The sequence below is a fragment of the uncultured Tessaracoccus sp. genome, assembly GCF_947255005.1.
Lineage (GTDB): Bacteria > Actinomycetota > Actinomycetes > Propionibacteriales > Propionibacteriaceae > Arachnia.
Genome location: NZ_CAMYFI010000011.1, coordinates 1 through 57,671 on the forward strand (window position 1 = coordinate 1; position 57,671 = coordinate 57,671).

The following is a 57,671-nucleotide window of genomic DNA, read 5'->3' on the forward strand; positions in this document are numbered from 1 at the left end:
CGAGATTCGGCTGGCTCCCACGCAGCTGCGCCGCGTGGTGCCTCAGATGCGCACCATCAGCGACGAGGACCGCCACCGCGATCCGACCGCTGCCAAGCTGCGCATCCCGTCCACGGCGTTTCAGTTCTTGCGGGCACAGCTTCCCGAGGGGCCGGTGTTGGTGCAGGTGCCGATGCGCGGGCACTCTGCCGCACTGGCGTGTGAACGTTGCCGCAACCTCGCCAGGTGTCCTCAGTGCGGGTCCATGCTGCGCGCCCGTCGAGCCAACGAGCCCGTGTGCGGCATGTGCGGTTTCCGCCCCATCCGTTGGGAGTGCCGCACGTGTCACGCCACACAGCTGCGCACGCCGCTGCCGGGGGCGACGCGCACTGCCGAAGAGCTAGCCAGGGCATTTCCAGGCGTGCTCTCGCTCAATAGCTCCGCCGACCGGATTCGTGCTGAAGCCCCTAATGAGCCCGCCATCGTCGTCGCTACCCCAGGTGCTGAGCCACGCGTCGACGGTGGGTACACCGGGCTGCTCATCTTGGATGCCGATGTGACGCTCAGCCGGGCTGATGTGCGCGCTCCGGAGGAGGCAATCCGACGGTGGACAAACGCGCTTGCCCTCGTGCGGCCACCAGCCGACAACGGCCGGGCCTTGATCGTCGGGGCCCATCTGCACCCGGCGGTCCAAGCGATGGCGCGCTGCGATGCCGTCGGTTTCGCCGCTCGCGAACTCGTCGAACGCGAGCAGGCTCGGCTCTTGCCTGCGGTGAGGATGGCACGAGTCACCGGAGAGTCCGACGCTGTGCGCGCCTTCCTGGGCAACGCGCCCTGGGACGGCGTCGAAGTGTTGGGCCCTACCGAGATTGGTCACGAGCAGTGGGCTGCCCTGCTGCGCGCAGATTTGGACAACGGGCGCGAGTTCATCCGCCAAATGAAATCCGCTGCAGCGATCCGCTCCGCGAAGAAGCAAGGCGGGGTGCTGAATTATCAGGTCGATCCTAAGGTGATGGCATGAGAATCGTATTCGCGGGAACCCCCGATGTGGCCGTGCCCTCGCTCGACGCACTCGTGCAGTCGAAGCACAACGTGGTGGGTGTGGTCACTCGCCCGGATGCGCCAGCGGGGCGGGGACGCAAACTCGCCCCCTCTCCGGTGGCGGCACGCGCCGACGAGCTCGGGCTTCCTGTACTGAAGCCGGATCACCCGCGCGACGATGACTTCCAAGCGTCGCTTCGCGTGCTGGCACCCGACGTGTGCGCGGTGGTGGCCTACGGTGCATTGCTTCCCCAGTCTGCCCTCGACATTCCTGCCCAAGGCTGGATTAATCTGCACTTTTCCGTGCTCCCGCGTTGGCGTGGCGCTGCTCCCGTCCAACGCGCGATCATGGCGGGGGATAGTGAGACGGGCACCACCTGCTTCCGCATCGTGTCCGCACTCGACGCGGGGCCCATCTTCGACGTGGAACGCCACGCCATGCCGGAGTCGACGGCCGGCGAGCTGCTGACGCAGCTGGCGAGTTCTGGCGCAGCGCAGCTCGTGAGAGTCATGGATTCCATTGCTCAAGGCGCGACGCCTCAGGAACAGCCCAGCGACGGGGTGACCGTCGCGCGGAAGCTCACCGTCGATGAAGCGAGGATTGATTTCCAGCAACCGGCCGAGGACGTGCGCAATCACGTGCTCGGCTGCTCGCCCGATCCAGGTGCCTGGTGCATGGACGGCGACTTACGTTTGAAGGTATTTCGTGCTCGGCTCGCCCCTGACGTAGAGGCGGCACCAGGCCTGTTGGTGGTGACGAAGCGCCAGGTGTTCGTCGGCTGTGGCGACGGTGCCGTCGAACTGCTCGAAGTGCAGGCCTCTGGCAAACGACGTATGGCAGCGATCGACTGGGCGCGCGGCAAGGGGCAGGGCGAGCTGCGATGAGCCGCGCGATTGCGTTCGATGTGCTGCGAGACGTCACCTCGCACGACGCCTACGCGAACCTCGCGCTCGCCAAACGGCTTGCCACTGCTGGCCTCAGTACCAGGGACGCCGCGTTCGTCACCGAACTGGTGAGCGGAACCTGCCGTTTCATGGGCACCTATGACGTAATCATTGCGCGGGCCGGAAACCGGAAGCTCAGCAGCCTGCAGCCAGCCGTCGTCGACGTGCTGCGCTTGGGCGCGCATCAGCTACTCAGTATGCGGATTCCCCCTCATGCAGCAGTGGGCCAGACCGTGGAACTCGCCAAGACGAGAATCGGCAAGCGCGTGAGTGGGGTGGTGAACGCGATTATGCGCAAGATTGCCGTTCGCAGCTTGGATGAATGGACCGCGCTTGTTGCCGAAGGCAAGGATGCGACGGCAGCGGCCGCACTCCGAGGACATCACCCTGAGTGGGTAGCCCGCGCGCTTGCGGAGATGCTGCCTATGGATGAACTCGAGGATGCGCTGCGCGCCAACAACGTGGCACCGGTGCCGACGCTCGTCATTCGGCCTGGCCTGGCGGAGATCGCAGAGCTCGACGGCACGCCATGCAGCTACTCGCCGTTCGGGGCGGTGCGAGAGGGTGACCCATCGGATGTTCCGGCTGTGCTTGAAGGGCGCGCCGGTGTGCAGGACGAGGGGTCACAACTCATGGCGCTCGCGCTCAGCCGTGCGGAGGCGCCGTTGGGGCCGTGGCTCGACATGTGCGCTGGGCCGGGGGGAAAGGCCGCGCTGCTCGCAGGGCTCGCCATGCAACACCGCACCTGGCTGCTCGCCAGCGAAACACACGAACACCGCGCCCAGCTCGTGCAACGCGCCCTGCGATGCTACGGCGACGTGCCCGTGATCACCGCCGACGGCACCCGCGCTGCCTGGGCGCCATTAAGCTTCGCACGCGTGATGGTGGATGTACCCTGCAGCGGATTGGGTGCGTTGCGCAGGCGGCCGGAATCACGCTGGCGCCGAACGGAGCAAGACGTGCTCGAATTGCAGCCCCTGCAGCGAGCATTGCTCGGCTGTGCGCTGGACTCGACGATGCGCGGTGGGGTCGTCGCCTACGTAACGTGTTCCCCGCACCGTGCAGAAACCAGGGACATCGTGCACGATGTGCTGGCGGACCATTCCGACGTGGAATTGCTCGACGCCCCGGCCTCGCTGCCAGAAGTGCCCAACTGTGCCGATGGCCCGTTCGTGCAATTGTGGCCGCACCGACACGGTACCGATGCCATGTTCCTCGCCCTTATGAGGCGTCGATAGACTGCCCAGTATGGACCTGCAGATCACCCCAAGCATTCTGAACGCCGACCTCGCCAACCTCGCAGCGGAGGTGTCTCGCATCTCGCATGCGGACATGGTGCACGTCGACGTGATGGATGGGCATTTCGTGCCTAACCTCACGCTCGGCTTGCCCGTGGTGGAATCGCTGGTGCGCCACACCAAGCTTCCCATCGATATGCATCTCATGATTGAGGCGCCAGACCGCTGGGCCCCGGCCTACGCGGAAGCGGGGGCCACGTCAGTAACATTCCATATCGAAGCGGCGAAAGCTCCGGTGCGTTTGGCGCGAGAACTGCGCCGGCTGGGTGCCCGCTCGTCGGCGGCGCTGAATCCGGCCACGCCGGTCGAGATGGTCGAAGACATGCTCGATGAGGTGGACATGGTGCTGCTCATGACGGTCGAGCCAGGTTTTGGCGGACAGAAGTTCCTCGACCTGGTGCTGCCGAAGATTCGCCGGCTGCGCAAGACCATCGGTGATCGCGACATCTCCATTCAGGTCGACGGAGGGGTGTCCGTCGAAACTATAGAACGCTGCGCGGAGGCTGGGGCGAATGTGTTCGTCGCTGGGTCTGCGGTGTACCGGGAAGATGATTGCGACGCGATGATCGATCAGCTGCGTGCTCTTGCCGCTGCCAAGAGCACCGTCTGACCGGCGCCCTCACGAATCGGGCTGCGCTCAACCGCCGCGGTGGCGAAGATACTTCTCGAATTCCTCGGCGATGCGCTCACCGGAGTTTTCTTCAACCACCTCTTGATCGCGCGCTTCCTCAAGTTGCCCGATGTACTCCTCAATATCCGGGTCTTGGCCAGCGAGCTCATCCACTGCTTCGATCCAGGATGCTGCCGCGGACTCCAGATCGTCGCGGTCGAACTGCACGCACAACGCAGTTTCGAGGCGCTCCAGCAGCTGAAGCTGCGCCTTGGGGTTCGGCGGGTTGCACACGTAATGCGGCACCGACACCCACAGCGACGCTGACGGCAGCCCGGCGTGCGCGAGGGCCTGGCTGAGCACACCGATGATGCCGGTAGGCCCGGAGTACGACGATGACTCGAAGCCCAAGCGTTCGCGCAGGTCCTCGGTGTGCGCGTATAAGCCCGTGGGGAAGGGGCGGGAGTGCGGCGTATCCGCCAGCATCGCGCCGAGGGTGAGCGTGATGCTGGGGGAGAACTGCTCGACGCGTTCCACGATCTCGCGGCAGAAGCTTCGCCAGCGCAGGTTCGGTTCGGGGCCGACGACCATGATGATGTCGCGGGTTTCGTGCCGGAGCCTGCGGAACCTGATGCTTGGCCACTCGATCCACGTACCGTCGGCCTCCCGGCGCACTAGCGGGCGGGTGGCTTGAAAATCGAAGTACGTTTCATCGTCGATGGACTGCAACTCATCGCCGGGGAGCGCCTCGATGAGGCGCTCCGCCAAGTCGCTCGCCGCGTTCGCTGCGTCGTTCCATCCGCTGAAGGCGATCACGACCGCGGGGTCACGAAGATCGGTGGGTGGCTCGAAATGCATTTCACCAGCCTAGCGCGGGCGTCCGCGGGCGGACCATCGTGATTCGGTCTACTGTCGGTTGCCGATACAGTGTCCCGCATGAACAGCAGCTTTCGAGACTTCCTAGGCACGCGAGTGCTGGTGGCAGACGGCGCGATGGGCACGATGCTCCAGTCGTTTACCGACCTCTCGCTGGAGGAAGATTTCCAGGGCCTCGAGGGTTGCAACGAGATCCTCAACATCACGCGCCCCGACGTTGTTGAGCAGATCCACCGCTCCTACCTCGACGCTGGCGCCGACTGCATTGAGACCAACACCTTCGGCACCAACCTCGCCGCACTCGGCGAGTATGACATCGGAGAGCGCCTCGAGGAGCTTGCTGAGGCTGCCGCGAGCATCGCACGCACTACGGCCGACGAGTACACCGACAAGCCTCGCTTCGTGCTTGGCTCGATGGGGCCGGGCACGAAGCTACCCACCCTCGGCCACATCCGCTTCGCCGATATTCGAGACGCGTACCAACGGCAGGTGGCTGCCATGCTGCGCGGCGGCATCGACGCCGTGCTCATCGAAACCTGCCAGGATCTGTTACAGGCGAAGGCAGCGGTGATTGCAGCCAAGCGTGCGCGGACCGAGGCCGGGGTGGATCTGCCGATCCTCGTCAACGTCACCGTGGAGACCACGGGCACGATGCTGCTCGGTTCTGAGATCGGCGCGGCACTCATCACGCTCGACGCACTGGGCGTGGATTCGGTTGGGCTGAACTGCGCCACCGGCCCCACCGAGATGAGCGAACACCTGCGTCACCTATCCCGACGCTATACCCGCAGCATCGCCTGCATGCCGAACGCCGGCCTGCCTGAAATCACCGCTGACGGAGCGGTCTACCCGCTCGACGCGGAGCCCTTTGCTGACGCGCTCGAGCCTTTCGTCGACAACTATGGTCTCGCCCTCGTCGGCGGCTGCTGTGGAACGACGCCCGAACACGTCGCGGTACTCGTGGAGCGGTTCGGGGGCAAGGAAGTCGCGCCGCGCGACCCGCAGCCCGAGCATGCGATCAGCTCGCTGTACGTCGAGGTGCCCTTCGATCAAGACGCGAGCTACTTGAGCATCGGCGAGCGCACCAACGCCAACGGCTCGAAAGCGTTCCGCGAAGCGATGCTCGAAGGGCGTTTCGATGACTGCGTCAACATCGCAAAGGCCCAGGCCCGCGACGGGGCCCACCTGCTCGACCTGTGCGCTGACTACGTCGGACGCGACGGCGTGAGCGACATGAAGGAACTCGCGGGCCGACTGTCCACGTCGGTCACTCTCCCGATCATGCTCGACTCCACCGAGCCCGACGTGATCCGCGCCGGGCTCGAGAAACTGGCCGGGCGCTGCGTGGTCAACTCTGTGAACTACGAAGACGGGGACGGCCCGGACAGCCGCTTTGCACGCGTGATGCCCATGGTCCGCGAGCATGGCGCGGCGGTGGTCGCACTCACCATCGATGAGGAGGGCCAAGCGCGTACGGCCGAGTGGAAGGTGCGGTGCGCGTCGAGGCTCATCGACGACCTCACCGGCAACTGGGGCATGCACGTGGGCGACATTCTCGTCGACTGCCTCACATTCCCCATCGGCACCGGCCAGGAGGAAACTCGTCGCGATGCGCTGGAGACGATAGAAGCGATCCGCGAGCTGAAGGCCAAGTATCCCGGCGTGCGTACGACGCTCGGTGTGTCCAACGTGTCGTTCGGACTCAACCCGGCTGCACGCATCGTTCTGAACTCCGTGTTCCTCCACGAATGCGTCCAGGCCGGTCTCGATTCCGCGATCGTGCATTCGGCGAAAATCCTGCCCATGGATCGCATCCCTGACGAGCAGCGTCAGGTGGCGCTCGACCTCATCTACGACCGTCGCGACGACTACGACCCGCTCGCGAAGTTCCTCGAAATGTTCGAGGGTGTCACCGCGAAGTCGGCTCGAGAAACCCGGGCTGCGGAACTCGCCGCGCTGCCGCTTGGCGAGCGCCTGCAGCGACGCATCATCGACGGAGAGGCGAAGGGCCTCGAGGCGGATCTGGAGGAAGCGCTGCAAACGAAGGAAGCCATCGCCATCATCAACGAAGACCTGCTCGCGGGCATGAAAGTGGTGGGCGACCTGTTCGGCTCTGGGCAGATGCAGCTGCCGTTCGTGCTGCAGTCAGCGGAGACGATGAAGGCCGCCGTCGCGCACCTCGAACCGCACATGGAGAAAAGCGATGGTTCCGGCAAAGGCACCCTGGTGTTAGCCACGGTTCGCGGCGACGTACACGACATCGGTAAAAACCTCGTCGATATCATCGTGAGCAACAACGGCTACACCGTCATCAACATTGGCATCAAGCAACCCATCCAGGCCATCCTCGATGCCGCGGAGAAGCACAACGCCGATGTGATTGGCATGTCTGGGTTGCTTGTGAAATCGACGCTGGTGATGAAAGACAACCTCGTCGAGATGAATCGCCTTGGGCTCGCCGAAAAGTACCCGGTGCTGCTCGGTGGTGCGGCGCTCACCCGCGCCTACGTCGAGCAGGATCTGGGTGACCTGTTCGAAGGCGAGGTGCGCTACGCCAGGGACGCGTTTGAGGGCCTGGCGTTGATGGATGCCGTGATGGCCGTGAAACAGGGCGTTCCGGGAGCGAAGCTTCCGGAACGTAAACAACGACGGGTGAAGGCTCGCGAATCGCTCGTCGAGATCGAGGAGCCCGAGCTGGGCGTCCGCTCCAACGTCGCCCGCGGTCTCCCCGTGCCCACCCCGCCATTTTGGGGTACCCGCGTGATTAAGGGCATCGGCATGAATGACATTCTCGAATGGCTCGATCACCGAGCAACGTTCATGGGACGATGGGGGCTCCGCGGTAACCGCGATGGGATGAGCTATGAGGAGCTCGTCGAGCAGGAAGCCTTGCCGCGCCTGCGCATGTGGATCGACCGCATCGCAACGCAGTCACTTGCAGACTTCGGCGTCGTCTACGGCTATTTCCCGGTGCATTCCGAGGCGGAGACGCTCATCGTCGGTGATCCGGAAGATCCGACGATGGAAGTCGCCCGATTCACGTTCCCCAGGCAGCGGCGGGACCGCAAACTCTGTCTCTCTGATTTCTTCCGCGATAAGGAGGAAACAGAGCAGCTCGGACCTGACGTGCTCCCCATGCAGCTGGTGACGATGGGCGCCCGCGTGGCCGGTGCCGCCAACGAGCTGTTCGCCGCCGATGCGTACCGCGAATACCTCGAACTTCACGGTCTCTCGGTGCAGCTCACCGAGGCGCTGGCCGAGTACTGGCACCAGCGCATCCGCACCGAGCTCGGCTATGCAGACGAAGAACGCACCATTGACGAGGCCATCCACAAGCAGGCCTACCGAGGCTCGCGGTACTCGTTTGGCTACCCGGCCTGCCCAAATCTCGAAGACCGCATCGCACTCGTGCGCCTGCTGGACCCGTCGCGGATTGGTGTGGAGTTGAGTGGGGAGCTGCAGCTGCATCCCGAGCAGTCCACCGACGCCATTATCTTGCACCACCCCGAGGCGAAGTACTTCAGCGTCTGACAACCAGGTAGGCTGCCACAGTTGGGAAGGAGCATGTGTGGATTCGTTGCAAGCGATCATCTGGGATTTCGACGGCACCCTGGTCAATAGCGAACCCTATTGGCACGGGGAGGAGAAACTCCTGGTGGCCGAGCACGGTGGTTCGTGGACCGACGAGGATGCAGTGCGCATGGTGGGGCAACACGTGCGCATCGCCGCTCAGCATTTGGCCGTGGCCATGGACCGTCCCGATGACGGCGACGCCGTGATGACGGAGCTCATCTCGCGTGTGGCCAGGCGAATCAGTGATCGCATGCCGTACATGCCCGGCGCTTTGGAGATAGTTGAAGAAGCCGCAGCTCGAGGCCTTCGCCAGTGCATCGTCACTGCCAGCAACCAGGACATCCTCGACGCCGCCATGGCGCAGTTGCCCTCCGCCTTCGAATTCATCATCACCGCCAATGACGTTACCCACCCCAAGCCGAACCCGGAAGCCTACGAACTGGCGTTGCAACGCCTCGATCTCCCGGCGTCGCAGTGCGTGATCTTGGAAGACTCCATTTCTGGGTCGGCGGCAGGGCTCGCAGCCGGCGGGTACGTCGTCGGGGTGCCCATGCATCAGCCTCTGGATCCGCATCCACGAATGGCCATCTTCGACGATGGGCTCGCCACGACGAACCTCGACCGTCTCGTCGACACATGGCGTCAGCTGAAGGACGCCGAGTGAGCGCGTCGGGGGTCCGACACGGTCCATTGCGGCCGGGCGAGCGCGTGACGCTCACCGATACCAAAGGTCGCCGCAAATCGCTCGTGCTCAAGGAAGGTGCGGTGTGGCACACCACCCACGGCGCCGTGCGTCACGACGATCTGCTGGGCGGACCCGAAGGTGTGGTGATTCGTTCGGCTGCGGGCATGGAGTGGCTGGCGTTTCGCCCGATCTTGAACGAATTCATGGTGTCGATGCCGCGCGAGGCAGCGGTGATTTATCCTAAGGACGCGGCACAGATTCTGATGTGGACCGACATCTTTCCAGGGGCCCGCGTGCTGGAAGCGGGCGTCGGCTCCGGAGCCCTGACCCTGGCGCTGCTGCGCGCCATCGGGCCTGACGGCAAGCTGATGAGCTACGAACGGCGTCAGGAGTTCGCCGACGTCGCGGCGAAGAACATCGAGAGCTTCCTCGGCGACGGCCACCCCACGTGGGAATTGCGCGTCGGTGACCTCGTCGAAGCCATCACTGACGCGCCCATCGACCGAGCCATCCTGGACATGCTGGCACCGTGGGAATGCATCGATGCGGTGGGGGAGCGCATGGTGCCCGGTGGCGTGCTGTGCTGCTACGTCGCCACCACGACGCAGCTTGGTCGCGTCGCAGACACGCTGCGTGCACACGGCGGCTTCACTGAACCCGTGATGACGGAGACGACGGTGCGCGACTGGCATGCCGAGGGGCTCGCCATCCGTCCGGGGCATGCGACGGCGAGCCACACCGGATTCTTGTTGACGTCCAAGCGGCTTGCGCCGGGCCAGCAGGCGCCCATGCGCAAGCGTCGCCCAGCACCTGGCGCGTACGGACCGGACTACGTCGGCCCACGCCCCCGCAACATCCCAGAACAGTTGGGAGGCGCTCAGGCCTCAGCTCTGAGCAGCGCGACGCCGCCCCAGCAAGGCCCAGCAACCGCGCCATCCCAGCAGGAAGAGCGCGAGCACACCACCAGCGACAAGGATGAATGCGACGGCGGCGCTGGTGCCGCTCATCAGGCGCACGGCGATGCCGCCCAGCCAGGTGACCAGCCAACTCACGACACCGGCGCGCCAGCCAGTGCCCACGTCACCGAGCGCGGCGAGGATCACCCAGGCGACGAGGCAAGCGACGAGAAACGGCCACGCGGTGACGAACACCCCGAGCGGGCTTTCACCGTGGCTCATCCGACCGAGCACCGAGAAGACCAGTACGAACAGCACATCCAAGCCGAGGGGAACCAAGCGCATCATGCTGGACATCTTAGGAGGCAGGTGTGATCCATCAGAACCAGGGCACACCCACTGACCCGCTGCTCGGGTTCACTTCGTCGTTTACGGAGCTCGCGGAACGTCGCGGCGTGCTGACGCCCATTGCCGAGGCGTCCGCCACCGTGCCACATGGCACGACGATCGTCGCGTGTAGGTATGCCGACGGGGTGGTTGTCGCAGGGGATCGACGAGCCACCGTCGGCAATGTCATCGCACTGCATGACATTGAGAAGGTGTTCGGCGCCGACGAAGAATCGGTGATCGGCATTGCCGGTGCAGCGGGGATCGCCATCGAACTCGTGCGGCTGTTTCAGGTGGAGTTGGAGCACTTCGAGAAGATCGAGGGCCTGCCGCTCAGCTTCGAGGGCAAAGCGAACAGGCTGGGAGTGCTGGTGCGCAACAACCTTCCCATGACGATGCAAGGACTCGCCGTGCAGCCGCTGTTTGCCGGATGGGATACGCAGGCAAACACGGGGCGTATCTTCACCTACGACGGAACCGGCGGCCGCTACGAGGAACGCGCGTTCTCCGGCATCGGTTCCGGGGCCTCATATGCTCGCTCGACGCTGAAGAAACTGCACGATCCGGAAGCCGACGAACTTACCGCGGTGACCGTGCTGCTGCAGTCACTCTTCGACGCTGCTGACGATGATTCCGCCACGTCCGGTCTTGACCTCACTCGGGGCATTCTGCCCATCGTGATGCGTGCCTCGAGTAGCGGCGTCGCGAGGTTGGATGCCGAGGGTGTGTACGATGTCGCGGAACGCATCGTCGCCCAGCGTTCACGACGCTATGGAGGGCCGAGGGGAGCCGCGCTATGACGATGCCGTTCTACGTTTCCCCCGAGCAGCAGATGCTCGACCGCGCTGAGTTCGCGCGCAAGGGCATCGCCCGCGGGCGCTCCGTCGCCGCACTGCAGATCACGAATGGCATCGTGTTCATCGCCGAGAACCATTCGTCGACGCTGCACAAGGTCTCCGAAATTTACGACCGCATCGGGTTCGCCGCGGTAGGGCGTTACCACGAGTTCGAGATGCTACGCGTCGCAGGTATTCAGCACGCTGACCTGCGCGGCTACGCCTACGACCGCAGCGATGTGACCGCACGCAGCCTCGCCGGCGCTTACTCACAGCTGCTCGGTGGGGCGTTCGCGTCGTCGGGGGATAAGCCATTCGAGGTGGATCTGATCCTCGCAGAGCTCGGCGAAACCGCAGCTGACGACGTGCTCTACCGCATCAGCTACGACGGGGTGATCGTCGACGAGCAGCAGGTGAGCGTGATCGGAGGCGACGCGGATCGCATCGCCCAGGCCCTGCGTGAGCAGCACGAGGTGGGTCACTCACTCGAGGATACTGTGCGACTCGCCGCGGGCTCGCTCAGCACGGGAGAGCCGCTCACGGCCACGCAGCTAGAGGTGGCGGTGCTGGATAGGCAGCTTACGCGCCGTCGTCGGTTCCGGCGCATCGCTGTAAGCGACGTGGAGGCGATGCTGCATGGCTGATCCTCGCGTGCTCATCATCGGCGCGGGTTTAGTGGGCAGCTCACTGGGGCTCGCGCTCACCCGGAACGGCTGCGACGTGGTGCTGTCCGATCAGGTCGGAGCGCACGCCGTGGTGGCAGCCGGGCTCGGCGCGGGGCGCGTCGGGTTGCCCGCCGCCGATGAAGTGGACATCGTGGTGGTGGCTACACCCCCCGCGGTGATCGCACGCGTGGTGGCAGATGCCCTGCACCGATTCCCTGCCGCGGTGGTGACCGACGTCGGTTCGGTGAAAGGCGCCATCGTCAACGAGGTGCAGGCACTGGCTCCCACCCTCGCCGGTCGCTACGTGCCCTCGCACCCCATGGCAGGCTCGCAATACACCGGTCCGCTCACCGCAAGCCCCGATCTATTCGTCGACCGCACCTGGGTGGTCACGCCTGCGCCAGGCAATGCCGACGAACAAGTCCAGCAGGTGGTGAATCTCGCCGAGCGCACAGGGGCGCACGTGGTAATCATGCCGGCTGAGCAGCACGACATCGCCGTCGCGCAGGTGAGTCACGTGCCGCACCTGATGAGCATCCTCACGGCGTCGCATCTGCGCGCGGTTCCAGGGGAGAATATCGCGCTCGCCGGGCAGGGCATCCGCGACGTGACCCGCATCGCAGGCTCGGATCCGGGGCTGTGGCGGCAGATAATTTCTGCGAATGCCGAAGCCATTCGCGGCGAACTCGACGAAGTTGCGGAAGACCTTCGCTACCTGCTGGGCGTGCTCGACCAACCCGAGAAACTTGAACAGTTCTTGGGGTTAGGGCAGGCGGGCGCGAAGGCGCTACTCGTGAAGCATGGCTCGGATCCCATCGATGTGCACGAGGTCACCGTCGAGATTCCCGACGAGCCGCGCGCCCTCGCTCGCTTGTTCACCGACATTGGCGATGCTGGATTGAACGTGGAGGACTTCGAGCTCCGGCACGATCCGGTCCGGCAGGTGGGTTACCTCACCATCCTCGTCGAGCATGAGCGTGCGGAGCAGTTCCGAGACACGTTGGAGCGTCAAGGCTGGGTAGCCGCGTCGGCGGCTAGAAAGGGCTAACCATGGATTCGTTGCTGATTGCTATCGACGGGCCATCCGGCTCCGGAAAGTCTACGACGGCGCGCCTGCTCGCTGCGAAGCACGGGCTCGGCTACCTCGACACTGGCGCAATGTACCGTGCGGAGACCGCAGGCGTGCTGGCTGAGGAAGTGCGCGACGAGGACATCGCTTCTTATGTGGCCAGTGCGACGCTCGATATCCAGACCGTGGTGGAGGGAAATCGCCTGACCATCAACGGCCGCGACGTCACCGAGGAGATTCGCGAACCCCGGATCTCCGCCGCTGTCTCCCGCATCGCGACGAACCTTGATGTACGGCGCATTCTGACCGACCGCATGCGCAGCATCATCGACGAGCACCGCCGCCGCATCGTCGTCGAGGGGCGCGACATCACCACGGTCGTCGCCCCCGATGCCGACGTGCGCATCCTGCTCGTCGCCGACCCCGCCGCCCGCGTCGCCCGACGCGAAGCGGAGCTGTCTGGCAAGGCCGACCATGCGGCCGTCACCGACCAGGTGCTGCGCCGCGACCGCGACGATTCCACGGTGTCGAACTTCACCGACGCCGCAGAGGGCGTCGTGGTGATCGACTCCACCTTCATCAGCCCCGACGAAGTGGTCGCCGAGATCGAGAAGTTGTTCCCGCATGCGTGAGCCCCTGGACGTGCTGGTGTTTTACGTGCCGGTGGAGGCCACCGACGCGGTGCTGGCGGCGCTATTCGCGGCCGGCGCGGGCACCGTCGGAGAGTATGAGCACTGCGCATTCCTCACCCCCGGGACGGGCCAATTTCGTCCTATCGGCGACGCTAACCCCACCATCGGCCAGGTGGGGGAGCTGGAGCGAGTCACGGAGCACCGCGTCGAGCTGACGTTTCCGCGCCGCCTGCGCGGCGAGATTGTGGACGCGTTGCGCGCCGCCCATCCTTACGAGGAGCCCGCGTTTCACGTTGTTGAGAACATGGCCTGAGCCTCGCTAGAGCAAACGCGTATCCGGGCGTAACCGATAGACTGGGCGTTCCCCTACGCCAGCTGCAAGGAGCACCCGTGAGTGACGACATTTTTGTTGAGTCCGACAACGCAGCCATCAAGCCCGTGGTTGCGGTGGTGGGCCGACCCAACGTCGGGAAGTCCACGCTGGTGAACCGCATTCTTGGGCGGCGGGCCGCCGTCGTGCAAGACCAGCCGGGGGTCACCAGGGATCGCATCAGCTACGACGCGAACTGGAACGGCAAGGACTTCATCGTTGTCGACACCGGCGGCTGGGTATCCGACGGCAAGGGCATGGCAGCCCAGATTGCGGAGCAGGCCGAGCTGGCCATCACTACCGCCGACGCGGTGCTTTTCGTCGTGGACGCCACCGTGGGCACACTCGACGAGGATGAGGCCGTGGTGCGGGTGCTACGACGCAGCAAGAAGCCGGTCATCCTCGCTGCGAATAAGGTTGACGACCAACGCCACGAGGCGAACGCCGCCACCATGTGGAACCTTGGGCTGGGGGAGCCGTACCCCGTCTCCGCGCTGCACGGGCGGGGCTCCGGCGATCTCCTCGACGCCGTCCTCGCGGCCCTTCCCGACGCTCCGTCCACGCCGTCCGCGGAGCGCTCTGGGCCTCGGCGGGTTGCAATCGTCGGCAAGCCGAACGTGGGTAAGTCGTCGTTGCTCAACCGCTTGTCGGGGCAGCAGCGCTCTGTAGTTTCCGATATCTCTGGCACGACGGTCGACCCCGTCGACGAAATCGTCGAGGTGGGCGGCAACGTGTACCACTTCGTCGACACCGCGGGCATCCGCCGACGCGTCAAAGAAGCCAGCGGGCACGAGTACTACGCGAGCCTGCGCACCCAGGCGGCTATCGAGCGCGCCGAAGTGTGCATTCTGGTGATCGACGCGTCCGAGCCCATCAGTGACCAAGACCTGCGCATCCTCAACTCGATTGAGGAAAGTGGGCGCGCGCTCGTGATCGCATTTAACAAGTGGGATCTCACCGACGAGGAACGTCGCCGCTACTTAGAGCGCGAGGTGGAGCGCGATCTCGTGGCCTTCCAATGGGCGCCGACGGTGAACATCTCTGCGCTGACCGGGCGCAACGTCGAGAAGCTGTCGAAGGCCATCGAAGAGTCGACGGAGGGTTGGGAGACGCGCGTCTCGACGGGCAAATTCAACTCGTTCCTGGGCAGACTGTCCGCCTCGCACCCGCACCCCGTGCGTGGTGGGAAGCAGCCGCGCATCTTGTTTGGTACCCAGGCGCAGAACTGTCCGCCGACGTTTGCGCTGTTCACCAGCGGCCAGATGGACCCGTCGTACGTCCGCTTCATCGAGCGTCGGCTGCGGGAAGACTTCGGCTTCCGCGGTTCGCCCGTCCACCTCGAAGTCCGCGCCCGCCAGAAGCGCAGCGCCGCACGTTAATGGTTGCGTGACTTTCGTTGCGGCGTGGTTTCGATACGCGAGCTTCGCTCGCTACTCAATCACCGAGGCCCTTTCCCGACCATCGAGTAGCGGCGGCCCTCACCCGACCGTCGAGTAGCGGCGGAGCCGCATATCGAGACGCGTCTCAGGCTAATCAATCACCTGTCGACGCCCTCCCATGATTGAGCAGCGCCCACAGGGCGGGTATCAAGTCATCGAAGGCTTTGCTTTCTGACTTGAGTGAGGTAGACTCAAGGTAGAAGTTGAGCCGATGAGGCTCAAGAAGCAAGGAGTAACCATGACAACCAGCTACTATGACCCGTTCCGCGAATTCGGTCGCGCCATCAACTCCGCGTTCCGCACGCCTGGAAGCGTCGGCATGCCGATGGATCTGTACCGCGACAAGGAAGCGTTCGTCGCGAACATCGACCTCCCGGGCGTCGACCCAGATTCCATCGATATAGATATCGAGGAGAACACCCTCACCGTGCGCGCCGAGCGCAGGGCTACGGTCACCAGCGAAGACACTGAGTGGCTCACCCGCGAACGCTCAACCGGAACCTACGCGCGTCAGCTGTCACTCGGCAATGGGGTGGCGCTCGACCAGATCGAGGCCAACTACAACGACGGCGTGCTCACCATCACGCTCCCCATCGCTGAGCAGGCTAAGCCGCGCAAGGTCACGGTGACGCGCTCGAATGTCGACCACAAGGTGCACGCCGAAGTGGAAGACTGAACGCACGCGGTACAGCCCGTCGCATTTGCACACCGTGTTCTGCCTGTATTACTGTTCAGGCAATTTGAGCACATTTCGAAGGCGGCGCATGAGTACACATCTGCAATCTCCACAACCTCCGCGCGATGACGATTTCTCATTCGAAGCCGTGCCACAGCAAAGCCGACGCTCCTTTTGGGCCGTCGGCTTTGTTATGCTCGGCTTCACTTTTTTCTCGGCATCGATGAGCGTCGGCGCAAAGCTCGGCAACGGGCTGAGCTTTACCCACTACACACAGGCCGTGCTGATTGGCGGCGTCATCCTCGCCATCTACACCGGGGCGCTCGGGTTCGTCGGCGCCAAAACCGGTATGGGTTTCGACCTCCTCGCACAGCAATCTTTCGGATCGCTCGGCAGTTTCCTCCCCTCAGCACTGATCTCGCTGACCCAGATGGGCTGGTTCGGAGTCGGCATCGCGATGTTCGCTATCCCGACGGCGGAGCTCCTGCACATCGGCCCGTGGCCGATCATCATCATCGCGGGCGCACTGATGACCGCGTCGGCCTACTTCGGCATCAAAGCCATCGAGATCGTCAGCTTCATCTCCGTACCGCTGATTGCCGTGCTCGGCACGTACTCGATGGTGCTCGCCACTTCCGACGGCGGCGGCCTCAGCCAGATGTTCGCCTCATCCACTGGGATGCCGCTCATGACCGGCGTGGCGCTTGTCGTCGGCTCATTCGTATCCGGTGGATCCGCCACCCCGAACTTCACGCGGTTCGCGAAGTCCACACGATCTGCCGTGGTCACCACCGTGGTGGCGTTCCTCCTCGGCAACACGCTGATGTTCAGCTTCGGTGCGGTCGGCGGCGCGCTCACGGGCAAGGACGACATCTTCTACGTGATGATCGCTCAGGGTCTGGCCGTGCCGGCACTCATCGTGCTCGGCGCGAACATCTGGACGACGAACAACAACGCCCTCTACACCACCGGGCTCGGGTTCGCGAACGTGACCAAGATCGCGAAGAAACCCCTCGTCTTGGTAGCCGGCGTGCTTGGAACCCTCCTCGCACTGTGGCTCTACGACAACTTCATCACATGGCTGAACCTTCTCAACGCGACGCTGCCACCCATCGGCGCAATCCTCATCGCCGACTATTTCTCCAGGCCCTGGCACTACGCCGGCGGGGGAGAGAAGCCGCGCTACCGCGTCGTGTGGGGCTCGGTGGCCGGCGTACTGGCAGGTGCCGCCGTCGGATGGTTCGTGCCATGGGGCATCGCTTCCATCAACGCCATGGCGGTAGCGTTGGTGGTGTACCTGGTCGGAGCACGAATCCAGAAATCGGTGCAGCATCGATGAATCTCCTCATTAAGAACGTCCGCATTGAAAACGCGGAGCAGCCCAGCTGCATCCGCATCGAACAGGGCCGGTTCGTCCAAATTGAGTCGTCCCTGGAAGCCCGCGACGGGGAACGCGTCGTCGACTATCACGGCAAGCTCGCACTGCCGCCGATCATCGAATCGCACGTGCACCTCGACTCCGCCCTCACCGCTGGCCAGCCTCGATACAACGAGTCGGGCACGCTCTTCGAGGGCATCGAGGTGTGGAGTGAGCGGAAACGCAGCCTCACCGTCGACGATGTGAAGGAGCGCGTGGGTAGGGCGGTACGTCAGCAGGCGCGCTTCGGCATTCAATTCGTGCGTAGCCACGTCGATGTCACCGACCCTGAACTCACCGCAATGCGTGCGCTGTTGGAGCTGCGCGAGGAACTCCGCGACGACATCACCCTGCAGCTCGTCGCGTTCCCGCAGGAAGGCATCGACTCGTTCCCGGATGGGCGCGCGCTCATGCGCAAGGCGGCGGAGATGGGAGTCGACGTGATCGGCGCCATCCCGCATTTCGAGTTCACGCGCGAGTACTCCGTGTCGTCGCTTAACTTTGCAGTGGAGCTGGCGCAGGAGTTCAACCTTCTGGTGGATGTGCACTGCGACGAGATTGACGACGAGGCATCCCGCGGCCTCGAAACCCTGGCCGCCAGGGCCTACGAGGCAGGTATCGGCGAGCGTGTCACCGCGTCGCACACCACAGCGATGCACTCGTACAACAATGCCTACTTCATCCGGCTGCTGCGCCTGCTGCAGATGAGCGGCATCAACTTCGTGTCGAACCCCCTTGTCAACACGCACTTGCAGGGGAGAATGGACACCTATCCCAAACGACGAGGCGTCACCCGTGTGAAGGAACTCACCGACGCGGGGCTGAACGTGAGTTTCGGGCAGGACGACATCGTCGACCCCTGGAATCCGCTCGGCACGGGCAACCTGCGCGACGTGGTGCTGAACGGGTTGTACGTGACACAGATGATGGGGCGTCAGCAGATCGTCGACTCGTACCGCTTCATCACGCACAATGCCGCCCGCACGTTGCACCTCGACGAATACGGCATCGAAGTGGGTAAGCCCGCGAACTTCATCGTGTTCGATGCGAACGACTGGGTGGAAGCGCTGTCGTTCAATGCCGACGTGCTGGCGTCGTACCGTGGCGGACGCGAGCTGTACAAGGCGGAACCCGCCCGCCGCGAGGTGCTGTTCTGAGCATCCCGCACCGACTGGCGCGACGCCGGTCGGTGCGGTAATGTTCATCCTCGGACTTGAGGTCCGACGGGCTGTAGCGCAGTTTGGTAGCGCACTTGACTGGGGGTCAAGGGGTCGCAGGTTCAAATCCTGTCAGCCCGACCATGGGGGCCAGCCCGGTGGTTGACTAGCGCAGCCGCGTGCTCGACGCCAGAGCGAGCCCGGTGGTTGAGTAGCCCGCGAAGCGGGCATATCGAAACCCCGCCGCACCCGGTGGTTGAGTAGCGCCGAAGGCGCGTATCGAAACCCCGACAGATATATCAAGTCCATGGCCCGTCTACCCACCACGAGGGTATCGATTGCACGTGCTCCCAGCGGGTGGTCTACTTGGATGCATGCTCAACACAGTGCGGATCCGTCCGCTCTCAGTCGACGATGCGACCGCGATGGTTGAGGTCCTGGGCGCAGCGTCGCTCTACGAGTTTATCGGTGGCGAGCCGCCATCCGCAGCGGAGCTCGCAAGGCGCTATGCGGTCCAGGTTGTCGGCGTGTCGCCGGATGGGCAGGAACAGTGGATCAATGAGGTGGTCGTTCTTGAACCTCATGACCGGCCCATCGGCTACGTGCAAGCAACCATTCCCAGCACAGGTGGTCCGGCGGAGATTGCCTGGGTGATCGGTGAGGCATGGCAAGGGCACGGGTACGCCACCCGAGCGGCACAGCTCCTCGTGGAGCTTCTGGCTGGACGAGGCGTCACCGAGCTGATTGCCCACATCCACCCCGATAACATTGCCTCGCAAAAGATCGCACAACGACTGGGGTTACAACCGACGAATCTCATCGTTGAAGGCGAGACCCGCTGGGAAGGACCCTGCGGGTGAGGAGCCTTGCAACATGAGCGAATCTACCCTGGCTACTTGGCGGTTGGCCCCGCCGGCCACGGCTCAGGCCCTATCCAGTACCTTCGAAATCCGTTGCATGACTCGTCGTACTGCCCACCAGCGTGCAGGATCGTTCGCATCGAGGCCTCGTTCTCTTCAAGGCAGCACACCAGGGTCGGATTGGCACCAAGTCTTTCAGCAATGGGCAATCCAACCATGAGCGCCTCGGATGCGATGCCCTGTCGTCGGGCGGTTGGGCGCACGCTGTAGCCGATGTGTCCTGCTTGGTCGAAGAGGAACTGGGTCAGCGCATGCCTGATGGCGAAGAATCCGAGGAGTGGTCCCCCCTTGAGGCCAAGTGCTGTCCACGATCCACAGAAACGTGCAGTGAACGCGACCTTCCGGGAGCGGCGTGCGAGGATCACCAGCCCTGAGCCGGTCGGACAGGTATTCGGTAAACGTGTTTCGGCTGGGTGCCGGGACTCGCCCCGTTTGAAAGCCAGAGCCGTCGATCGGACCCGAAGCAAATTCGAAGAGACAGTCTGCCCAACTCTCGAAGCGCTCCGGATCGGGAGCAACTAGTTGGATTTGGCCGCGTGCCGACATCGGTCGCAAAGGAGACATGCCCTATGAGTGTAGTAAACACGAACGCGGCGTCACCGGGCCGCATGTCAGCCTCCGGCGATCGCTAACTGAGCCCCTCCAAAACATAGATCAGGTTCGTGGCTCGTCTACCCACCACGAACCTGATCTATCTTCGCCCCGGGCGTACTCTTGCGGGTATGACGCTCAAAGACTCAGACCAAGTGAAGACTGCTCCGCTCGTCGCGCTCGGGCTGTGCGGCGGGTTCGCGGTGGCACGCGAATCCGGCATCCGTGCGCTTGGAGGCGTGGTGCTCGTCGGCGCGGGGCTGTATGCGGGCCGCACCTGGCTGCGCAAAGGGGGAGTGGGGAAGACCATGCTGCTGACCGCGCTCTACGTGGGCGGGTTCGGCTACTCCCACAAGCTCGCCAAGAAGATTGGCGCCTGGCCATCCGTGCTTGCTGTCACCGCCGTCGCATCAGGCGCAGCCCACTGCCTCGTGGATGAGCAGTAGCGGCGCCGCTCCCGGTGGTTGAGTAGCGAGCGTAGCTCGCGTATCGAAACCACGGCGCCGCCGCACGTCACCCAGCCAGTGCCTGCTTCACTTTTGCTGCGACGGTGGCGCCCTCGGCGCGACCGCTCACCTTCGCGTTCACGGCCTTCATGATCTGGCCCATCTGCTTCATCGTGGGCTTCTCGCCCGACGCGTCGGCAGCCGCCTGTACCTCGTCGGCGATGATCTGGTCGAGTTCCTCATCGGTGAGCATGGCAGGGAGATATTTGGAGAGCACCTCAGCTTCGGCAGTTTCAGCCTCCGCCAACTCGGGGCGACCACCGTCGATATACGCCTGAGCGGAATCCTTGCGAGCGCGCACCTCGCGCTGCAGCACCGCCACCTCTTCGTCCTCGGTGAGTTCGCGGGCGACGTCGCCAGCAACCTTCTCCTTCTTCAGCGCGGCAATGGCCATGCGCAGCGTGGTGGTGAGCGTCTTGTCTTTGGCGCGCATGGCGGCAACCATGTCGTCGTGGATCTGCTTCTCGAGGCTCATCTGTGACTCCTAATCACTCGTTCAGCCTTCATTTTTTCACACCCCAAGGAGCGCGATGTTCACGACATGGGGCATAGTCACGTCCGTGAACTTCAACCCAGCTCCACACACACTTCGCATCGCCGAAGCCCTGCTGCTGGGTTCACTCACATTCGGATTGTTCTTCGGCGCCGGCAACCTTATCTTTCCGGTCTCGCTCGGTCTGCAGGCCAGCAATAATGTTGTTCCCGCAGCGCTCGGCTTCCTCGTCGCCGCGGTCGGTATCCCCGTCCTTGGCGTCATTGCGACGGCCACCGCAGGCACCCGCAGTTTGCCCGAGCTGGCATCACGGGTGCACCCCGTGTTCGCGACGGTGTTTACCTGCGCGCTTTACCTCACGATCGGCCCGTTCTTTGCGATACCCCGTACCGCCACCGTGTCGTACGAGATCGCCTTCGGCAGCTCGGAAAGCGAGGGAAACGCCCTAGCGCTCGCGGCGTTCAGTGCGGTGTTCTTCGTACTCGTCCTCGTCGCTGCACTTCGCCCTGGGCACATCCTCGACATCGTCGGAAAATTCCTCACACCCATCTTCCTCGTACTCCTCGGCGTGCTTCTCGTCGCCGCCTTCCTCGCCCCGGCAGCCCCGGCGCCGGACCCCGTCGGGGCTTATGCCTCGCACGCAGCTGCGCGCGGCATCCTCGACGGTTACAACACGATGGACGGGCTCGCTTCCCTCGCGTTCGCCATTATCGTGATCGATTCCGCCCGCAAGCTCGGAGTGACGAGCAAGGGACGCCTTGCGGCCGAGGTGACCAAGGCGGGTGCTGTGGCGGCCGTCGCCATGGGCGCGATCTACCTCGCACTCGCGGTGCTGGGCTCGCGCATGACTGAGTTGGTGGCCCGCGACACCAACGGGGCAGTGGCGCTGGCGACGATGTCACGCTGGCTGTTCGGCAGTACGGGGCATGTGCTGGCCGCGCTGATTATGTTCGTCGCGTGTTTGAAGACCGCGATCGGCCTCATCGTCGCTAGTGCTGAAACCTTCTCGCTCATGTTTCCCCGGCTTGGGAGCCAGCGACGGTGGGCCATCGGGTTCACGGTCTGGTCGCTGGTTATGGCGAATCTCGGGCTCGACACCATCATCCATGCAGCCGTGCCGGTGCTGCAGGTGCTCTATCCCATGGCCATCGTGCTCATCGTGCTCGGCTTGCTGGACCGTTTCGTCGCGGGTAAGGCAGCCATCCACTGGATGCCAGTGCTCTTCGCGGGCTTGGCTTCACTCGCGACGGTGCTCGTCACCGCTGGCTGGTTGCCCAGCGGCGCGTGGACGCGCCTGCTTCCCGGCTTCGACTTGGGGTTTGGGTGGGTGCTCCCTGCGGCCGTGGGGTTCCTCGTCGGGGAAGTGGTCAGCGTTTGGCGACGCTCGCCAAGCTCGCGACCCACACGCTGACGCAGAACGTCGCGGCTGCCAGCGCGGCGTACCAGGCCTTCACCCTGAGGTCGGCGCCGTGCGCGACGACGGTGAGCCCCATCGCCACCTCACACACCACCAACACCGTCAGCACGGCACCAAACACACGCGTATCCCGGCGGCGCAGGCCTTGCACCGCCACCAGCACGGTGAGCACCGCGGCCACACCGCCCAACACCAGACGCGCCCATTGCCAGGCCGCGCTGCCATCAGCCTCGATGACGCGCCACACGGGCCAACTCATGCAGCGGGTGAGCGAACCGGAACCCGCCACCAGCACGCTGCAGATGTGGAACGCGAAGAGCGCCCCAACAGCACCCCAGGCTAGGCGTCCAGTAGCGCCTGGCTGCCACCGTCGGGGATACCGCAGTACGCACACGGTTGCCACGGTGATCGCGACGAGCGCGATGAGGCTAGCCCCGAGATCGAAGGCGGCCCAAGCTTTCGAGATGCCAACCTTCACCGTCAGCATCCCCAGCACACCGGCGATCATGGCGCCGACGAAGGCCACCCACGGCAGCACCCTGACCAGCGGATCTTTCACGCGGAGCCCGACGATCGCCGCGGCCAGCAGGAGCGGGCCACAGCTGACGGCGACCACACGGTGTACGAACTCCAGGATGGGGTTCAGCTGCGCCTCCGGCGCGATCTGACCGACGTAGCAGCCCGGCCAGTTCGGGCACGCAGCGCTGGAATCCGTCGCGCACACCACCGAACCCAAGGCCACCGCGGCGAAGGTGACGATCGCGGCAGCGACGAACACCGCCCTCATCACAGCTCCCGGCACCGCACCCTTCTCCACTTGGCCTACCTCCTGCTCGTCATGGCGTACCCCCGACATGCTAGGAAGCCCCTCGATGACTGTTGCAGGCGGGTCGCTGCAAGCACGCCAGCCGGCCATCGCGAAGAACTGTCAGAGGCAGTTGTTAGGCTTCCAAGCAATCGATACAGCTCTGCGAGGAGGCGGCCCGTGAAGTTCATCGCAACAGGCGATTGGCAGCTCGGCATGACCGCGCATTATCTCGACGAACAGGCACGCCCGCGGTACCTGGAGGCTCGGTTCGAGGCTGTGCGACACATCGGGGCATTGGCTGACGAACACGGGGCTGAGTTCGTCGTCGTATGCGGCGACGTGTTCGAATCCAATCAACTCGATCGACGAGTGCTGGCGCAGGCGTTTGAGGCCATGCGCGCCATCGCAGTTCCCCTGGTGCTGGTTCCCGGCAACCACGATCCACTGGATGCTTCCTCCATCTATAACTCGCAGGCGTTCCAGCAGCGTTGTCCCAGCCATGTGCATGTGTTTCGCAGCAGCGAGCCGTTCGCGGTGTGCGAGGGCGTTGAAGTTGTGGGAGCGCCCTGGAAATCCAAACGTCCGCTCACAGATCTCCTGGGCGAGGCCATCGACGGTCTCGAGCCACCGCCGGACGGCATGGTCCGCATGCTCGCCGGTCACGGGGCAGCGTCAACCCTCAACCCAGACCCAGACGAACCCTCTACCTTCGACGTCCCACGGCTCGCTCAGGCGCTGGACGACGGCCTGATCCACTTCGTCGCGGTGGGAGACAAGCACTCCACCACCCAAGTGGCCGACGGCATTTGGTACCCCGGCACACCCGAGGTCACGAGCCGACGCGAACCAGATCCAGGCAATGTGCTGCTCGTCGATGTGCAACCTGGAGGAGCCACCGTCGAGACCTTGCACGTCGGGCAGTGGCAGTTCCTCGTCGTGGAAGCAACACTCGGTTCCGACGCCGACGTGGAGGCCCTCACCCGACGTTTGGAAAGCATCGAGCACAAGTCGCGCACTGCGGTGTGGCTACGGCTATCGGGCACTCTCACGACGGTGCAGCATGCAAAGCTCGAAACCGCGCTCGACGATCTCGCGCATCTCTTCGCAAAACTCAGCATCTGGGAACGCCACAACGACCTAGCGGTGATTCCTGACGATGCCGACTTCTCCGACCTCGGCCTCACCGGGTTTGCCGACGGCGCGCTGCAGGAACTCATCCAACGTGCTTCCAGCGACGACGAGGACGACGCGGGGGCAGCACACGACGCCCTCAGCTTGCTGTACCGCTTCGCAGGAGGTGCGCGATGAAGCTGCATTCCATCACGCTGCGCAACTACCGAGGCATCGTCGAGCGCACCATCGAGTTCGACGAGCACATCACCGTCGTTGCTGGCCCGAATGAGGTGGGTAAATCGTCGGTGGCGGAGGCGCTTCGCCTGCTCCGTACGGAACTGGATAGCACGAAGAAGAGCGCCGTCAAGGAGGTACAGACCGTCGGGCTCGATGCTGGCCCCGAGGCAGAGGTCACCGTGAGCACGGGGAAGTATCGCCTGACGTACCGCAAGCGCTGGCTGAAGAAGCCCCTCACTGAGCTGCGCGTGCTCAAGCCCAAGCCGGAACAGCTCTCGGGCAGGGAAGCACACGAGCGCTACCTTGCCATCCTCAACGAGACCACCGACGTGGCCCTGCTCGACGCATTGGAGAGCCGCCAAGGAGAATCGCTGCGCCAGCCGCAGCTCGTCAATTTGAGATCGTTGCAGAGCGCGCTCGGCGACGAGAGCCCGTCTAAGAGCGACGACCTGCTGCTACACCGTATCGACGAAGAGTTCTCGCGCTATTTCACTCCGACGGGGAAACCAACAGGCAGTTATGCCGCTGCCGAGGCACGCGTTGACGAAGCGCAGGAAGCGCTCGATGCAGCCCAATCGGCGAGCATCCACATGCAGCATCTCACCGATGAACACGCATTGGTGGCTGAGCGCATCACCAACCTGACCAAGCAGCAAGCCCACAGCGCAGAAGAGGTCACCAAGTTCCAGCAACAAGCCGATGCCGCCGAGGCAGCGGAGGAAGCACTGCGCTCAGCAGCGTCGAAGCTCACCTCAGCGCAATCAGCCTTGCAGCATGTACTTGATGCTCAATCCAGTCGGCGGCTCAGCATCAAGCGGCTCACCGAGGATGAGCATGAGCTGCAAGCACAGCGTGTGCATGTTACGCAGTTGTTAGAAGAACGCGACGCGGCTGTGCAGGCGCATGCAGAGGCCGAAGCGGAACTCAATGCCCTGCAACGGCACCTCGACGAGGCCCAGGCCAGCCAAGAGCAGGCCGAGCAACGCCTGCTCCATGCCCGCAGCATCGCTCAATGTGAGCTCCTCACCAAGCGCCTCGCTGAAGTACGCGAAGCCGACGCCATCCGCACACGGGCTGCGGCCGTACTCGATGCCAACCACATCGATGACGCGGCCGTCGTTCGCCTCGTCACGCTGCAGGCCAACCTCGACGCCGCCACAGCAGCCAGCGAGGCCGCAGCCGCGCTCGTTACCGTCGACGTGCATGGCCAACAGCCAGTGCAACTCGAAGATGAATCGCTGAAACAAGGGGCACACCTCGAACGTCCCGTGCTCGAACCCGTACGAATACACGTCGACGATGTGCTCACCGTGGAGGTCCGGCCGGGGAAGTCTCCCGACGAGGAGCGCACCCGCCTCGCAGAAGCCACCGCCGCGTTGCATCAGGCGTTCGACGAACTCTCCATCGCGACAATCGATGATGCGAAGGACGCTGCAACCGCCCGCCACGACGCGTCGTTGGCATTGGAGCGCGCATCGGTTGCGTTGGAACACCTACTCGACGGCACAACGATCACCGATCTCGAACACGAGGTAGCGGCGCTACAGGCGGCAATAGGGGAGCAGCCAGCCCCTGAAGCACCCATCCCTGAGCTCGAAGATGCCTACGTCCGTTCCAGGCAGCGTCGCGACGAAGCCCAACAGAAACGAGATACCTCCGCTACGGCGCTCACCGCGCGCGAGGCTTCGGCACACGCTGCGGCGTTGGCGTACGAGAAGACGGCGAGTGCTTTGGAGTCCCGCCAGGCGGCGTTCGAGCTGCACCAGCAGCGGCTAGCCCAAGACCGCGTTGCCAAAGCCGATGCCGCCCTCGACGAGGAGGCCACGCAAGCCCAAGCCGCCGTAACGGAAGCAACCGCCGCGCGTGACGCTGCGCAAAGTAAGTTCGACGATGCCGACGTCGACACCGTGCGCATGTGGCTTGCGAACGCCGAAGGCAATCGTGCTTCGGCCTCCGAGCAGCTGAACAATGCGAAGTCGCGGCTCACGGAACTGGGCGCCCTCATCGACGATCGTGCCCGCCTCGGCCTCTTTGATGCTCTCGTCGAAGCCAGGGCCGAACTCGAGGCAGCCGTCGATGAGCATGCGCGGCTGCACCGTGCGGCATCGGCAGCGAAACTGCTGCGTGAGGTATGGCTTCGACATCGAAGCGCCGCCCAAGAACGCTACGTGGAACCGTTCAAGGAGCGCCTAGAATCGCTGGCCAAAGTGGTGTTCGGAAAGGATGTGCAGGTAGAGATCGACCCCGAGCTCAACATCGTCTCGCGCACACTCGACGGGCGTACCGTCGCGTTCAGCCAGCTGTCCGGCGGCGCGCAGGAGCAACTCGCGCTGCTGGGCAGGCTCACCTGTGCGAATCTCGTCTCCCCAGATGAGGGAGCTCCGGTCATCATCGACGACGCTCTCGGCTTTTCTGACCCCCAGCGGTTGCGTGCTCTGGGGTTGGCGCTCGGGCAAGTTGGTCAGCATGCACAGATCATCCTGATGACATGCCAGCCAGATCGCTATCAGCAGGTGGGGAGAGCACGGCGAGTAGACCTCACGGGCACCACGTAGTGAAGCAATCGGCACGTGTTGCTCGTTGTTTGCTCAACGTTTACCCCAGCAGCCAGCCAGTTGCACCGCCCGTGCCTTTATTGTCTGGGGCATCGATCCAAGGAGTTTATCTATGTTCAAACGCATCGTGGCCCCCGTGCTCACCACGTTGTTGGTGGCCAGCGGCCTCGCCAGCACGGCTCAAGCGGATGAGTCCGCACCCTCGTCCCTGCGCATCGCCACCTTCAACGCGAGCCTGAACCGCTCCGCGGAAGGCGAGCTCATCGAGCACCTCAGCAACGGCGACAACAAGCAGGCACGCAATGCCGCTGAAACTATCCAGCGCGCAAACCCCGACATCATCCTGGTCAACGAGTTCGACTACGACGAGAACGGCACGGCCCAAGACCTGTTCCGCACGAACTACCTCGAGGTCTCGCAGCACGGTGCCGACCCGGTCACCTACCCGTATGCCTGGAGCGGCCCGGTGAACACCGGCGTGCCGTCTGGCTTGGATCTCAACAACGACGGCGAGGTCGGCGGCCCGGACGATGCCTGGGGCTTCGGCGAGTTTCCCGGCCAGTACGGCTTCGTCGTGTACTCCAAGTACCCGATCAACACCGACGACGTCCGCACGTTCCAGAACTTCCTCTGGAAGGACATGCCCGACAACGCCATGCCTGCAGATTGGTTCGACGCCGACGAGGTCGAGCAGGTGCGTCTCTCGTCGAAGACCCACGCCGACATCCCCGTCCAAGTAGGCGACGAGACGCTCCATGTTCTCGCCGCACACCCGACACCGCCGTCCTTCGACGGCCCGGAACAGCGCAACAAGCGGCGCAACAACGACGAGATCCGCATCTGGGCCGACTACATCTCCGGCAAGGCAGATTATCTCTACGACAACAAGGGCACCAAGGGCGGCCTCGAAGCCGGTTCGCACTTCGCAATCCTCGGCGACTACAACTCCGACCCCAACGACGGCGACTCCATGCCCGGCTCTATCGACCAGCTACTGAATCACCCCCTCGTGCTGGACCCAAAGCCGACGTCGGAGGGCGCCGTCGAGGCAGCGAAGCAAGGTGGCGCCAACGAAAGCCACAAGTCTGACCCGAAGTACGACACCGCTGACTTCAACGACGACCCGCGCCCCGGCAACATCCGGGTCGACTACACGTTGTTCAACGCCGAAACCATGCAGGTCAGCGATGCAGGCGTGTTCTGGCCGGTGAAATCCGACCCGCTGTCGAGGCTCACCGGGGAGTACCCGTTCCCCACCTCGGACCACCGCCTCGTGTGGGCCGACGTGACGCTCAAGGGCAGCGCCCAGGGTGACGAATCCGACGAAGACACGCAGCCCTCGCCGGAGAAGCCCGATCCGTCACCAGACGAATCCGACGACGACCAGAACGACGCTGAGCGTCCCTCACCTGAGCGTCCTGATCTGCCACAGACTGGGGTCTGAACCCGGCACAGCGCAACCAAGTAGCGGGCACCGCAGTAATGGGTGCCCGCTACTGTGTGTTGCGAGGTACGTTCAAGCAACAAGGAGTACTCCCATGCCAGATGCCGTTGCATCCCATCCCGAGTTCGCCGACGACGCCGCCACGCTCGCGCCGATCACCCACGAGCGCCTCGTCGCAACGCTGCAGAACATGGAGCTTGAATTCGAAGAGGAAGACGGGCTCCTCTCCGCGGTCATCGAGGGCGGACACCCCTGTTGGTTCACGGTCACTGGGCCCGGTGACGAGGACATCGCGCTCAATGTGCAGGCCAGGTGGTGGCCGAGCCTCGACGTCAGCAACCTCGGTGTCGCCTTCCAGACGGTCAACGAATGGAACGGCAACCAGCTCTTTCCGAGAGCCATCACCATCCCCGATGAAGACGACAATTGCGTCTTTGTGGCCGACTTCACCCACGACTTCGACCGAGGTGTCACTGACCAGCAGCTTGAGAACGCCGTCGCTGTTGGGGTGACCACCATCATGAATTTCTTCGACTTCCTGAACGCCCAATTCCCAGATGCCCTCGACGACGATTACGGCTTCGCCGGGGACGAGCAACCGAGCGCCCAGTGAGCCTCGTGGGCCGAGATGCGCCAGCCACCGATTCGAGAGATGATGACTGGCGATGATCGTCGAAACCAACATCGTCCGGCTCTACGACTCTCGGCACCCGCTGCGCACTGCATCGGGTGTCGAACTCACTGAGGTGGACGTCGCCTACGAAACCTACGGCACGCTGAACGAGGCCCGCAGCAACGCTGTCTTCGTGTGCCATGCCCTCACCGGCGACGCGCATGCGGCGGGGCACCACGCGGGGGAGGCGAAGCCCGGCTGGTGGGACAACCTTATTGGGCCCGGCAAGCCGCTCGATACTGACCGCTGGTTCGTCGTCTCCGCCAATCTCCTCGGCGGCTGCTCGGGCACGACGGGGCCGTCGTCCACCAACCCTGCGACGGGCAAACCGTACGGTCTCGACTTTCCCTTGCTCGCTGTCTCCGACTTTGTCACCGTGCACCGCAAGCTAGGGGAGCACCTGGGCATCAGCCATTGGGCGGCGCTCGTCGGGGGCTCGCTGGGTGGCATGCAGGTGTTGGATTGGGTGCTGCGCCACCCAGAAGACACGGATAACGCCATAATCATCGCTGCGTCGTCGCGCCTGACAGCGCAAAACATTGCGTTTTCCGCCGTCGGCCGGCAAGCCATCATGCGCGACCCAGAGTTCCACAACGGTCAGTTTCATGAGCTCGATACCGCACCTGCGCGCGGGTTGTCCGTCGCGAGAATGATGGCGCACATCACCTACCTGTCGGAGGAAGCGTTTGGCGAGAAGTTCGGACGCCAAGCCCAGTACCAGCAGTTGACGAAGAATTTCGGCGTCGACTTCGCCGTCGAAAGCTACCTAGAATACCAGGGCGAGAAGTTCTTGTCGCGCTTCGACGCACTCAGCTACCTCTACTTGTCGCGCGCCATGGACTACTTCGACGCGTTCGCTGACGACGATGCGCTGCACCGCCTGAGCCAGCATCAGGTGACCTTCCTCGTCATGAGCTTCGACTCCGACTGGCGGTATTCGACGAAGGACTCGCGGCGCATCGTGCGCCATCTGGAGCGCGCCCATCAGCCGGTGTCATTCCGAGAAATCAAGTCGCCGTGGGGACATGACTCGTTTCTGCTCGACATCGACGACTACCACGCCACCATCCGCGCGTTCCTCGACCGAGCATGGGAGAGCCGATGACTGCCCGCGCCGACTACGACCTCATCACCCAGCTAGTACCGGAACGTTCGCGCGTGCTCGACCTCGGCTGCGGCGACGGCGAGCTTCTCCTGCGCCTCCACGACAAGGGCTGCACCGGGCTCGGCGTCGAAATCGAACCGTCCGAGGTGCTCGCCGCGATCCGCAGCGGTGTGAGCGTGATTGAGCTGGATATCGACGAACAGCTCGATGAATTCGGCGACGACTCGTTCGACGTCGTCATCCTCTCGCGCACGCTGCAGGCAGTGCACCGCCCGACTGAGGTGCTCTCCCAGATCCGACGCATCGCGCACCAAGCCATCGTCTCGATGCCGAACTTCGTCGTCTGGCGCAACCGCGCGCGCATCCTGCGCGGGCGGATGCCCATCTCCAGCGACCTTCCGTTCGAGTGGTTCGACACGCCCAACCTGCACTACACGTCCATCAAAGACCTCGAGCCGCTGTTCAATCGCATGGGCTTCCGCATCGACCGCCGGCTCACCCTCGACGAACACGGCCACCAGCACCGCTTCGGCAACCTGTTCGGAAACCTGCTCGGCAGCGCTGGCCTCTACCTACTGCGTCGCGACGAGCGCATCCACAAGCCGCGCTACTGACTGTCCGAGCCCTAGACGTTCGCTGAGCTCCATCACGGCGTCGCGGTCCGGGCCGGGGGATTCCGGCACCGCGAGGGGGAGTGTGGCGACGGTGGTGGTCACCTCACGCGCCCGCAACACGTAGTCAGCGGACTCTTGCAGCCCCCTGCGCACCGCGGGGCGCATCGTGGCCGACGGGTCTCCCGCCGCCTCAATCATGGCCTCCAGCGTCGCATACTGCTCGACGAGCGCCGCGGCTGTTTTGTCACCGATCCCCTTCACGCCAGGGAGCCCGTCGGAGGGGTCACCGCGCAACACCGCATAGTCGACGTAGCGCGCCGCCGGTACGCTGTGACGGGTCAGCACGTCGTCGGGAGTGATGAGTTCGCTCTTCGCCACCGACGAGCCGACGTACACCACCGACGTGTGCTCGTCGACGAGCTGGAAGAGGTCGCGGTCACCGGTGACGACGAGCGTCGTTCCCTCATGCTTGGCGGCCAGTGACGCCAGCACGTCGTCGGCTTCGTAGCCACTGGCCCCGATGACAGGCACTCCAGCAGCCTCGAGCGCTGCACGCACCCAAGGGATTTGCCTGGCCAGGTTCTCGTCGACGAGCTCCCCACCGTCAGGGGCCACCCGATGGGCCTTATAACTGGCGACGAGCGCGACCCGCCAGTTTGGCCGCCAGTCATCATCCCAGGCGCATACCAAGTGGTCGGGGGAGTAGCGCCCGACGAGACGCGTAAGGAAATCACAGGTGCCGCGCACGGCGTTCACAGGGTGTCCCTCTGGCGACGTGAGCGTTGATGGTAGTCCGAAGAAGGCACGGTAGAAGAGGTACGACGTATCGCAAGCCATGAGTGTGGTCACGTGCCTAGCATGGCATGTTACCGGTAGGCTTCCTGCGTGATCGAGCGTCGAGAGCTTCCTACCTGGGCTACCGCATTGCTGGCTGTGGTTGCGGGGCTACTCATTGGCGCCGGGCAAGCCCCGCTTGGGTTGTGGCCTGCGACGATGGTCGGGCTCGCCTTCCTGACGTGGCTCGTCGTCGGCATGCGCAAGCGCGCCGCGTTCGGCTACGCCTACCTGGCCGGCATCGCCCTGAACACCCTCACCATTTCCTGGATTGCAGTACTGGGCATACCTATCGCGATCGGGTTGGTTGCCTATGCATCGCTGTGGATGGGGCTCACGGGTCTGCTCATCACTGTGTTGCTTCGTCTTCCGCTGTGGCCGGTGTGGGTGGCAGCAGCATGGGTTTCAGTGGAATTTGTCTCCGGGAATTGGCCGTTCGGTGGTTTCGCGTGGACACGTTTGGCGTTCACGCTCGCTGATTCACCGCTGCGCGGTTTGCTGCCGTACGTAGGTATGGCTGGGGTGACACTCATCATGGTGTGGCTCTCACAGCTGCTGTTGGTGCGGCATTGGCGGCGCACTGCCCCAGTCGTGCTGCTCGCCTTCATCGTCAGCGGATGTTTGCTCTTCGTTCCCTCGACTCAACCGGAACAGCACGTGACGGTGGCGGTCGTGCAGCCAAACGTGAATCGTCACGAGTACGGCGGCCCTTACTATGCCCGAGCAGTGACGAACAACGCCCTCAGCTCGACGGTGATGGCGATGGCGACGGCGCGCACCACCGATACCGACATCGACTTTGTGCTGTGGCCAGAGTCCGCCGTCGACATCGACCCCTTGCGCGACGACGAATCCAGGCGCCGCGTCGACGCGGCGGCAAAACTCTCTGGGGCCCCGGTGCTCGTCGGGGCCGTGACGCTGCCCGACAACCCGCCTGATGCACGCCAAACCTCAGCGCTTTGGTGGGGACCAACCTCCGGGCCCACTGCCACGTATCACAAGCGCAATCTCGTGCCCTTTGGCGAGTGGATTCCGTTTCGGGATGTGTTGTTGCCGCTCATCCCGATGCTTGAGATGACGGGCAGGCAATCCGTTCCCGGCACTGAGCCCGGCGTGCTCGACACACCCGTCGCACGCTACCCATCGCTCAAGGTAGGCACCATCGTCTGCTTCGAACTGGCCTACGACGACACCGTCTACGACACCGTGCGTGCCGGTGGGAACGTGATCGTCTCGCAATCCAACGAGAACACCTACGCCAACACATTCCAGATCCCACAACAGCAAACCATGAACCGCATCCGCGCGAAGGAGCTGGGCCGCGAGATCGTCGTCAGCACCTTGAATTCCATCTCCGGTTACGTCACGGAACGGGGCGCGTTCCTCGAGCCCACGGCGGAATTTGAGGGCGCGCAACGTCTAGTCACGGTGCCACTGCGCTACCGCCTGACGCCGGCGGTCACCGTCGGACCCCTGATCTCGCGGACCGCCTTCGTCGCGACGGTTGGCGCGCTCGCTTTCCTGCTCGTTCGGCGTTTCCGCACACGGGGTAAGCTGGCCGGCACGACGTCAAAAGAGGTGGCTGATGCGTGACGACAGCGCGGTGGGTCGAGTGTTGGTAATCATCCCCACCTACAACGAATCACAAAACATCGAGTCCGTCACCACGCGCCTACGCAACGCCGTCCCCGACGCGCACATGTTGATTGCCGACGACAATTCTCCCGACGGCACCGGCGACATAGCCGACCGTCTCGCCGCGGGCGACGACCACGTTTACGTCATGCACCGGCAAGGCAAACAGGGCCTCGGTGCCGCGTATCTCGCGGGTTTCCATTGGGGTCTCGAACAAGGCTACGACGTGCTCGTACAGCACGATGCCGACGGCTCCCACCAACCTGAGGAGCTTCCGAGGCTCCTCGACGCCATCGCCGACGGTGCTGACATGGTGAAGGGTTCGCGCTGGGTTCCCGGAGGGTCGGTGGTGAATTGGCCCAAGACGAGGGAGTTCATCAGCAAGGGTGGCTCGTTGTGGACGCGGCTGTGGCTCGGCATTCCGGTGAAGGACGCCACCGGCGGGTTCAATGCCATCCGCGCCAGCACTCTCAAGGGTCTCAACCTCGACGAGGTCGCCTCAGCGGGGTACTGCTTCCAAATCGACATGGTGTGGCGGGCGCTGAAACATGGCTTCACAGTGGTGGAGGTGCCAATCACGTTCGTGGAACGCGAGCTAGGCGATTCCAAGATGAGCCGCAACATCGTGATCGAAGCGCTCATCCGCACCACCTTGTGGGGTATCGACCATCGCATCAAGCAAGTGAAGGGGCTGTTCCGCCGTGGCTGAACCCGCCAAGCGACCACCATCGCCCTGGCTCGTGTTCGCGATCCTAGCGGCGCCTTTCGTGATCTGGGCAATAGCTGAGATAGCGGTGCTCATCTGGCTGTCTCGCACGATTGGGTGGTGGACGCTGTTCCTGCTCGTCGGCACGTCATTGGCCGGCGTCGTATTACTCATGCGAGCGGGCAAACGATCGCTGCACCGCTTCAGGCAACGAGCGCTCACGGAAGAACCGCTCCCAGAGGGAGAGAACGACACCAGCCAGGTCATGTTCGGCTCAGTGTTGCTCATCATCCCCGGTTTCATCTCCGACGTGATTGGGCTCTTGTTCGTGCTGCCGTTCACGAGGCCACTGCTGAAAGCAAGCTTCGACCACATGCATCGCTGGGCGATGCGTCGCAAAGCTGAGCGGCAAGCAGCAGAAGAAGGCGTCATTCCGGGGGAAGTCGTCAATGAGGCACCCGAAACGTCGCCAGACAATGACAACGATCCCCTCATGATCGAGGGAACCGTGATCGACGACGCAGAGGGCTGGCCGGGTCAGTAACCATCGCCCTCGCGTTTTTTGGTGAGCTGTTCCTTGAAAATATCTTCCAGCTCGGGCATAGAGCGACGTTCGCGGAGCATGTCCCAGTGCGTACGCACGGGTTTCTCTTCTTTCTCCTCGCCAACGACTCCGTCGGAGCGCACAGCAGTCTGGCCGCATTTCTTGCATTCCCACTCGGTGGGCAGGTCAGCTTCGACGGAGAACGTCACCTCGAAATGATGCCCGTTGGGGCAGTCAAAGGCGAGCGATTGACGCTCCGCGAACTCGATGCCTTGTTCATCTTCAAAGGTCTTTGAACCGAGGCCAACGCCTCGGAGTGCATGATCAGCCATGAAACCTCCTCACCAAGATATAACGAGCTATGTCGCCATTTGGTTCCCGACGTTAGCCCTTGCTATCGAGTAGACCACATGCCGCGCATGCGTAGGACTGATTTCAGCAATTCGGGACGATCCGTCATGATTCCGTCAACTCCCCAGGAGATGAGCCGGTGCATGGTGGTGTCATCGTCGATGGTCCACACGTGAATCTTTTTGCCTGCCTTGTGCACGAGATCGATGGTTCTCGGTGTCACAATGTGACGCTCCACTGGGCCAATGCGGGTGCACATCGGCACTTGATAGACGTCACCTCGCGTGCGCACGACGCCCGCTAAGAGACCTGCGACTGCGCTGGGGGATGCGGCTGTGGTGACGGTCGGTTGAAGTTTGCGAAACAAACGCAGACGTGCCTGAGAAAATGATGCGACGCACACGCGGGCCTGCGCGTTGTGGCGCGTAATGACTTTCGACAGCTCTACGGTTGCGCGCTTGTGTTTGATGTCGATGTTGAACATCGTTTGGGGGAACTCGTCGAGCACTTCATCGAGAGTGGGGATCTCTTCTCGGTCTCCCACCCGGAGCTGTTTCAGCTCTTTGAGCGTTAGGTCTCCTGGCTTGCCCTGGAAATCCGTCACCCGCGCCAGATGGTCGTCATGGAAGGCAACGAGGTGTCCGTCTGCCGTGGTATGAACATCGGTTTCCATGTAGCGGTATCCCAGGGACGCCGCATTGTGGAACGCCCGGATGGTGTTCTCGATGCCGAGGTTGGCGGGCAAGAATGAACCGCCACGATGTGCGAACGGAATGAACCGTGGGCTCAGGTATTCGCTCGATGTGACAGCCATACCGGCCATTATGCCGCGTACTCACACACACCGCACCGTCCGCTTCGGCAAACACGAGGCATGAGGGATGGGAGTGTTGTTACTCCTCAGCGTCACCCCAGAATGTTTTGATATCGGCACCCAGTTTATTGAGCCGTTGCGGGAGATCCTCGTAGCCGCGATTGATGACGTACACATCGAGCAGATCCGTCGTGCCCTTCGCGGCAAGTGCGGCGAGCAACAGGCAGACGGCCGGGCGTAGGGCCGGAGGAGTCTGTATCGTGCGGCCACGCCACTTCGTCGGGCCGATGATGAGCAGACGATGAGCGTCCATCACCTGAATGTTGGCGCCCAAATCTGCGAGCTTCTGCAAATGCACCGCGCGGTTGTCGTACACCCAGTCGTAGATCATCGACTGCCCCGTTGCCGCAGCGCAGATGACTGCGAAGAAAGGGAGGTTATCGATATTGAGGCCTGGAAACGGCATCGGGTGGATCTTGTCCATGGGAGCGTTGAGCTCAGAAGGGAACAAGGTGATGTCGACGAGGCGAGTTTTCCCGTTACGGCTCAGGTATTCCTTCGACAGCTCCAACTTCTGGCCCATCTCGTCCAGCACGGCAAGTTCAACGTCGAGGAACTGCACCGGGCACCGCCGCACCGTCATTTCCGACTGGGTCACGATGCCTGCGGTCAACAAGCTCATCGCCTCGATGGGGTCTTCTGAGATGTCGTACTCCACGTCGACGTTGATGTCTTCGACACCTGTGATACGCAGGGTCGTGGTGCCGATGCCCTCAATCCTGACACCGAGTAACTGCAGGTAGAAGCAGAGATCTTGCACCATGTAGTTGCCCGACGCGTTGCGGATGGTGGTGGTGCCGGATGTTCCCGCCGCCGCCATGATGATGTTCTCGGTCACGGTATCGCCGCGCTCGATGAGGGTGACGAAGTGCTTGTCAGCTCCGTCCTTGCTCACCGTGGCTTGGTACTGCCCGTCGGTGGCGAGCACGGAAAGCCCCAACTTGCTGAGTCCGGACATGTGGGGATGCACAGTGCGCGCACCGAGATCACAACCGCCGGCGTAGGGGAGCTGGAAGGTATCGAACTCGTGCATGAGGGGGCCGAGGAACATCAGAATGGAGCGGGTGCGCTTGGCTGCGCGCTGGTCGATGGTCTCGGGTGTGAGGCGTTCGGGGCGGCGGATAACGAGATCGTTGCCGTCGCCGGTCCAGGTGAGGTCGACACCGATGGAAGCGAGCACCTCGCTGATGCGGTCGACCTCTTCGATGCGGGCGATGCCGCGCAACGTGGTAGTACCGCGGTTCAGGAGAGAGGCGCACAGCAACGCGACAGCAGCGTTCTTCGACGAGCGCACCTCGATCTCGCCAGCGAGTTTGGTTTCGCCTTGGATGCGCAAATTCATAGCCCCGCGAGTGGCGGATTGGATGAGCGGCATCTCGAGCGCCTCTGCCAGGCGGTCGATCATGCTGAGCGACAGGTTTTGCTGGCCGGTCTCAATGCGGTGCACCGCACTCTGGGCGGTGCCGACCTCCTCCGCAAGCCGCTGCTGGGACCAGCCACGGGAGATGCGAGCGTCGTGGATGAGACGACCAATAGATTCACTCGTTGCACTACTCACTCGCCCGATGCTATCTCACACATGAGATCAGCCAAGGAGATGGGGGAGGTGTCGCTCACTTCGCTTCACGACTAGAGTTGCTGTCATGAGCTCACATTTTGAAACGGTCGTTCTCGGCGCCGGCCCCGGTGGGTACGTCGCCGCCATTCGCGCTGCCCAGCTGGGCCAGAAGGTTGCCATCATCGAGAAGGAATACTGGGGCGGCGTCTGCCTCAACGTCGGCTGCATCCCGACGAAATCCCTCCTGCGCAACGCCGAGCTGGCGCACATCCTCACCCACGAGAAGGATACCTTCGGCATCGAGGGAGAGGTCACGCTCGACTACGGCAAGGCATTCCAGCGCAGCCGCGGCGTCTCCGAGCGGATGATCAAGGGCATCCACTTCCTCATGAAGAAGAATAAGATCCAAGAGATCCATGGCTGGGGCACCTTCGTCGATGCCAAGACGATCTCCGTCGCCGACGATGAGGGCAAGACCCAGGAAATCACTTTCGACAACTGCATTATCGCCGCAGGCGCGACAACGAAGATGCTGCCTGGCACGAAGACGTCGGACAACGTCGTCACCTACAAGGAACAGATCCTCGCCGATGAGGTTCCTTCCTCCATCATCATCGGCGGCTCCGGCGCCATCGGTACTGAGTTCGCCTACGTGCTTAGCCAGTACGGCTGTGACGTCACCATCGTCGAGTTCCTCGACCGCATCGTCCCCACCGAAGACAAGGAAGTCTCGGCCGAGCTGGCGAAGGCGTACAAGAAGCTGGGCATCAAGCTCATGACGTCGACGAAAGTCGAGCAGATCGAAGACACCGGCTCGGGCGTGCGTGTCACGGTGAGCCCTGCCAAGGGTGGAGACCAGCAGGTGCTCGAAGCCGACCGCTTCCTCTCCGCCATCGGCTTCGCTCCGCGCACCGAGGGCTACGGCCTCGAGAACACCGGCGTCGAACTCACCGAGCGTGGCGCCATCGCCATCGACGACTACATGCGCACTAACGTCTCCGGCATCTACGCCATCGGCGACTGCACGGGCAAGATCATGCTCGCGCACACCGCTGAGGCACAGGGCGTGGTCGCTGCCGAGACCATCTCGGGAGCCGAGACGTTCCCCGTGAACTACGACATGATCCCGCGCGCCACCTACTGCCAGCCGCAGATCGCGTCGTTCGGGTACTCCGAGGAGCAGGCCAAGGAGAAGGGCTACGACGTCAAGGTGTCGAAGTTCCCCTTCGCCGCCAACGGCAAGGCCTGGGGCTTGGGCGACGGCACTGGCTTCGTGAAAATCATTGCCGACGCCACCTACAACGAAATCTTGGGCGCAGCGATGATCGGCCCCGACGTCACGGAGCTCCTGCCTGAGCTCACACTGGCGCAAGCCTACGATCTCACCGCCGACGAGATCGGACGCAACATCCACGCGCACCCGACGCTGTCCGAGGCGATGAAGGAAGCCGCCCACGGCATCGCCGGGCACATGATCAACTTCTGATCGTCACACAATCGACGGTGGCGAGGTCCAGCTCGGGCTTCGCCACCGTCGTGCTTCACGTCTAACGCTCGCGTGCATTCGGTAACGCTCCGTGCTGAGCGGCTGGCAGGGGAGGGGAGTGCTGGCTACTTGTGCACTTTGAGCAGCTTGCCGGAGGTGTCGTAGTACAGCATCGCATTGCCGTAGTCGTCCCCGATGTAGACGCGGAGCTTCGTCTGGTTCTTCACGCTGCCCCAGGTGAGGTGGGAGACGATCACGTGGGAGGGCGTCTCCTTTTCGAAACCAGAATCCTTGGGCGCTTTCCGCAAGACGTCCGCAACGACGGCTGGCTTGACCTCAGCCAGGTCAAAGCGCTTTTGGTCCTTGGGACGTGGCTGGATGGGTGAAGGGCCTATGTGCTCGAAGCCAGTTGCCTGGTGGTACTGGTAGTCGTCGAACTTATCCGAGCCACTGCTGATCGGCATCTGCGCCTTGATATGGGTGTCGTAGATGTTCAGTTCTGTGATCTCCGACGTGCCTGCCATAGTCTCGATCTCGGCCAGGATGGTGGCGAGATCTTGCTCGTCGTAGGGATGCAAGACCGCCGGCTCCGCCGGGGATTCCGACGGCTCGGGCGTGGGCTCCGATGGCGTCTCGTGGTCGCCAGGGGCAGGCCCGGCCGATACCTCGGCCTCTGGCGTCGAGCTGGTGGGCGACGGCGGTACAGCGGGGGAGGAGGGCTCGAAACCTGGGAACACCACGACAGCGATACCTGGCGCCAAGTCGCAGAGCGCTTCTGCGATCTCGTCGTGTAGCGCGATAAGCGGAATAGCCAGGCCGATCACGAAGGCCAGCACCGCCAGAAGACGGGTGAGGATCCATGGCCGTTTGGGGCGGACGACCCGCAGCAGTTCCTCCTGGGTACGGCGGTCTGGCTCAGCCATCCCGTAGGGATCATCGATTGATGCAGCGAATGTGCCGGGCCACGGCTGCGAATAGTAGGGGCTGTTGTCGCTGTCGGTTTCGCCAGTCAGCTCAATATTGTCCCGACGCGCGATGCCACCTCGCCCTGCCTTCACCGCAGCGAGCTGACGGCGTTCAAGGCGCTGCACAAGAAGCGTCAGGAGGACGGCCAGAAACCCGGCCGCGGCCATGACGTACCAACCGGTGGCCTCGCCCCGGAGCATGCTCGCGAGTCCCATGCCCACACCGGCTCCGCACACCAGCGCACCGATCGCCATCACCATGGCTCGACCTCCCACGTCTTACACGTCATGGCCTCAGCATTGACTGATGCTGAGGCTACCGATCACGAGCCAGCTTGGGGGGACAGAAACAAGCATCGGGGGACATCCGGGCCAATCCCAGACGTCCCCCGATGCACAAGGGTCATTGCTTTCGGGCTACATGACCTCATGTTCCCAGGCAGACAAGCCAGCGATAGCACCCGCGCCCTGCGCCACGACGATCTGCTTGTACGGCACCGTGGTGCAGTCACCGGCGGCGAACACGCCGTCGACGGAGGTCTTGCCGCGCTCGTCGATGACGATCTCCTTGCGGTCGCTGAGCTCAACGGGGGAGCCCTGCAGCCACTCGGTGTTGGGCAGGAGTCCGATCTGTACGAACACGCCGGAGACCTTGAGCTCCTTGGCCTCGTCCGTGGTGCGGTCGGTGTACTTCAGCGAGGTGACCTGCTTGCCGTCGCCTACGACCTCGGTGGTGGCTGCGTTGGTGATGATGTCGACGTTCGGCAGCGACCGCAGCTTGTCCATGAGGACGTCGTCGGCACGGCATTGATCCATGAATTCCAGCACCGTCACGTGTCCGACGACTCCCGCGAGGTCGATGGCTGCCTCGATGCCGGAGTTGCCGCCGCCAATGACGGCGATGGGCTTGCCCTTGAACAGGGGACCGTCGCAGTGGGGGCAGAAGGTGACGCCCTTGTTGCGGTACTCCTCCTCGCCGGGAACGCCCATCAGGCGCCAGCGGGCGCCCGTGGCGATAACCACCTGACGAGCTTTCAGGCTGGCCGAGTCACCGAACTGGACGGTGTGGAGACCGCCTGCTTCTGTGGCCGGAATAAGCGCGGTTGCCAACTGGCTCTTGAACACGTCGATGGGGTAGTCGCGGACGTGTTGCTCGAGGGCGGCAGCGAACTTCGGACCCTCAGTGTGGGTGACAGAGATGAAGTTCTCGATCGACATCGTGTCGAGGGTCTGTCCGCCGAAGCGCTCGCCGATGATGCCGGTGCGCAGGTTCTTGCGAGCGGTGTAGATCGCGGCGGCAGCGCCCGCCGGGCCCTGGCCGACGACCAGCACGTCGTAGGGATCCTGCTCGTTGAGCTTCTCAGCTGCACGATCAGCGGCGCCATCGTCGAGCTTGGCGACGAAGTCCGCGATATCCATGCGGCCCTGCCCGAATTCTTCACCGTTGAGGTACACCGTCGGCACCGCGAGGATGTTGCGATCGGCCACCTCTTCCTGGAATAGGGAGCCCTCGACTGCAGTGTGCTTGATGCGAGGGTTCAGCACAGCCATCGTGTTGAGCGCCTGTACGACGGTGGGGCAGTTCTGGCAGGTGAGCGACATGTAGGTGACAAACTCGTAGTCACCGTCGAGTGCCACCACCTGGTCAATGAGGTCTTGCTCTTCCTTGATGGGGTTGCCGCCTACCTGCAGCAGCGCGAGCACGAGTGAGCTGAACTCGTGCCCCATCGGCAGGCCGGCGAAGGTGACGGCGATATCCGTGCCAGTGCGCGCGATGGTGAACGACGGCTGCCGTTCGTGGGCGTCGTCGTCGCGACGTGCGGAGACCTTCTCGGACAGCGCAGCGATGTCTTGCATGAGTTGTTCGAGGTTGGCGGACGCGTCGCGATCGTCCATGGAGTAGATCAGCTCAACATCGTTGGTGATTCGGGGCATGAGCGCCCCCAGCTGCTGGGTGAGGTTGTCGTCGAGAAGACGTTCGGCCATGAAAGCTCCTGTGCGTGGAAATGAAAAGGTGGGGGAGAGAAGTATGAAAACGGCGGACGGACCACAGCCCGCCCGCCGTTAGCTCATGTGATGAGTTGCTCAGATTTTGCCTACGAGATCAATGCCAGGAGTGAGGGTCTGTTCGCCTTCCTCCCACTTGGCGGGGCACACTTCGCCGGGGTGAGCTGCGACGTACTGCGCAGCCTTGACCTTGCGAAGCAGTTCAGAGGCAGAGCGCCCGATGCCTTCGGCGGTCTGCTCGATGTACTGGATGATGCCCTCCGGGTCGACGAGGAACGTGGCGCGATCCGCCTGTCCGAGGCCTTCACGCATGTTCTCGAAGTTGTTGGTGATCTCACCGTTGGAGTCGCCCAGCATGTAGTACTTAACCTTGCCGACTTCCTCGGACGAGGCGGTCCAGGCCTTGTGGACGAAGTGAGAGTCAGTAGACACCGAGTAGACCTCGACGCCCATCTTCTGCAGCTCTTCATAGTGATCTGCCAGGTCGCCGAGTTCCGTCGGGCACACGAAGGTGAAGTCGCCCGGGTAGAAGAAGAAAATGGCCCACTTGCCAAGTACGTCAGCCTTGGTGACTTCGACGAATTCTCCGTTGCGGTACGCCTGAGCGGTGAAGTCCTTGATTTCAGTGTTGATCAGCGACATTGTGCTCCTTTTCGGTGCTGAACAGTAAGCGTGTCTTGAGCGGTGCATGATTTTCGCTCACATGTGTTGACGTAAATTGATTCTAGCGATTCCTGGCTGCTTCTCAAGCGCTCCCAGTTGTCCGATAAGCAGCATTATGTCATTTCATAACTGGGAGGGAGCGCTGCCGTGGCAACCAAGCCCCCTCCCTCAGGGAGGCTGTCATCTTTCGTAGATCGCGTCGTGCACGTCGGCGTAGCGGCGAGTCCAGACGAAATCCCTCAAGTGACCGAATAACATCGGTGACAACAGTCCTGACTACAAGAAGCCGAGATCATCCATGGCATCCCGAAGCACCAACTCGTCCACGCTTGGCCTGGAGGCATCCCTCTGGGACGCTGCAAACCGGCTACGTTCAAACATGGATGCGTCCGAGTACAAGCATGTCGTCCTCGGCCTGCTGTTTCTGAAGTACGTCTCCGACAAGTTCGAGATGCGGCGTGAGCTACTCGAAGCGCAGTACAGCGACCCGAACTCCGACACTTATCTGCCCTCCGACGAGGCACGGGCCATGATGCTGGAGGATCGCGATTCCTTCACCTCCGAGGGCGTGTTCTGGGTGCCGGAAGGCCACCGTTGGGACGATCTACGCAAGGCTGCCAAGCAACCTGACATTGGTCGCGTCATTGATGACGCGATGGATGCCATCGAGAAAGAAAACGAGGCGCTGAAGGGCATTCTCCCGAAGAACTTCAACCGTCGCGAGCTCTCCCCCACGGTGCTCGGCGGGCTCATCGACACCTTTTCTCGCAGCGATCTTTCCGACGAGGAGCGCAAGGACGAGGACCTGCTCGGGCGCGTGTACGAATACATGCTGGGCCGCTACGCCGCCGATGAAGGCAAGAGTGGTGGCGAGTTCTACACTCCGCGTTCCGTCGTCTCCCTCCTCACAGAGATGATCCGCCCCTACCGTGGCCGCATCTACGACCCCTGCTGCGGCTCGGGTGGCATGTTCATTCAAGCCGAGAAGTTCGTGGAAGCCCATGCTGGCCACCGGAACGACCTCGCGGTCTACGGACAGGAGATGAACCCGACGACATGGCGCCTTGCCCAGATGAACCTTGCCATCCGAGGCATTGAAACCAACCTCGGGCCCGTGTGGGGTGACTCATTCGCGGACGACAAGCACCCGGATCTGAGGGCCGACTTCATCCTCTCCAACCCGCCCTTCAACATCTCCCAATGGGGTGGCGAACGTCTGACTGACGACAAGCGCTGGGTCTACGGCCTCCCACCAAAAGGCAACGCCAACTATGCATGGATTCAGCACATGCTCCACCACCTCTCCCCCACTGGAACCATGGCGGTGGTTCTCGCGAATGGATCACTCACCGTCAACACGTCGGGCCAAGGAGAGATTCGTCAGCGCATGGTCGAGGACGATGTGGTGGAGTGCATCGTCGCCCTGCCATCACAGTTGTTCTACTCAGTGCAGATACCCGTCTCCGTCTGGTTCCTCACCAAGGACAAGACGGCGAAGAAGGTGAAGAGTGAAGACCCGCAGCGCGACCGTCAAGGCGAAGTGCTTTTCATCGACGCCCGCAACGCGGGCTATATGGAATCCCGGACGCAGCGAAACCTCTCACCCGAGGACGTGGCGAAGATCGCTGACACGTACAACGCGTGGCGCGGTGACCCGAACCTCCAGCCGTATGAGGACATCCCCGGATTCTGTGCTGCCGTCTCGCTGGACGACGTGGCGGAAGCCGGCTTCGCCCTCAGCCCGGGGCGCTACGTCGGCGCCGAAGAAGTCGAAGACGACGGCATCCCAGTCGAGGAGAAGGTTGCCACCCTCATTGAGCAGATTCGCGAAGGGTTCGCCGCCCGAGCCGACCTGCAAGCGAAGGTGGACGCGGCGCTTGATTCTCTGGTGGTCAATGATGCTTTGTAGTGATTGGGCGATACGCACGATTGAGTCTGTGTGCAAGCAAGTCACCAGTGGTGGGACCCCGAGCAGGAAGAATCCCGGCTACTTCACCGAACACGGAGAGGGCTTTCCCTGGGTGAAGACGAAAGAGCTGAAGGACTGGTGGGTCGATACGACGGAGGAATCAATCACCCAAGAGGGCCTCGACAAATCGTCCGCCAAGCTGCTCCCCCGCGAACCGTCCTCATGGCGATGTACGGTGCGACTGTAGGTCAGCTTGGCATTCTGCGCAGGGAGATGACCTGCAATCAGGCATCTTGCGCGATGATAGTTGATCCGCGCGAGGCCGACGCTCGGTTCCTCTTCTACAATCTCATGCACCATCGACACAGGATCACGGCACTGGCGCTCGGCGCAGCACAGCAGAACCTTAACGCTGGACAGATCAAGTCCTACTCACTCCCCTTCCCCTCGGTGAGCGAGCAGCAGCGCATCGCAGGTGTACTCGGTGCCTTCGACGACCTCATCGAGACGAATCACCAAACAGTGGAATCCCTGGAAGCTTTGGCGACTGCTGCCGCCTATCTTCCTCTCGAAACCGTGGCGTTGAGTGCAGTTGCATCGCTGGGAAGCACGAAACATGTCCGACCAACCACACAAGTCGACCACTTCTCGATTCCTGCGTTCGACAACAACCGCCGCCCGGCCGAGGACCACGGTTCCAATATAAAGAGCGGAAAGCTGTCGGTCTCATGCCCCACAGCGCTCGTTTCTCGATTAAACCCGATCACTCCTCGGACGTGGATGGCCTATCCCGACGAGTCCCCTGCTGTCGCCTCAACCGAGTTCGTACCGTTGCTCGGCAAACAGGAAGTCACGACGGAGCACGTATGGGCAGTCACCAATCATGGTGAATTCTGGGCGCAGATGAGGAGCACAGCCAGCGGGAGCACCAACAGCCGACAACGAGTCGACAGAAACGCGATCCCGGAAATCTTGGTTCCCGATCCTCGAGCTCTTAAACCCGCCCACAGAAAAGCAATCACTGCCATTGTCCAGGGAGCTGAAGCGTTGCGTCGAGAGAATCAGAACCTCACCCGCCAGCGCGACGAACTCCTCCCCCTGCTCATGTCTGGCAAAGTCCGCGTGTCCGAGGTGGAAGGGAGCCTGCCGTGAGCGTTGCGGAATCTGATCTGGAGGATTGGGTGCTGGAGATGCTGGCCGACGAAGGCTGGCAGGTCACTCACGGGCCCGACATCGCCCCGGGAACACCGGGGGCGGAGCGCGACGACTACCGTGAGGTCGTCCTCATCGATCGTCTCCGCAATGCCGTCGGAGAGCTGAACCCCAAGCTGCCTGCTGAGGTTGTCGAGGAGGTGGTGAAGGTCGCCTTGCGCCCGGATGCAAAGGTGATCGGGACGGAGAACTGGCGGGCCTATCAACTGCTGATCTTCGGAGTTCCCGTCGAGTATCGCGACGCGGACGGAGTGCTCCGCAACGTTCGTGCTCGGCTCATCGATTGGAGCAATCCTCAGGCGAACGATCTACTGACGGTCAATCAATTCACTGTGATCGGCACGAGGGAACGGCGCCCTGATGTGGTGCTGTTCGTAAACGGTCTGCCGCTTGGCCTGTTCGAGCTGAAGAAGCCGGGCGAGGAGAACGCTACCGTCACCGGTGCCTACAAACAGGTGCAGACGTACAAGCAGCAGATTCCTGCGATGTTCACGTGGAATCAGGCTGTGATTGTCTCCGATGGCATTCTCGCTCGCCTTGGCACCGTGACTGCCCCCGAGAATCACTTCCAGGCATGGAAGACCATTGACGGAGAGCGTCTCGTCCCCCAGTTCAAACCCGAGATCGAAACTATCGTTCAGGGCTTCCTCCGGCCCGAGGTGTTCCTGAACTGGGTGCGGAACTTCATCGCGTTCAAAGGCGAGGGCGAGAAGGCCATCAAGATCGGCGCGAAGTATCACCAGTATTGGGCGGTCACGAAGGCAATTCGGGAGACGGTTGACGCCATGGAGGGCGATGGCCGCGCAGGCGTCGTCTGGCATACGCAGGGCTCAGGGAAGTCGTTCGAGATGGCGTGGTACGCAGGGCAACTCATGCGGCACCCCGCGATGGAGAACCCCACCATCGTCGTGCTCACCGACCGCAATGATTTGGATGACCAACTGTTTGAGGAGACGTTCGCGGCCACCAAGCCAGGTGCCCCGTTGCCCGAGCCTCCAGTGCAGGCCGACACCCGGCAAAGCCTGAAGGACCTGCTCCAAGGCCGGGAGTCGGGCGGCATCATCTTCACCACCATCCAGAAGTTCGGGCTCACGAAGGACGAGCGCGAAGCGGGCAAGCAGTTCCCGCTCCTGACAGACCGCGTCAACGTGGTCGTGATGGTGGACGAAGCTCACCGCTCGAACTACGACTTCATTGACGGGTTCGCTCGCCACCTCCGCGATGGTCTCCCCAACGCGACCTACATCGGCTTCACGGGAACGCCCCTCGAAGCCAAAGACAAGTCCACGACCGCCGTGTTCGGACCTGTGATCGACGCCTACGATCTCACGCAGGCCGTTGAAGACGGCGCAACCGTCAAAGTGTTCTACGAGCCGCGCCTCGCGAAGGTTCGCCTTCCCGAGGATGCCCTCGACGACATCGACGACGCGTTCACCATGGCCGTCTCTGGTACTGAGGAAGAGGCCCAGGAACGTCTGAAGTCGAAATGGGCTCGTGTGGAGGCCATCGTCGGAGCGGACGAACGGCTTGACGAACTTGCCCGTGACATTGTGAGTCACTGGGAGGCCCGCAAGGCCGTCATGCCACAAGCCAAGTGCATGGTGGTCACCATGTCGCGTCGCATCGCCGTCGAACTCCACGACAAGATCAAGGCCCTGCGTCCCGAGTGGTACTCCGAGGACGATGCCAAGGGTCGCATGAAGATCGTCATGAGTGGAGACGCCTCTGACCCGTTGGAGTGGCAGGAACATCTCCGCTCCAAGAAGGCCTCGCGCAAGCTGAAGACTCGCGCCTCCAATCCTGACGATGAACTGGACATGCTCATCGTCCGCGACATGTGGCTGACTGGCTACGACTCCCCCGCCACGACGACGATGTACGTCGACAAGCCCATGGCCAATGTGCCACTCATGCAGGCCATCACGCGCGTGAATCGGACATTCAAGGACAAGCCCGCAGGGCTGGTCGTCGATTACATCGGCATCGCGGAAGACCTGAAGGAAGCACTCGGCAACTACACCGAACGCGACCGCGACAACCAGAACGTCGGAGCTGAGGTCGAGGAGACCGTCATCCCCGAGATGCGCCAGGAACACGACATCGTGTGCTCCATCCTCCATGACTTCGACTGGCGTCCCCGGCTGGAGGACAAATCACCCAAGGCGTACATCCACGCGGTCATGGACGGCGTGGAATGGTTGCTCACCCAAGAGCACGCCGAAGGCCCTATGGAGGGCGTCGACGAGGAGCAGGGCTCCGAGAAGAAGCCCATGACCATCAAGCAGCGTTTCATCGCGCACAGCAAACGACTGCAGTCGTGGTTCTCGATGGTGCCAGCCTCAGACGCCGCCACGGCCATCCGTGACGACGTGGGCTACTTCGACGCGGTTCGCGTTGCTATCCGCAAGATCGAAAATGCGGGACGCGGAGCTGGAGACTCCGACGCTGAGCTTGATACCGCCATCCGGCAGATCGTCTCCGAGAGTATGACTGGCACCGGCATGGTGGACATCTACGCCGAGGCGGGCATCGCCAACCCGGACATCTCGATCATCGACGACGCCTTCGTCGACAAGATCATGAACTCCAAGCGTCCCAACCTCCAGTTGGAGGCCCTGAAGCGACTGCTGTCCACCGAGGTGAAAGCCATCAGCAAGCGCAACGTCGTGAAGGGCAAGGAGTTCTCCGCCATGCTCAATGAGGCGCTCTTGAAATACCAGAACCGAAGCCTGGACACAGCGCAGGTTGTCGCAGAACTGGTGAAGTTGGCACAAGCCCTGAAGGCTGAGCATGAGCGCGGTGAACAGACCGGGCTGACCGAGGATGAGCTCGCGTTCTACGACGCGCTCAGAACCAACGAGGCAGCTGTCGAAGCGATGAAGGACGAAACCCTGCGCGCCATCGCTCTTGACCTCACCAAGATCGTCCGCCGCGACGCGAAGACCGACTGGTCCTTGAAAGAGCAGGTGCGAGCCAAGATGCGCTCCACGATCAAGGTCCTGCTGCTGAGGCACGGCTATCCGCCGGACAAAGCCCAGTCGGCCACCGACCTGATCCTGAAGCAGGCAGAAACCATGGGCGAGAACTTGGAAGACGAGCGATGAGAATCCTTGGTAAGCAACTCAACCGATCATGTTCGCGCGCTTAGGCGAAGGATGTGCTGCCAGAAATGTCAGTGCGCTTCGCTATCACTATGGGTAGAGATCGATCGGGGTGTGTCCCCACAAACAGAAAGGGGTAGGATCATGGCTAAATCCGTCTTTTACTCATTCCACTACGAGCGCGATGTGCTCCGCGTCCAACTCGTTCGCAACATCAACGCCCTCGAAGGCCAGCCCGTACTCAACGCGCAGGCATGGGAGGAAGTTCGAGAGAAGGGTGACGCCGCTGTCGAGGACTGGATCGCGGAGCAGATGAGCTACAAGAAGGCGGTCATTGTGCTCATCGGTGAGCAGACGGCGGGTCGCAAATGGGTCAACTACGAGATCAACAAGGCATGGGCCGACAAGAAACCGCTTCTTGGAGTCCGCATCCACGCCCTTTCCTCCATGGGCACTGTGGATCGCGCTGGGGCCAGTCCATTCAGCGCTACCTCTGGTATCCCAATTTTCGACCCCACCACGCTGACTTGGGACGGCAAGATCGATTCCAGGGCGACGTACAAGAAGCTGGTCGACAATTTGGAGTGGTGGTCGACTCAGGGAAAGGTCAGGTCGTGATTGAGGCTTATGACTGCCCCTTCTGCGAGATCGTCCAGCGGGAGGACCCGCACGCTCGCGAAGTTTACCGAGATGCACACGTCGTAGGCTTCTTTCCGTCTGAGCCCGCCGTGCTCGGTCACACCTTGATCGTCCCAAGGGCGCATGTGTCCGATATTTGGTCGCTCTCCGAGAAGACAGCGGCTCATCTCGCCACCACCACAGTTCGAGTCGCTGGAGCAATCCGCAAGGCAGTACACCCCGAAGGCCTAAACGTCATCCAGTCCAATGGCAAGGCAGCGACCCAAACTGTCTTCCATCTCCACGTGCACCTTGTGCCTCGGTGGGACACCGATGCGATGGGTGCGATCTGGCCAAAGGACACCGACTACAGCGAGCGCCAGAAGGACCGTGCCCTTCGGGCCGTTCGTGAGGCATGCCAGAACCTGAGCAGCGATGGGTAAGCCCAGTTCGCCACAGCGGGATCCTGAGAATACCCGTAAGCACCTCGATTTCATCCAGGCCATCGTCACACGCATGTCTGCCGCGTCGTCCACGTCCAAGTCATGGCTCTTGCCTGTGGTGACTGCCGCTTACGGCTATGCACTGACGCAGAACGCCGATTCGGTGGCCTGGTTGGGTGTCGGGGCGACTTTGTTGTTCGCTTATCTCGACGCCAATTACCTTCGACAAGAGAAGCGTTTCCGCAGCCTCTACAAGAGTGTCGCCGAGGGACGGCATGACATTGCTACATTCTCACTGCAACCAGATGATCTGCCCTCAGAAGTTCCCACGAAGGACAAGGGCGACTGGCCGGAGTGGGCACCGAAGTGGGTTAATCGCGCGTTGCCGGGACCGAGTGTGTGGGCCTCCTGGTCGATTCTGCCGTTCTATGCACCATTGGCCGCCGTCGGTATCTTCATCGCTTGCTGGGTTGGGCTGAAAGGGTAACGGCTCGGGACTCACCGGGCCCAAGCGGGCTTCCGGGCATCCGACTGCTGACCCACGGCATAGCAAAAGGCAAGCGAACCCGGTCCGCACGTTATTCACCCTCGTTCGCTGACTGATTTTCATCCCCGAGAGGTCGTGGCTCAGCGTCCGATAGTCTGTCTGAACGTGGCCAACTATTGCTCTCGGTTCACTTCGCCGCAAGGTCCTTCCTCGTGACCGACTGGCGCTTTCATCTCAGGACGGAAGTACTTCGCCCGAGAACAGAGGCTCCTGGCGCTCGCTGCATCGCCGTTCCCATCCTCTCAATGCTGAGGTCTCCTCGGAGATGGTCGAGTAGCTGGACGTACTCTTCTGCCGTCCCCTCGTTCGAACTAGCGATCATAGGCCAGAGTGCTTAATTGGCCTCGTCTGAATTAGCCATGTTTCATAGTCGACGGGACAGATCTTGCGCTCATCAAAACTGGTCGACCACCCAGTGGTAGCGTCCACCTCGAATGAGACAAGCCAGCAGTTCTCGGCCACGTTACCTCCCCGCCGGTCGCTGCCCCAGGTTCTTCTGCCAACAATCGCTGATTGCACGGTTGCTACGGTGGACGCAGTTCGCTCAGAAAGCTTCGACTGTGACGCATCGCCTAGACAGACCCAACCGCTCCGGTGCTCGTTGGTGGTTTCTGGCGATCGCTGTGGTCGTCGCGGCGGGTCTAGCGCTGTGGCTCTTGCCCGTTCCGATTCTCCTTGTGAAATCTGTGTTCATCGCCCCGCTCGACGTCAGTTCCGCGCTGTTCGCGGTGGCGTTCGTGTTCGCCGTCATCTTCCTCTTCGCCGGCGCCTGGCGCATGTTTGCTCGCCGTGCATCTCGGATGATCGCGGTGATCGGCTGTGTGGCAGTGGCTCTCGTCTCGCCCATCGCCGTCCTAGGCCAGTCCATCGATCGTCCCACGCTGACACTGTTGTCAACCGCTGCGATGCCGTGTGATGTCGTCGCGGTCGAGCGGCAATACCTCTTTCAAGGGTATGGCACCGTGATGGTGCGCCGTGACACTGAGTGGTTCCTCCACGACGTCGCCTCCTACTCCTCCGACGACTACCCGTTTCCCGCGAGGAACGCCAGTTACTCGCTCAGACACGCCGACGGTCAGGCCACGTTGGTCTTTGACGTGACGCAACAGCAACACGGCCAAGTGCGGCCCAGCAGCTTCACCTTCACCTGCTGAGATGCACGGCGTGTGCAGCCACGTTCTAGGCTCGAGGTATGTTCACGTTTCGGCCGCTGCGCGTAGACGATCTTCCCAATGTCGTCGCATGGCAGCAGTCCCCTGCCGCTGCACCGTGGTTTCCGAAGCTCACGCTTGCTGAAGCCCACGAACGTTTCGGCCCACGCCTGGATGGCAGGTCCCCCGTTCGGATGCTGATCTTGCATCGCCGAGGCGTCAACGTCGGGTATGCCCAGCTCTATCGCGTCGCCGATCTTCCCCCTGGTGACGTGATTCCTGCTGAGGCCTCCGACGTCGGTGTGGACTTCTGCATCGGCCTGCCCACGCTGATTGGGCAAGGACTCGGCACGACCTTGATCCAGGAACTGGTGGAACTCAGCCACTGGATGTTCCCGACGGCAACGGGCGTGATTTCGTGCCCAGACCATCGCAACCACGCTTCTCGTCGGGTGCTGGAAAAGAACGGGTTTATTCCAACCTTGTGGTTCGACTCCCCCGCGGCTGACGGCGTCGAGACACTGGTGATGCATCGACGAGAGTTCCAGGAACTGCGGTGACGCTAGCCCATTGGCTATCGTGAGGTTGTGACCAGCGCGCCTGAACAGCCCATGCCTGACGATGCCCTTGAGGAAGATCTCAACGCCGAGCTGAACTTCGACCAACAACGATTTGCTGCTCGTCCTGCCAGGCTTCGCCCCCGGGCTAGCAGGAAGGCTAAGCAATCCGAGCACGTGCCCCCGCCGCCGTTTGAGGCCGACGGACGCAACCGTGCCTATGTGGAATGGCTGGTAGACCAATCAATGCTGGCCGACGCCTCCAGGCTCTCCCGACAACTCGCCGGCAATCACCTCATGTGGGCCAACGCGTTCGCCTCGCCGGATCCGCGCGCAGCCGCCGAGCAGGCGTCGGTGTGGTACACCGCCTACCCGCTGAGCCTCATCAGCGCCCGCAGGCAGTCATTCTTGGGCGTCCTCGGCGACGAAGCCTTGTGGAAAGCATTCTCAACAATTGGAATCGACGCCGTCCACACCGGGCCGGTCAAGCTCGCCGGAGGCATCTCGGGATGGGACCACACCCCCAGCGTCGACGGTCACTTCGACCGCATCTCCATGGGCATCGACTCGCTGTTCGGCACGGAGGAAGAGTTCCGCGCCATGTGCGAGAACGCGGCATCGCACGACGGCACCGTCATCGACGACATCGTGCCTGGCCACACGGGCAAGGGCGCCGACTTCCGCCTCGCAGAGCTGAACTACGGCGACTACCCCGGCATCTACCACATGGTGGACATCCCCGAGGAAGCCTGGCACCTCCTGCCAGACGTGCCCGAAGGTAAGGATTCGGTCAATCTTGACCCAGCCAGCGAACGCGCACTCGCGGATGCCGGGTACATCATCGGCGAGCTGCAGCGCGTCATCTTCTACGAGCCCGGTGTCAAGGAAACGAACTGGTCCGTCACCCGCCCCATTCACGATTGCGACGGCATCGAACATCGCTGGGTGTACCTCCACTACTTCAAAGACGGCCAGCCGTCGATCAACTGGCTCGACCCGACGTTCGCCGGCATGCGCCTCGTCATGGGCGACGCTCTCCATTCCCTGCTCGACCTCGGCTCCGGCGGGCTACGCCTGGATGCGAACGGCTTCCTAGGAGTGGAAAAGTCGATCGACCTCTCCCCCGCCTGGTCTGAAGGGCACCCGCTCTCGCAGGCTGCAAACCAGCTCATCGGCTCGATGGTGCGCAAGGTTGGCGGATTCACGTTCCAAGAGCTCAATCTCTCCATTGATGACATTGCCGCGACGGGCGCCGTCGGCCCCGATTTAAGCTACGACTTCATCACCCGCCCCGCGTACCAATTCGCTCTGGCTACGCAAGATACCGAGTTCCTTCGCCTGACACTCCGTGAAGCAATGCGGCTCGGCATCGATCAAGCATCGCTGGTGCACGCGCTCCAAAACCACGACGAGCTCACCTACGAGCTGGTGCACTTCACGGCCCGGCACCGCGACGACGAGTACGAGTTCGGCGGGGAAACGTACACGGGCCTGGAACTGGCCGACCACGTGCGCGCCACCATGCGCGAGAAGCTCACCGGCGACGCCGCGCCATACAACAAGGTGTTCACTACCAACGGCATCGCATGCACCACGGCCTCGGTCATCACGGCGAGCCTCGGCATCCGCGATCTTGACGCCATCGAGGATGCCGACGTCGAGCGTATCCAGGCCGCGCACCTGCTGCTCGCTGCCTACAATGCGTGGCAGCCTGGCGTGTTTGCGCTGTCGGGTTGGGACCTCGTCGGCGCGCTCCCCGTCGACATCGACGATGTTAAGCAGCTCGTCAAGGACGGCGACACGCGTTGGATCGAGCGAGGCGCCTACGACCTCATGGACCTGGCGCCAGACGCTGTGAAGTCGTCGTCGGGCATGCCGCGCGCCCGCGCGCTGTACGGTTCGCTCCCCCAGCAGCTGGACGATCCGCAGTCGTTCGCGAGCAAGCTGTCGAAGATTCTCCGCGTCCGTAAGCGCTTCGCGCTCGCAACGGCCTCGCTCGTTGACGTGCCCGAGGTGCCGCACAAGGCGCTCTTGGCGCTCGTCAACCGTCTCAGCGACGGCCACACACAAATCACCCTGCTCAACTTCTCGGAAGAGAAACTCTCCGGATACATCCGCAGCGACAAGATCCCTGCCGGCCGCGTCGTCGATCTCTCCACCAGACGCCGCATTGCCGAGGTGGACGATTTGGGCGGATTCTCCGCCAGCGTGCAGCCTTTCGGCGCCATGGCGCTGATTGTGCGCGCGCAGGCTCAAGGCCCGCAGTAGCCCGCTGCATGTTACGCCGTCTGGTACTCAGTTCGCTCGCAGCGAGCTGGCGCGAATGCGCCACTCGGGTTCGAGCAGCATGCGCGCGTTGCGCGCCGCATTGCCGGTGATACGCCCGTGGAGGAGTTCGCCCGCCCACTGCCCCAAATGCTCGGCCGGCTGGTCAACCACGGTCACGGGTGGATCCACCATCACATTCCAGCGGTCGTCATCCACGCCGACGAGGGCTACGTCCGTGCCGATCCGGCGGTCAGCCCGCCGGAGTTCGCGGTAGGCCTCCGCGGAGAGGGTGTTGGTGACGGCGAACACGGAGTCGGTGCTCGGGTTCGCCATCGCCGAAGCGAGCTCCTCAGACGCCGTCGTCGAATCAAAGGGCAGGTGCAGCACTCGCGACGGGGGCACGTCGATGCCATTCTCGCGCATCGCGTCGACGAAGCCGCGCACACGCTCGTCGAGGGGGCTGAGTTTCCCCTCGTGCGCGACGACCACGGGGCTGCCCCAGCCTTGCTCCAGCAAATGCTCGGCAACCATGGTGCCGATGATGCGGTTGTCGACATTGATACGGTCGCCGCTGAAATTAGTCACGAGACGATCGACAGAGACCACGGGAATGCCGTGGAGCTGCAGCGGATGCAGCGATGTCTTCGTCGCAGAGACGGCCGCGACGAGCACCCCGGCGGCCTGGTGAGAGATGACGGCGTCGATTGCGGATCGTTCCAGCGCCAGATCTTCGTGGGTATTACACAGCATCACGGCGTAGCCGTGCTGGTGAGCCACTTTCTCGAACGACTCCAGCAGGCGATGAAAGAACGGGTTGCGCACGTCGGGCACGATGGCTGCCCACAGGTCGCCGCGCTGTTTCCGCAGTGCCCTCCCCACCCCGTTGGGGCGGTATTGCTGATCACGAATCTCACGTTCCACGCGCTCCACGAGCTCGGGTGCGACGCGCGGGTTGCCGTTCAGCACGCGCGACACCGTCGCGACGGACACCCCGCTGGCTCGGGCGATGTCTTTCATCGTGACTCTGTGGTTCATGCGACTCTCCCTACGCGGACCACTACGCGCACACTTCCTCGAATGGGTATTGAATCTTGAACTGTTCCACGTGGTAGGGCCAGCCCATTGCGGTATTCCATTGGGACACCACCAGGTGCAGCTCCTTCATGGTACTGCCTGGAATGATGTACGGGCCGTAGAGCTGGGCCATGTGGTCGTCGTTTTCCTTCCCCCACTCCCCTCCATGGATGAGTGTGACAGCTTTGGCGTCTGCGAGCTTGACCACCTCGTCGGCCCGCAACGCATCCACGCGGTACTCGCCGGCGTTAAACCAGGTGAGCATCCACTGCGAATCGACGTTGCGCAGGCACATCTCCCCCACCTTGCCGGGGATGATGTCGACGGGCGCGTCACTCCCCCACTTGCCGTCGCCTTGATACACCTCGTAGGCGTCGGGCTCGAGGATGCGGTCGGCAGGCACACGTGCAGCGATAGCTGGCTTGTCTCGCTGGAAGCCGGTGGTAAGCATGTTGACATACTTGCCGTCGTCGTCGAGCGCCCACGTGCACTGCTGCATGCGCCCATCCATGTGGCGCATCTCGAACATTTCCTCCGTGCGGTCCCACGTCTCCCCAGAATCCTTCGAAGTCCAAATCTCGGTGTGCAGCACGTTGCCCAGCCCGGCGTTAATCATGACCCACAGATAGATGGTGTCACCAACGACTACGGCATCGGCGGGCAGGATCGTCGAGAGTGTGCCATCGTCGTGGGCGTAGTCGACGAGTTGCTTCGCGACGTCGCCACCCACAGCCGAGGTCCACTGAATGCCCTTCGTGACGGTTGTCGGATCAGCGAACAGCCCCACTGGTGAGCGCCAGTTCCCGCCCGGGACGAACGCCTCCTCGAAGGTATCTCCGAAGATGAACAGGATGCGCCCGTCAGGGGTAGTGACTGGAATTCCGAGATCCGTGGCTTCCATCTTGAATGTGGTGGTGAGACCCGGGCCAGTCAAAGGACCCCTACGCTCTATCCGACGGCAGAAAGCCTCTTCTTTCGAACACGCCGTGAACGCAGGAAGCGAGACTACCCCGATAGCGCCCGCAACGGCGATTCTTCTGCTGATCTTCCAATCAGGATCCTGCATCAAATTCCACCTTTGAAAATGTGGTCAGCGGTGAGCCCACGCGCCAATCTTCAATGATTATTACATTGTACCTTAATCCCTATCAGGACCGTACGAAGTACGCGAATCCCCTAAACTTGGTCCCATGATGAAAGGTACCGTTACAATCACCGCTGGCGAGAAAAAGCGCCTACTCTCAGCTTCACCAGAACCTGGCCAGGATTGGTATATCAACGACCACACCTTCGTTCAAGATGGTGACGGCAATTGGCACGTGTTCGGCATCTGGCATGCTGAACCGGCACATCCGTTAGATGAGAAATTCTTCCTGCACGCAAGCGCTCCGGCGCTGGATGGGCCATGGACGGTGCATCCAGCCGTTATGCATGCACGGGAAGATATCGGCGAAACGCATGTGTGGGCGCCGCACGTCATTCGCGTAGACGATACCTATCTCATGTTCTATTGCGCCGGCACGGAAGATCACGAGGCGTACCGCATCGAGTGCGCGACCAGCACCGACCTCTTCACCTGGGAGCACAGCGCCGACGGGCCCCTCTTCACCGACGGCTTCGACGCCCGCGATCCGATGGTGCTGTACGTAGGAGATGAGTGGGTGATGTACTACACCCGAACGTCGAAACCCGACGGAGGAACCCACCAGGTTGCAGCGCGCACCAGCCCCGATCTGCAGCAGTGGAGCGAGCCCGTCGTCGCCTTCGATTCCGGAGTGACAGGCACGTTTGGCGGCCCGACCGAGTCTCCGTTCGTGTGCAAGCTCTCCCCCGACACCTACGTGCTCTTCGTCTGCGAATCTGGGGAATACGATCGAACGCTCGCCTACGCATCGAACGACCCGCTGCACTTCGACGCGGACAACCTCATCGACGTCGACCTCGACGAGCACTGCGCCGAGATCATCGAAACCGACGAAGGAACCTGGATCTCCGGCGGAGGTTGGGGCCGCGGCGGACTCACCATCCGGCCGATCACTATGGCTGTTCAGTAATGCAAACGATGGCGGGGCTGGCATTCCACCAGCCCCGCCAAGGAAATACTCCAAGCTACTTCAATCCCGACATCTTGATGTTGCCAA

At 62.7% G+C, this 57,671-nt stretch carries 52 protein-coding genes, 1 tRNA gene and 2 pseudogenes (1 of these 55 running past the window's edge); 40 read left to right on the top strand and 15 right to left on the bottom strand.

Going from position 1 to position 57,671, the window contains the following annotated elements:
• From Q0X61_RS03945 to rpe, 4 genes and pseudogenes are all read left to right on the top strand, one after another.
• Positions 1–1,000: pseudogene (locus Q0X61_RS03945) on the top strand (hypothetical protein); the annotation flags it as partial.
• Positions 997–1,905, top strand: a complete 909-nt coding sequence (gene fmt / locus Q0X61_RS03950) for a methionyl-tRNA formyltransferase (protein ID WP_297740570.1) — start codon at positions 997–999, stop codon at positions 1,903–1,905. The pseudogene Q0X61_RS03945 and the gene fmt, both read left to right, overlap by 4 nt.
• A complete protein-coding gene (locus Q0X61_RS03955) occupies positions 1,902–3,203 on the top strand; it encodes an RsmB/NOP family class I SAM-dependent RNA methyltransferase (protein ID WP_297740572.1) in 1,302 nt (433 codons plus the stop codon). The genes fmt and Q0X61_RS03955 overlap by 4 nt, the downstream gene beginning before the upstream one ends.
• A gap of 10 nt (positions 3,204–3,213) precedes the next feature.
• A complete protein-coding gene (gene rpe, locus Q0X61_RS03960) occupies positions 3,214–3,873 on the top strand; it encodes a ribulose-phosphate 3-epimerase (RefSeq protein ID WP_297740574.1) in 660 nt (219 codons plus the stop codon).
• A 27-nt stretch (positions 3,874–3,900) separates the two neighbouring features.
• Here the strand turns inward: rpe and Q0X61_RS03965 are convergent, their stop codons facing one another.
• Entirely contained in the window at positions 3,901–4,731 is an 831-nt protein-coding gene (locus Q0X61_RS03965) for a PAC2 family protein (protein WP_297740576.1), read from the bottom strand.
• A 78-nt stretch (positions 4,732–4,809) separates the two neighbouring features.
• Here Q0X61_RS03965 and metH point away from each other — a divergent pair, with 78 nt between their 5' ends.
• From metH to Q0X61_RS13340, 3 genes and pseudogenes are all read left to right on the top strand, one after another.
• Complete coding sequence (gene metH / locus Q0X61_RS03970) at positions 4,810–8,280, top strand: methionine synthase (RefSeq protein WP_297740578.1); 3,471 nt, start codon at positions 4,810–4,812, stop codon at positions 8,278–8,280.
• A 37-nt stretch (positions 8,281–8,317) separates the two neighbouring features.
• Positions 8,318–8,986 (top strand): HAD family phosphatase, encoded by a 669-nt coding sequence (locus tag Q0X61_RS03975; RefSeq protein ID WP_297740580.1) that lies wholly within the window; start codon positions 8,318–8,320, stop codon positions 8,984–8,986.
• Positions 8,959–9,648 (top strand): annotated as a pseudogene (locus Q0X61_RS13340) (tRNA (adenine-N1)-methyltransferase); the annotation flags it as partial. The gene Q0X61_RS03975 and the pseudogene Q0X61_RS13340, both read left to right, overlap by 28 nt.
• A gap of 243 nt (positions 9,649–9,891) precedes the next feature.
• Here the strand turns inward: Q0X61_RS13340 and Q0X61_RS13345 are convergent.
• Entirely contained in the window at positions 9,892–10,260 is a 369-nt protein-coding gene (locus Q0X61_RS13345; protein WP_367270704.1) for a DUF3054 domain-containing protein, read from the bottom strand.
• A gap of 14 nt (positions 10,261–10,274) precedes the next feature.
• Here Q0X61_RS13345 and prcB point away from each other — a divergent pair, with 14 nt between their 5' ends.
• From prcB to Q0X61_RS04035, 11 genes are all read left to right on the top strand, one after another.
• The gene (prcB, locus tag Q0X61_RS03985) at positions 10,275–11,090 is read left to right on the top strand and encodes a proteasome subunit beta (RefSeq protein ID WP_297740583.1); all 816 of its coding nucleotides are present in this window, start codon (positions 10,275–10,277) and stop codon (positions 11,088–11,090) included.
• A complete protein-coding gene (gene prcA / locus Q0X61_RS03990) occupies positions 11,087–11,770 on the top strand; it encodes a proteasome subunit alpha (protein ID WP_297740585.1) in 684 nt (227 codons plus the stop codon). The genes prcB and prcA overlap by 4 nt, the downstream gene beginning before the upstream one ends.
• Positions 11,763–12,839, top strand: a complete 1,077-nt coding sequence (locus Q0X61_RS03995; RefSeq protein WP_297740587.1) for a prephenate dehydrogenase — start codon at positions 11,763–11,765, stop codon at positions 12,837–12,839. The genes prcA and Q0X61_RS03995 overlap by 8 nt, the downstream gene beginning before the upstream one ends.
• 2 nt (positions 12,840–12,841) lie before the next feature.
• Positions 12,842–13,492 carry a (d)CMP kinase gene (cmk, locus tag Q0X61_RS04000; protein ID WP_297740589.1) on the top strand — a complete coding sequence of 217 codons (651 nt, stop codon included), beginning with the start codon at positions 12,842–12,844 and terminating at the stop codon, positions 13,490–13,492.
• Complete coding sequence (locus Q0X61_RS04005) at positions 13,485–13,805, top strand: hypothetical protein (protein ID WP_297740591.1); 321 nt, start codon at positions 13,485–13,487, stop codon at positions 13,803–13,805. The genes cmk and Q0X61_RS04005 overlap by 8 nt, the downstream gene beginning before the upstream one ends.
• A 77-nt stretch (positions 13,806–13,882) precedes the next feature.
• Positions 13,883–15,241 carry a ribosome biogenesis GTPase Der gene (gene der / locus Q0X61_RS04010; protein WP_297740593.1) on the top strand — a complete coding sequence of 453 codons (1,359 nt, stop codon included), beginning with the start codon at positions 13,883–13,885 and terminating at the stop codon, positions 15,239–15,241.
• A gap of 298 nt (positions 15,242–15,539) precedes the next feature.
• Positions 15,540–15,977 carry an Hsp20/alpha crystallin family protein gene (locus Q0X61_RS04015; RefSeq protein WP_297740595.1) on the top strand — a complete coding sequence of 146 codons (438 nt, stop codon included), beginning with the start codon at positions 15,540–15,542 and terminating at the stop codon, positions 15,975–15,977.
• A gap of 88 nt (positions 15,978–16,065) precedes the next feature.
• Complete coding sequence (codB, locus tag Q0X61_RS04020) at positions 16,066–17,316, top strand: cytosine permease (RefSeq protein ID WP_297740597.1); 1,251 nt, start codon at positions 16,066–16,068, stop codon at positions 17,314–17,316.
• Positions 17,313–18,551, top strand: a complete 1,239-nt coding sequence (gene codA / locus Q0X61_RS04025) for a cytosine deaminase (protein ID WP_297740598.1) — start codon at positions 17,313–17,315, stop codon at positions 18,549–18,551. The genes codB and codA overlap by 4 nt, the downstream gene beginning before the upstream one ends.
• A gap of 67 nt (positions 18,552–18,618) precedes the next feature.
• Positions 18,619–18,695: transfer RNA gene (locus tag Q0X61_RS04030), tRNA-Pro, on the top strand.
• Positions 18,696–18,925: 230 nt separating this feature from the next.
• The gene (locus Q0X61_RS04035; RefSeq protein WP_297740600.1) at positions 18,926–19,411 is read left to right on the top strand and encodes a GNAT family N-acetyltransferase; all 486 of its coding nucleotides are present in this window, start codon (positions 18,926–18,928) and stop codon (positions 19,409–19,411) included.
• Between the two features lie 32 nt (positions 19,412–19,443).
• Here the strand turns inward: Q0X61_RS04035 and Q0X61_RS13350 are convergent, their stop codons facing one another.
• Entirely contained in the window at positions 19,444–19,836 is a 393-nt protein-coding gene (locus tag Q0X61_RS13350; protein WP_367270701.1) for a GNAT family N-acetyltransferase, read from the bottom strand.
• Between the two features lie 357 nt (positions 19,837–20,193).
• Here Q0X61_RS13350 and Q0X61_RS04040 point away from each other — a divergent pair, with 357 nt between their 5' ends.
• On the top strand, positions 20,194–20,508 hold the full coding sequence (locus tag Q0X61_RS04040; protein WP_297740601.1) for a hypothetical protein: 315 nt from the start codon (positions 20,194–20,196) through the stop codon (positions 20,506–20,508).
• Positions 20,509–20,575: 67 nt separating this feature from the next.
• Here Q0X61_RS04040 and Q0X61_RS04045 read toward each other — a convergent pair whose 3' ends face one another.
• The gene (locus Q0X61_RS04045) at positions 20,576–21,043 is read right to left on the bottom strand and encodes a GatB/YqeY domain-containing protein (protein WP_297740603.1); all 468 of its coding nucleotides are present in this window, start codon (positions 21,041–21,043) and stop codon (positions 20,576–20,578) included.
• Positions 21,044–21,098: 55 nt separating this feature from the next.
• On the opposite strand from Q0X61_RS04045, the gene brnQ reads away from it, so the two are divergent.
• The gene (gene brnQ / locus Q0X61_RS04050; RefSeq protein ID WP_297740605.1) at positions 21,099–22,472 is read left to right on the top strand and encodes a branched-chain amino acid transport system II carrier protein; all 1,374 of its coding nucleotides are present in this window, start codon (positions 21,099–21,101) and stop codon (positions 22,470–22,472) included.
• On the opposite strand, the gene Q0X61_RS04055 is transcribed toward brnQ, so the two are convergent.
• On the bottom strand, positions 22,429–23,334 hold the full coding sequence (locus tag Q0X61_RS04055; RefSeq protein ID WP_297740607.1) for a heme A synthase: 906 nt from the start codon (positions 23,332–23,334) through the stop codon (positions 22,429–22,431). The genes brnQ and Q0X61_RS04055 overlap by 44 nt on opposite strands.
• A gap of 129 nt (positions 23,335–23,463) precedes the next feature.
• Between Q0X61_RS04055 and Q0X61_RS04060 the strand changes: the two genes are divergently transcribed.
• From Q0X61_RS04060 to metW, 6 genes are all read left to right on the top strand, one after another.
• A complete protein-coding gene (locus Q0X61_RS04060) occupies positions 23,464–24,594 on the top strand; it encodes a metallophosphoesterase (RefSeq protein ID WP_297740609.1) in 1,131 nt (376 codons plus the stop codon).
• Positions 24,591–27,191 (top strand): AAA family ATPase, encoded by a 2,601-nt coding sequence (locus tag Q0X61_RS04065; protein ID WP_297740611.1) that lies wholly within the window; start codon positions 24,591–24,593, stop codon positions 27,189–27,191. The genes Q0X61_RS04060 and Q0X61_RS04065 overlap by 4 nt, the downstream gene beginning before the upstream one ends.
• A gap of 112 nt (positions 27,192–27,303) precedes the next feature.
• Complete coding sequence (locus tag Q0X61_RS04070) at positions 27,304–28,635, top strand: endonuclease/exonuclease/phosphatase family protein (RefSeq protein ID WP_297740613.1); 1,332 nt, start codon at positions 27,304–27,306, stop codon at positions 28,633–28,635.
• 94 nt (positions 28,636–28,729) lie between these two features.
• Entirely contained in the window at positions 28,730–29,248 is a 519-nt protein-coding gene (locus Q0X61_RS04075; protein ID WP_297740615.1) for a YbjN domain-containing protein, read from the top strand.
• A gap of 52 nt (positions 29,249–29,300) precedes the next feature.
• On the top strand, positions 29,301–30,413 hold the full coding sequence (locus tag Q0X61_RS04080; protein ID WP_297740617.1) for a homoserine O-acetyltransferase: 1,113 nt from the start codon (positions 29,301–29,303) through the stop codon (positions 30,411–30,413).
• Entirely contained in the window at positions 30,410–31,027 is a 618-nt protein-coding gene (metW, locus tag Q0X61_RS04085; protein ID WP_297740619.1) for a methionine biosynthesis protein MetW, read from the top strand. The genes Q0X61_RS04080 and metW overlap by 4 nt, the downstream gene beginning before the upstream one ends.
• Here metW and Q0X61_RS04090 read toward each other — a convergent pair.
• Positions 30,986–31,876 carry a 5'-3' exonuclease H3TH domain-containing protein gene (locus Q0X61_RS04090; protein WP_297740621.1) on the bottom strand — a complete coding sequence of 297 codons (891 nt, stop codon included), beginning with the start codon at positions 31,874–31,876 and terminating at the stop codon, positions 30,986–30,988. The genes metW and Q0X61_RS04090 overlap by 42 nt on opposite strands.
• A 36-nt stretch (positions 31,877–31,912) precedes the next feature.
• Between Q0X61_RS04090 and lnt the strand changes: the two genes are divergently transcribed.
• From lnt to Q0X61_RS04105, 3 genes are read left to right on the top strand one after another with little or no spacing between them, the layout of a single operon-like run.
• Positions 31,913–33,454 carry an apolipoprotein N-acyltransferase gene (lnt, locus tag Q0X61_RS04095; protein WP_297740623.1) on the top strand — a complete coding sequence of 514 codons (1,542 nt, stop codon included), beginning with the start codon at positions 31,913–31,915 and terminating at the stop codon, positions 33,452–33,454.
• Positions 33,447–34,205: a polyprenol monophosphomannose synthase gene (locus Q0X61_RS04100; protein WP_297740625.1), complete on the top strand. Its 759-nt coding sequence runs from the start codon at positions 33,447–33,449 to the stop codon at positions 34,203–34,205. Before lnt ends, Q0X61_RS04100 begins: the two co-directional genes overlap by 8 nt.
• 58 nt (positions 34,206–34,263) lie before the next feature.
• A complete protein-coding gene (locus Q0X61_RS04105; RefSeq protein ID WP_297740627.1) occupies positions 34,264–34,746 on the top strand; it encodes an FxsA family protein in 483 nt (160 codons plus the stop codon).
• Here the strand turns inward: Q0X61_RS04105 and Q0X61_RS04110 are convergent.
• From Q0X61_RS04110 to Q0X61_RS04120, 3 genes are all read right to left on the bottom strand, one after another.
• On the bottom strand, positions 34,740–35,078 hold the full coding sequence (locus tag Q0X61_RS04110; protein WP_297740629.1) for an RNA polymerase-binding protein RbpA: 339 nt from the start codon (positions 35,076–35,078) through the stop codon (positions 34,740–34,742). The genes Q0X61_RS04105 and Q0X61_RS04110 overlap by 7 nt on opposite strands.
• Positions 35,079–35,140: 62 nt before the next feature.
• On the bottom strand, positions 35,141–35,911 hold the full coding sequence (locus Q0X61_RS04115; protein ID WP_297740631.1) for a glycerophosphodiester phosphodiesterase: 771 nt from the start codon (positions 35,909–35,911) through the stop codon (positions 35,141–35,143).
• Between the two features lie 79 nt (positions 35,912–35,990).
• Positions 35,991–37,529, bottom strand: a complete 1,539-nt coding sequence (locus tag Q0X61_RS04120; protein WP_297740633.1) for a UDP-N-acetylglucosamine 1-carboxyvinyltransferase — start codon at positions 37,527–37,529, stop codon at positions 35,991–35,993.
• Positions 37,530–37,614: 85 nt separating this feature from the next.
• Here Q0X61_RS04120 and lpdA point away from each other — a divergent pair, with 85 nt between their 5' ends.
• On the top strand, positions 37,615–39,015 hold the full coding sequence (gene lpdA / locus Q0X61_RS04125; protein WP_297740635.1) for a dihydrolipoyl dehydrogenase: 1,401 nt from the start codon (positions 37,615–37,617) through the stop codon (positions 39,013–39,015).
• 125 nt (positions 39,016–39,140) lie between these two features.
• On the opposite strand, the gene Q0X61_RS04130 is transcribed toward lpdA, so the two are convergent.
• From Q0X61_RS04130 to ahpC, 3 genes are all read right to left on the bottom strand, one after another.
• Positions 39,141–40,241 (bottom strand): hypothetical protein, encoded by a 1,101-nt coding sequence (locus tag Q0X61_RS04130; RefSeq protein ID WP_297740637.1) that lies wholly within the window; start codon positions 40,239–40,241, stop codon positions 39,141–39,143.
• A gap of 156 nt (positions 40,242–40,397) precedes the next feature.
• Positions 40,398–41,966 carry an alkyl hydroperoxide reductase subunit F gene (ahpF, locus tag Q0X61_RS04135; protein ID WP_297740639.1) on the bottom strand — a complete coding sequence of 523 codons (1,569 nt, stop codon included), beginning with the start codon at positions 41,964–41,966 and terminating at the stop codon, positions 40,398–40,400.
• 99 nt (positions 41,967–42,065) lie between these two features.
• Positions 42,066–42,629 carry an alkyl hydroperoxide reductase subunit C gene (gene ahpC, locus Q0X61_RS04140; RefSeq protein ID WP_297740641.1) on the bottom strand — a complete coding sequence of 188 codons (564 nt, stop codon included), beginning with the start codon at positions 42,627–42,629 and terminating at the stop codon, positions 42,066–42,068.
• 319 nt (positions 42,630–42,948) lie between these two features.
• Here ahpC and Q0X61_RS04145 point away from each other — a divergent pair, with 319 nt between their 5' ends.
• From Q0X61_RS04145 to treS, 9 genes are all read left to right on the top strand, one after another.
• On the top strand, positions 42,949–44,559 hold the full coding sequence (locus Q0X61_RS04145) for a class I SAM-dependent DNA methyltransferase (RefSeq protein WP_297740643.1): 1,611 nt from the start codon (positions 42,949–42,951) through the stop codon (positions 44,557–44,559).
• Positions 44,560–44,781: 222 nt separating this feature from the next.
• The gene (locus Q0X61_RS04150) at positions 44,782–45,711 is read left to right on the top strand and encodes a restriction endonuclease subunit S (RefSeq protein ID WP_297740645.1); all 930 of its coding nucleotides are present in this window, start codon (positions 44,782–44,784) and stop codon (positions 45,709–45,711) included.
• Positions 45,708–48,875, top strand: coding sequence for a type I restriction endonuclease subunit R (locus Q0X61_RS04155; protein WP_297740647.1), 3,168 nt, complete (start codon positions 45,708–45,710; stop codon positions 48,873–48,875). The genes Q0X61_RS04150 and Q0X61_RS04155 overlap by 4 nt, the downstream gene beginning before the upstream one ends.
• A gap of 141 nt (positions 48,876–49,016) precedes the next feature.
• Positions 49,017–49,490: a TIR domain-containing protein gene (locus tag Q0X61_RS04160; protein ID WP_297740649.1), complete on the top strand. Its 474-nt coding sequence runs from the start codon at positions 49,017–49,019 to the stop codon at positions 49,488–49,490.
• Positions 49,487–49,933: an HIT family protein gene (locus Q0X61_RS13355; protein ID WP_367270705.1), complete on the top strand. Its 447-nt coding sequence runs from the start codon at positions 49,487–49,489 to the stop codon at positions 49,931–49,933. Before Q0X61_RS04160 ends, Q0X61_RS13355 begins: the two co-directional genes overlap by 4 nt.
• On the top strand, positions 49,926–50,420 hold the full coding sequence (locus Q0X61_RS04165; RefSeq protein WP_297740651.1) for a hypothetical protein: 495 nt from the start codon (positions 49,926–49,928) through the stop codon (positions 50,418–50,420). The genes Q0X61_RS13355 and Q0X61_RS04165 overlap by 8 nt, the downstream gene beginning before the upstream one ends.
• 620 nt (positions 50,421–51,040) lie before the next feature.
• Positions 51,041–51,634, top strand: coding sequence for a hypothetical protein (locus Q0X61_RS04170; RefSeq protein WP_297740653.1), 594 nt, complete (start codon positions 51,041–51,043; stop codon positions 51,632–51,634).
• A gap of 38 nt (positions 51,635–51,672) precedes the next feature.
• The gene (locus Q0X61_RS04175) at positions 51,673–52,191 is read left to right on the top strand and encodes a GNAT family N-acetyltransferase (protein WP_297740655.1); all 519 of its coding nucleotides are present in this window, start codon (positions 51,673–51,675) and stop codon (positions 52,189–52,191) included.
• 27 nt (positions 52,192–52,218) lie between these two features.
• The gene (treS, locus tag Q0X61_RS04180; protein ID WP_297740657.1) at positions 52,219–54,456 is read left to right on the top strand and encodes a maltose alpha-D-glucosyltransferase; all 2,238 of its coding nucleotides are present in this window, start codon (positions 52,219–52,221) and stop codon (positions 54,454–54,456) included.
• 27 nt (positions 54,457–54,483) lie between these two features.
• Here treS and Q0X61_RS04185 read toward each other — a convergent pair whose 3' ends face one another.
• Both Q0X61_RS04185 and Q0X61_RS04190 read right to left on the bottom strand, forming a co-directional pair.
• Positions 54,484–55,491, bottom strand: a complete 1,008-nt coding sequence (locus tag Q0X61_RS04185; protein WP_297740659.1) for a LacI family DNA-binding transcriptional regulator — start codon at positions 55,489–55,491, stop codon at positions 54,484–54,486.
• A gap of 22 nt (positions 55,492–55,513) precedes the next feature.
• Positions 55,514–56,596, bottom strand: a complete 1,083-nt coding sequence (locus tag Q0X61_RS04190; protein ID WP_297740661.1) for a DUF4185 domain-containing protein — start codon at positions 56,594–56,596, stop codon at positions 55,514–55,516.
• 124 nt (positions 56,597–56,720) lie between these two features.
• Between Q0X61_RS04190 and Q0X61_RS04195 the strand changes: the two genes are divergently transcribed.
• Positions 56,721–57,584 (top strand): hypothetical protein, encoded by an 864-nt coding sequence (locus tag Q0X61_RS04195; RefSeq protein ID WP_297740663.1) that lies wholly within the window; start codon positions 56,721–56,723, stop codon positions 57,582–57,584.
• Positions 57,585–57,639: 55 nt separating this feature from the next.
• On the opposite strand, the gene Q0X61_RS04200 is transcribed toward Q0X61_RS04195, so the two are convergent.
• A protein-coding gene (locus Q0X61_RS04200; RefSeq protein WP_297740665.1) for a carbohydrate ABC transporter permease crosses the window boundary here: on the bottom strand, positions 57,640–57,671 show its 3' end. Its footprint extends 802 nt past the window's final position; only the last 32 of its 834 coding nucleotides appear in the window; the start codon falls outside the window, past its right edge; it ends in the stop codon at positions 57,640–57,642.

What these genes read in the sequence shown, in the direction of transcription:
- fmt (WP_297740570.1), top strand. Translation starts at nt 997, where the DNA reads ATGAGAATCGTATTCGCGGGAACCCCCGATGTGGCCGTGCCCTCGCTC.
- Q0X61_RS03955 (WP_297740572.1), top strand. Translation starts at nt 1,902, where the DNA reads ATGAGCCGCGCGATTGCGTTCGATGTGCTGCGAGACGTCACCTCGCAC.
- rpe (WP_297740574.1), top strand. Translation starts at nt 3,214, where the DNA reads ATGGACCTGCAGATCACCCCAAGCATTCTGAACGCCGACCTCGCCAAC.
- Q0X61_RS03965 (WP_297740576.1), bottom strand. Translation starts at nt 4,731, where the DNA reads ATGCATTTCGAGCCACCCACCGATCTTCGTGACCCCGCGGTCGTGATC.
- metH (WP_297740578.1), top strand. Translation starts at nt 4,810, where the DNA reads ATGAACAGCAGCTTTCGAGACTTCCTAGGCACGCGAGTGCTGGTGGCA.
- Q0X61_RS13345 (WP_367270704.1), bottom strand. Translation starts at nt 10,260, where the DNA reads ATGTCCAGCATGATGCGCTTGGTTCCCCTCGGCTTGGATGTGCTGTTC.
- prcA (WP_297740585.1), top strand. Translation starts at nt 11,087, where the DNA reads ATGACGATGCCGTTCTACGTTTCCCCCGAGCAGCAGATGCTCGACCGC.
- Q0X61_RS03995 (WP_297740587.1), top strand. Translation starts at nt 11,763, where the DNA reads ATGGCTGATCCTCGCGTGCTCATCATCGGCGCGGGTTTAGTGGGCAGC.
- cmk (WP_297740589.1), top strand. Translation starts at nt 12,842, where the DNA reads ATGGATTCGTTGCTGATTGCTATCGACGGGCCATCCGGCTCCGGAAAG.
- Q0X61_RS04005 (WP_297740591.1), top strand. Translation starts at nt 13,485, where the DNA reads ATGCGTGAGCCCCTGGACGTGCTGGTGTTTTACGTGCCGGTGGAGGCC.
- Q0X61_RS04015 (WP_297740595.1), top strand. Translation starts at nt 15,540, where the DNA reads ATGACAACCAGCTACTATGACCCGTTCCGCGAATTCGGTCGCGCCATC.
- codB (WP_297740597.1), top strand. Translation starts at nt 16,066, where the DNA reads ATGAGTACACATCTGCAATCTCCACAACCTCCGCGCGATGACGATTTC.
- codA (WP_297740598.1), top strand. Translation starts at nt 17,313, where the DNA reads ATGAATCTCCTCATTAAGAACGTCCGCATTGAAAACGCGGAGCAGCCC.
- Q0X61_RS04035 (WP_297740600.1), top strand. Translation starts at nt 18,926, where the DNA reads ATGCTCAACACAGTGCGGATCCGTCCGCTCTCAGTCGACGATGCGACC.
- Q0X61_RS04040 (WP_297740601.1), top strand. Translation starts at nt 20,194, where the DNA reads ATGACGCTCAAAGACTCAGACCAAGTGAAGACTGCTCCGCTCGTCGCG.
- Q0X61_RS04045 (WP_297740603.1), bottom strand. Translation starts at nt 21,043, where the DNA reads ATGAGCCTCGAGAAGCAGATCCACGACGACATGGTTGCCGCCATGCGC.
- brnQ (WP_297740605.1), top strand. Translation starts at nt 21,099, where the DNA reads ATGTTCACGACATGGGGCATAGTCACGTCCGTGAACTTCAACCCAGCT.
- Q0X61_RS04055 (WP_297740607.1), bottom strand. Translation starts at nt 23,334, where the DNA reads ATGTCGGGGGTACGCCATGACGAGCAGGAGGTAGGCCAAGTGGAGAAG.
- Q0X61_RS04065 (WP_297740611.1), top strand. Translation starts at nt 24,591, where the DNA reads ATGAAGCTGCATTCCATCACGCTGCGCAACTACCGAGGCATCGTCGAG.
- Q0X61_RS04070 (WP_297740613.1), top strand. Translation starts at nt 27,304, where the DNA reads ATGTTCAAACGCATCGTGGCCCCCGTGCTCACCACGTTGTTGGTGGCC.
- Q0X61_RS04075 (WP_297740615.1), top strand. Translation starts at nt 28,730, where the DNA reads ATGCCAGATGCCGTTGCATCCCATCCCGAGTTCGCCGACGACGCCGCC.
- Q0X61_RS04080 (WP_297740617.1), top strand. Translation starts at nt 29,301, where the DNA reads ATGATCGTCGAAACCAACATCGTCCGGCTCTACGACTCTCGGCACCCG.
- metW (WP_297740619.1), top strand. Translation starts at nt 30,410, where the DNA reads ATGACTGCCCGCGCCGACTACGACCTCATCACCCAGCTAGTACCGGAA.
- Q0X61_RS04100 (WP_297740625.1), top strand. Translation starts at nt 33,447, where the DNA reads ATGCGTGACGACAGCGCGGTGGGTCGAGTGTTGGTAATCATCCCCACC.
- Q0X61_RS04110 (WP_297740629.1), bottom strand. Translation starts at nt 35,078, where the DNA reads ATGGCTGATCATGCACTCCGAGGCGTTGGCCTCGGTTCAAAGACCTTT.
- Q0X61_RS04115 (WP_297740631.1), bottom strand. Translation starts at nt 35,911, where the DNA reads ATGGCTGTCACATCGAGCGAATACCTGAGCCCACGGTTCATTCCGTTC.
- lpdA (WP_297740635.1), top strand. Translation starts at nt 37,615, where the DNA reads ATGAGCTCACATTTTGAAACGGTCGTTCTCGGCGCCGGCCCCGGTGGG.
- Q0X61_RS04130 (WP_297740637.1), bottom strand. Translation starts at nt 40,241, where the DNA reads ATGGTGATGGCGATCGGTGCGCTGGTGTGCGGAGCCGGTGTGGGCATG.
- ahpF (WP_297740639.1), bottom strand. Translation starts at nt 41,966, where the DNA reads ATGGCCGAACGTCTTCTCGACGACAACCTCACCCAGCAGCTGGGGGCG.
- ahpC (WP_297740641.1), bottom strand. Translation starts at nt 42,629, where the DNA reads ATGTCGCTGATCAACACTGAAATCAAGGACTTCACCGCTCAGGCGTAC.
- Q0X61_RS04145 (WP_297740643.1), top strand. Translation starts at nt 42,949, where the DNA reads ATGGCATCCCGAAGCACCAACTCGTCCACGCTTGGCCTGGAGGCATCC.
- Q0X61_RS04150 (WP_297740645.1), top strand. Translation starts at nt 44,782, where the DNA reads ATGGCGATGTACGGTGCGACTGTAGGTCAGCTTGGCATTCTGCGCAGG.
- Q0X61_RS04160 (WP_297740649.1), top strand. Translation starts at nt 49,017, where the DNA reads ATGGCTAAATCCGTCTTTTACTCATTCCACTACGAGCGCGATGTGCTC.
- Q0X61_RS04165 (WP_297740651.1), top strand. Translation starts at nt 49,926, where the DNA reads ATGGGTAAGCCCAGTTCGCCACAGCGGGATCCTGAGAATACCCGTAAG.
- Q0X61_RS04175 (WP_297740655.1), top strand. Translation starts at nt 51,673, where the DNA reads ATGTTCACGTTTCGGCCGCTGCGCGTAGACGATCTTCCCAATGTCGTC.
- Q0X61_RS04185 (WP_297740659.1), bottom strand. Translation starts at nt 55,491, where the DNA reads ATGAACCACAGAGTCACGATGAAAGACATCGCCCGAGCCAGCGGGGTG.
- Q0X61_RS04190 (WP_297740661.1), bottom strand. Translation starts at nt 56,596, where the DNA reads ATGCAGGATCCTGATTGGAAGATCAGCAGAAGAATCGCCGTTGCGGGC.
- Q0X61_RS04195 (WP_297740663.1), top strand. Translation starts at nt 56,721, where the DNA reads ATGATGAAAGGTACCGTTACAATCACCGCTGGCGAGAAAAAGCGCCTA.